Genomic DNA, 41,660 nt, shown 5'->3' on the forward strand with positions numbered 1-41,660 from the left:
TAATGCGGATGCAAAAGTAGCACCTTTTTCCCCACTTCCAAACTTTGCGCAACCTTTTTTTAAAAGTATTTTCGATAATGGTCGCAACTCCCTATTATCATACACGTTACAACTCAAAGTTTTTTTTGACTTTTTAAAAGAATACGATGTTGCAAAAGTGTGATGTTGCTTTTTTTTGCTTTTTCGCCTTTTTGTAAGGGGCGTTTTTGGGGGAATGTATCAAGTAAAAGAAGGTTTTCTTTTGAAAAAACATTTCGGGCATAGGGGCACATTGCCATGTGCCCGTACGGGCGAGGAAAGATTTTGTGGTTTTGATGCTCTCCTTATATATATAGGTAGGGCACATAGAAATGTGCCCCCTTATAAAAACATAAAAACTTCTTTAAAAAAGAATCAAACAACTTCATGATTTTACAAAAGCGAAAAAAGCATCCCACAAAAAGTTTTACTTTTGCAACAAATACATATATAATGAAGAAGTTATTTTTTACACTTTCCGCGTTTTTACTTTATAGTACCTCTTCCCTATGGGCACAAAATTTAGAGATAATTCCACTAGGTGTTTATGGAGGTGGTGATGAAAGTAATTTATCTTGTTACTTACTAGGTGTAGAAAAAAGTAATAGTTATATCGCCCTGGATGCTGGTACAGTAAGAAGCGGGATAAACAAGGCAATTGAAAAAGGAACTTTTGATGTTTCCTTTGAAACGGTACTCCAACACTACATCAAAGGATACTTTATTTCACATGGACATTTAGATCATCTTTCTGGTTTAATTATCAATTCACCTGAGGATTCGGCGAAACCCATTTATTCTTTACCTTTTGTAGCAGATATTTTTAAACACAATTACTTCACTAATGCTTCGTGGGCTAATTTCGGAAATGAAGGAGAGTCTCCTATTTTAGGGAAGTATACGTATACAAAAGTTAAACCTTTACAATCTTTCTCGATTAGCAATACTACTTTTTCGGCAGAGGTATTTGAATTAAGTCATGTTAACCCTCAAAAGAGCTCAGCCATTTTATTGCGAAACAACAATGATTATGTGTTATACTTTGGTGATACAGGAGCAGATCGCATTGAAAAAACAAATCACTTAGACACAATTTGGGAATACATTGCTCCTTTAGTGCGAAACAAAAACCTAAAGACCATTTTATTAGAAGTCTCTTTTGCTAACAGTCAGCCGGAACATTTGTTATTCGGTCATTTAACTCCTAAGCTATTAACAGAGGAGTTAAGCAAATTAGCACGCTACACAGGACTTGAATCGCTGCAGGATCTAACTATCATTATTACACATTTAAAACCTTCAGGCAATCAAATTGAAACAATCAAACGAGAATTACTTGAAAACAATCCTTTACAAGTCCACTATATTTTCCCAATACAAGGAGAAAGAATCACACTAAACTAAAAAAATCCCATTCTATAACTAGAATGGGATTTTTTTTATTTTCGATTAAATAAGTATAATACAACGAATACAACAAAGGAAGGTAACAACCAAGGTACATCATAGTTGTATAAGGGAATCTTTTTGATGCACTCGTTCATTTGAAAAACGAGGCTATCTTCTGTAGCTTGTCCGATTGCCATCGCAACATAAAATTGTACAATAGAAAAAATTGTTGTGGTAACGATTGCACCTACAAAAGGTATTTTTCGCTTGACAATTTTTCCAAAGACAACTACATATAATATTAAGGTAAGTGTAATCGGATAAATAATACCTAAAAACGGCCCTGCATAATCAATAATTTTATCTACACCGTTTACAGCAAGGATAGCAGAAAACACACAAGTAGCAATTACGACTGCTTTATAACTCAATTTTCCATTTGTCAATTGACTAAAAAACGTTCCCGTAGCACAAACTAAAGCAATCGCAGTAGTCAAACAAGCAAGGGCAATACATAAAGATAAGGCTATTGTTCCTTGTGACCCTAATACATTATTGGAAATATATAATAATAGTTCTGTACGTTTTAAATCTGCCGCAGATCCATATCCTGAAGTTGCTCCAAGGTAAACCAACCCTCCATAAATAAACAAAAGACAGATTGTCGCCACTGCACCGGAAAGAAAAGTCACTCTCGTTTTTGATTCAGGACTCATGTAACCTTTTGCTTTTACAGCAGAAATAATAATACCCGCATAAATAACCGAAGCTAGTACATCCATGGTTTGATATCCTTCAGAGAAACCTCTTCGGAATGATTCAACAGCTCCAACTCCCGTATCTATTGGTGTGTCTAAAGGATGTAGCACTCCCATGACAATCATAATTCCCAATAACACCAATAACAATGGAGTCAAATATTTTCCAATAATATCAACCACTTTTGAAGGTGATATCGACAAGGCTAATGTCACAGCGAAGAATAAAACAGAAGAAACGATGGGATTAAAATTAGGCCAAATGGGAATCAATCCTACTTCAAAGGTAGTCGCGGCAGTGCGGGGAATAGCAACAAGAGGGCCAATACTTAAGATAATCGCTGTTGCTAAAATGATTCCAATTGTTTTATTTATTCTCTTTCCTAAATCTGTAAACTCATCTCCAGAGAATAAGACGGCTAATATTCCTAAAAAGGGAGCGATGATTGCGGTAATTGTAAATCCAAAAACGGCTGAATCCCATTCTTCTCCTGTTATTAGTCCGATGATGGGCGGTAAAATAATATTTCCTGCTCCAAAAAACATAGCGAACAACGCAAAACCTATTGTTAATATATTGCTGATTGACTTCGTTTTCATTTGATAATTTTATATTTTATTCAACTCTATTTTATGTTCTTAAAAGATATCTCTACATTCTCTTACAAATACCGTGCTATTTTCAACCCAGCATCTATTTTTTTGCACAATATAAAATATTAACCCTAGATATTATCACATTTTCTCATTAATTAAAGGAAAAAGAAAGCTAAATTTAGTTCGTTTATTTTGAATACACTTAAACGTCTAATATTATGTCTATGATTCTTGAGACTTCACGCTTACTTGTTCAACCTATTCATCTGCCAGATGATTGTACTGCTTTGTTGGTTATTCACAATCACCTCAACACGATGCGTTGGATTCCAAACAACAAAACACTGTGGACACAGGAGGATTTGACCAAAAAATATCAGATTAACCAGCAATTATATCCACAGCAATTGGGATTGTATAAAATTGTACTCAAAAATCAAGAGCCCTCCTTATTAATTGGAGAGATAGGTTTGTTTCCCTGCTCAGATTCTTTGACACATGTTGAGATTGGTTATATTTTACATGAAAACTTTTGGAAACAAGGACTAGCTACAGAATTATTAGAAGCGATTGCTATTTTTATTCAACGCCATTTACACTATACTGTAATTCGCGCTCAACTTTTTGATTCTAATATTGCTTCTAAAAAACTACTTGAGCGCTGCTCCTATCAATATGAAGGATCTGTTTCACTTCAAGAACCCTTCAAAAAACTCATTTACCATAACTATATTATACGATAAACGCAATCAAAATTACCTTGCATGCAAATTCATCTTGTTTGATATGCAATACTTTATTTTTTAAACTCTCTTTATACATGATACCCTATCTAGTATCATTTTTTTTCATTCCTATCTACCCCTAGTTATTTTATCTTTTAAAAAAAATGAAATCCATTTACTTTTAAAAATAGGAATTGTGAAATAATGGATTACAAGGTATTGAATATCCTAAATCTGCGAGTAAACTATCTCTCTTTGCTTTTTAAAACTACAAATTTCCTACTGCATACTAGTAATAGGGTGTATCTGATTGTCCGAAAATAAGATTCTAAATTCAAATTAAGTAGTTATAATTTAAAAAGATGATCCTATCAAAAAGAACAGTCCTTTTTCTTTTTTAGAAGTAAAAGGTTTAATCTTCTCTCCTTTATTTTTAAGGCACCTTGATACATTATTATTAAAAAGTACTAGTAAAAAACTCCATTAAAAGCAAAACGATACCTGTTTTCGCTAAGTAGTTCAATTTCATTTCCAGCAATAACCACAAAAAACGTATTCAATACAACTAATTTTAGGAATAAACATTAAAACGTGAAATATTTTTAATAAAAAACATAAAAAACACAACAAATAATAGTTTTTTATCAAATTTACGATTGCAATTATATATATTTTTACAAATAACCATAAAACATAACCGCAAACACTCATTCCTTAAGCATTCAAAAAACTAGTATTAAGAAAAACGAAGCGAAAAAAATGACGTACTTAACTCCAACATTAGAACTAGATGTTATTGATAACGAACAAGCAACTATATGCGATATCAATTCAAATGATTTTGCTGTTTATTCACAAAAAGAAGGTAAGGAACATCTTATCCCTTATAATATAAAAACACATTATAAGGTTTCTTATCTAAATAGTAAGAGTAAATTATTTTGCGGTACAGAAACTCGAGAATTCACGGGGCCAACGCTTTTTTTCTCGAATCCTCTTTCGACGTATACCTTAGAACCAACTTCAGAATCTCCTGATGGTTTTTTCTGTCTATTTACCAATACCTTTCTCGGTTATCAAAGCAACGAAATTCGCTCAACTTTGAAAGCCTTGCAAACGACTCCTATTTATTCTTTAAATAAGGAGCAAAATAAAATGATCCGAAGTTTATTTGAGAACATTGTATTAGAGCAACAACAGGATTATCCATTAAAACATGAAATCTTGCGGAATTACATGGAGATTATCATTCATCAAGCCAATAAACTAACGAGTGAATTCACATTTTCAGAAAAGAGAAATGCCACCAATCGTTTGTGTTCACAATTTTTAGAACTTATAGAAAAGCAATTTCCTATTACGCATAAGGAACAAACTGTTCGTTTAAAAACAGCTGCAGATTATTCAGAAGTATTAGAAGTACACACGAATTATTTAAACTTTGTGGTGAAGCAAACCTTTGGTAAATCAACAACAGCTATTATTCAAGAACGAATACTAATCGAAGCACAACGATTATTAAAGAATTCAAATTTGACTGTATCTGAAATAGCTTTTACACTTGGATTTGAATATGCTACCTATTTTTCAAGCTTTGTTAAAAAGTATACTGGGCATTCTCCGAAACAATTACGAAGAAAATGATATCCAGGTCTTACTTGTGTGCATCGCTGTAATTCTTCATCAAATTTCAAAACATCCTTCTATAGTAAGAATGCACCAAGTCAACAAAGCTTTGAAGCAAAAGAGCCGTTCCTGGTGGAACGGCTCTTTTATTTTTTATCATCTTTTGGATTATCCAGACTAAACTGGACAAGCTTCTTATTCTATTCGATTTATTCTCTTGGAAAATCAGGTCTTCTCATTTTATATCTACTTCCTGATAAGGATTCTAAAAAGGCAACAATTGCTTGTACCTCTTCGCGGTTTAGTTTCAGTGGCTGCATTAATGAATCCGTAACAGGATATAATGGGTCTGCTATTTTTTGTTCAGGAGTTGGGTCAATCATATGCATTCCACTATTGTATATATTGACAATTCCTTCTAAATTATCAAAAAATCCATTGTGCATCCACGGGCGGGTTAAAAGTAAATCACGCAAAGAAGGTGTTTTAAATTGTCCGACATGATTGGGATCTTTTGTTATATTATAGCGTCCTAAATCCTGAAATTTTCTCTTGTAATAGGTCAAACCAATATTGTGAAATTGATCATCTGTTAGATCAGGTCCATGGTGGCAATTCATACATCTCCCTTTGGTTCTGAATAGATGCATACCATAAATTTCTTGATCTGTCATGGCATCAAATTTACCATCTACAAAAAGATCGACACGACTTGGTTGACTTTTTATTGTGCGCTGAAAAGTTGCCAAAGCTCCTACAATTCGTTCATAGGTGATAACCTCATCTCCATACGCAGCTTTGAACAAAGGTTTATATCCTTTTACTTCTTTCAATTTTGCTGGCAATAATTCCACATCCATGGCCATTTCATTATGTGCACTCAAAGGACCACTTGCTTGTTCTTCTAAACTCATAGCTCTTCCGTCCCAAAAGAAAATTTTACGATTAGCCATATTATATAAACTTGGCGTATTTCGCATACCTTCTAAATGATCATGCCCAAGTGCAACAGATCGGCGATCTGTCCATCCCATGGCAGGATCATGACAGGTACTACATGAAATTTGACTCGATTTTGATAATTTTGGATCAAAGAAAAGCATTTTCCCCAAGATTACTTCAGGTAAATCTTGCGTCGTAAAAAAGGCTGTATCCCGTTGAATACTTACAAATTCTTTCCAATCAACACCTTCGTCTATTGTTGGTTTAGGCCAAAGCGCTATTGATTGTTTATAGCTTTCAATGATTGCCTTGTATTCTGGGTCGCTTGAATTTAATATTTTAGGAGCATTCGTAAAACTCAAAAGTCCACCAATACTCAAAAAAAAGGCAATTATTAACTTTCTATTCATGTTTTGTGTTTCTCAATTAAAACGTTACCCCTAAGGTTACGCCCAAATAGTTGTTGTGTTTATTTTTTTTAAAATCTAACTGATTGTATGTAATTGCTACAAACATCGGCGCTTTTTTTACTTTTTCAATAGCATATTTGACTGTAGTTCCCCAATAAACATAATCAGAAGAGAGGTATTCAAAATCATTCAGTAACCAATCTTTCATCGACTCTTTCGTTGTAGCAAAATTCAATTGATTATTAGCTTGACTTGTTTTTCTATACGTGAATGTAGGTTCAACTGCTAATGTTGTCGTTGCAGTCAAAGTTTGTGTATAAGCTAAATTTACACCATAATAGGCATAGGTAAAATTTTGTTTTGAATTCACTTCACGAAGTAGTTCTGAAGTTTTTTGATACTTCCAAAAAGGTTGAACTATCAATTGACTTTGTGCAAAATTCACTTCATACATTCCTTCAATTAAATGGCTCGTATCCGTATACGAATACAGTTTCTTTTCTAATAGTTTTTCCAATCCCTTAGTATCATTATCTGTATAATATACTTCAATTCCAGTCTTTTCTCCTTTTGAAAACTTGTACTTGATTCCCAATTGATTTTCATCCAACGTAAAAAACTTCATAAAATAGAGGTTGTAATAGTCTTCTTCTAATCGGTTTGTTTCTGCATCGTTATCCGAATTTTTCAGAGATACACCTGTACTAAATCTTTTAAGCTTGGTACTCCCTTTCGTTGCTCCAATAATAAAATCGAACGCTTTATTCTCTACATCTATTCCATATTCGTACCCACTTCGTTCTATAATTGTTCCCGTACTTTTTCCACTGAAATATCTACTCCAAGTTCCAAGTCCATTCATTTGATACAAGGCTGCTTTCTGCGCTTGATTAGCAAATTTTATTTCTGTATTTTGTGTATAATTGGTAAACAATCCTAAGGCACTAACCGTCCAGTTATCAGTTATATCATATCCTATTCCCCCTTTTATTTTGATGTGAGAAGAAATACTCCTTGGGCGTGGATCTCTACTTTTATAGCCTAAATGTGCTTGATAATTAGCTTCTAAACCCAGCGAAAATCGCTGTATCTTTTTAGCATAGCCCCCAGCAAACTCATACGCTTCATATTTCATGCTGTTACTCGTAGAGTCAGCAAGGACATAAGGTCCAAGAAGTTCTACGTCGAGATTATTATTCCATTGCAATTCTTTCTGTGTATTTTTTTTATATACAACAGTTCCCCAGATACTGCGGTTATTGCTTAGTTTTTTATATGACGAAGCTGCAATTTGAATTCCCTCTACTCCAGATCCTTCTTGTAATTGATACAGGTCTTTTTGAGATTTTTGATATCCCACTAGAATATCAGAAAATGAAAAATTACTATAATCCAGCTGGTGTGCTGGATTATAGTAATAGTCTTTTTTAAATATTTGTTCGGCTTGTTGTTGTATTACGATGCGATCATAGGCAGACAATTGATCTTGTGCCTGTACTGTGTTTATCCCGCTAACGAAACACAACATCCAAAAAATAGCGTACTTATTCAAGATGATCTTTTATTAATGTACAATTCCGTTTTTAAAACTTGCCTCAGCATCACGTATAAAATCTATGGTAGAATTATTCGTGTCTTTGTACATATTCTTTCCATTCTCCATTTTTCCTACTACTTTACGACGAATTGTTTTTCCAAAACGACTAGGATCAGACTCAATCTTACCACAACCTGTCCAACCACTATCGATAGAAGCATCTAAAGTATTGTGTATCCATTTTTCAGTAATAGCTGAATTTACTCCATCTAAGATCCACGTATTTGGTATTTTTAAAGTTTTCTTTTTAGTAATATTTCCGGCTTTATTTAAATACTCATACTCATACATATAATCTGCAATCCAATTGTCTACTGTTACCCCTTCAGGGAAACGAGCAATTGCATAACTTTCTGCTCCTTGGCTATGTAAGAAAAACATATTGAAATTCATTTTCGTATAGATAACTACAGCATTGGGAACTGCAGGATTATCTACTTGTCCTAAATGTGGATTATCTAAATTTGGAAATTCATAATCCGCTCCAGTCAAATCAAAAGCAGGGATGTTCGGTTGTTTGTGATTTTGAGCAATATCAGCAATCACAATAAAATCTCCTGGTTGTACCTCTTTCGAGTATTCTTCAGGAATCATCAATACCGCTTGTACGGCAAATGCTTCACTCTTAATATCCGGTGTAACATTGTGATTCAATGTGGTATTAAATTCTGATTGACAAATTAATAATCCACCTGTTTTTAAAACTTTATCTGTATTGTTGGTCAATTTAAAATAACGTCCATTATTGTATGGTTTTCCTTCTACTGTTTTTACTCCAGTAAAAAATACTTCTTCAATAATAAAGTCTTCACTAAACGCTTTAATTGTTAAATTAATAGCAAGTGTTTGCTCATTTTGCACCAAGTCAACAGCTGTATTTCCTCCAACCTCAACTTCTTCTCCATTTTTCAATACAACTTTTCCATTCACTGAAATTTTGTATGATCCTCTATCTAAAACAATAGAAGTTGTTGGTGCTGTGATTATTTTATCTCCTTTTGTTCCAGAATTCGTTTCTAAAAATTCGATGGTTAATCCTGGTACTGATTCAATATCCACTCCCTGAAATGAGATATTCAACGTACTTTTTTGCTGCTGTGTATTTTCACTGCTACTATCATCACTACTACATGCTGTTGTAACAAATGTCAAGCTCAACATAGCTAAACACAGGGTAAGTAAACTTTTCTTCATTTTGATGTATGTATTAAAAATTATATGTAAGTTCCATTCCGAAATACGGGTTTGTCGTATTTTTTCGATATATTTTGGTTTTATTAAAGGTATAAGGACTCATATAGGCATAAAGCTTATTGACAAATAAAGAGGCTTTGATTTCTTTATAAATTCGCTTGGATACTTTTAAATTCACTTGAAGGTCAAAAGTGTAATGTCTATTCAAATTATCCGTAGAAGATACATTGCGTACCAACCATTGTAAATAAGCATCCTTTCGATCTGCGTCTGTAAATTCATGAATAACCCCATCGACTCCAAAATAGCTTATAGGTTGATCTTGCTTCCATTCTCTCGTATCATCCTTAAACAATACCCCTTGAAAAGAAGCAGAAATATTCATATCTAGCGCTGGAAGATACGTATCGACAACTAGATTGTAATTCATCCCACTTATCTTATTCCCATCTGCATTTTTATAAATACCGATAAGCGCATAGTCTTTTCCAGCCAATGAAGTACTTGGTTTTTCTTGAACTGGAATTGTATTAGTATATAGTGTCTCAAACCAAGCACCGCTAAGTGTAAATCGAGTATTAATACCCTCAAATCTAGGAGAAGCATAACCAAACTCGATTCCTCTTTTATAGGTACTACTTCCATTTTCTCTTCGCCCATTCCCTTGAAGTACTTTTCGTTCCTCATAAGGAAGATTTTCAATCTGTGGTTTCTCAGTCAAATGTTCTAAATCAATCCCGGAAGTATCATAGCGCTTATAACTATAGGCTTTGTATTCACTTACACTTCTAAACCCATTGGGCATTTTTTCGTCAAAATAGTTGATGAAAAATTCGTGCTTCGCATAACTAAGATCTAATCGAATTTCTTTTTTGGTATTTTTTGCTGCCACCAATTGATAGTTAGTCAAATCTTCCACATAGGTCATATAATTGACCGCTTGATACGCTGTATTCTCAGGTTTAAAATTCAATTGCGTAAAATCATTATATGTTTTATCTGGGTATAGCATTAAACCTGTAGGCAATTTATACAACTCTCCATATCCTAAGGTTACATCTGCTTTCAATACATGCTCCCCTAGTGCAACTTTAGGTAATCCCCATTGTAGCATAAAACGAGGTTCGAAATAAACTTTCTTACTCAAATCAAAGTTGTGATTTAGTCCCAACATTTTTGAAACACGAAGCCCACCATACAATCCAAAATTGTTTTCTCCTAAAGACCAACTCAGTCTATCCCCAGCAAAAAAAGCGATATTTTGATAGGCTGGGATATCCTTATAAGCACGAGGTCTTGTAGACGATTTCGTTGAAGGAGGAGTCAATAAATCATACATCTCCCCTCGTCCATAATTATGAGAATATTTATAATCTACTCCCAGTTCAAGGTTATGCTTCAAGATACCTGATTGGAATTCCAAAGCAGTTTCTAGTTTTCCGTTTATATTCAGCGGCCGTCCTTCTGTTTTGGTATGCGATACAAAACTCAAGTCGGGAAAAAATCCATCATTTACTCCTTCTTCTGTGGCAATCGATACAGCAGTAGGACCATTATATTGTACAAAAACACTTTGTTTGATATCTTCAATTCCTTGATTAACATTCGTAGTTAGCTTAATGTTCTTAAACAACCCACCTGGTTGGAATTTATAATCGAAATTATTGGAAAAGCTAATTTTTTGACGGCGATTTTGATACGAGTCTGTTGCTAAATAATCTGTATCTGGGTCTACTTTTACATCATCTATATTGATGCTGTAATCTAAATTAGAACGCCATTCTACTGTATTTCCAAACCATTCGAACGTTTTCTTTGAGCGAATAGATCCATTAACACGTTTGTATGTTTCATAAACATCTCTTGGATCGGATAAGGCATCCAAATAATCTAAACTCGCATTTAAGCTCCAGCTTGGTGTGACTGTAAATCCTTTGGCTATATAGTAGGATTTACTGAACTCATCTGCCTTAACTCGAGCTTGCCATTTTGTATAACCACTTTTTCGGTGAATCAAAACTAAACCAGACGTTAAATCTCCATAACTTACTGTTGGAATACCACGTATAATTTCTACGCTTTCAATATCATTGGTTGATAGCATACGCATATCCATCCCATATCCATTCGTACTTCTTGAACTAGCCCCACTCTGGTTATCTTTCACCGCTTGTAGCATATCCATATTGGAGTTAAGTACGTTGCCATCCATGACAAACTGTACACCTAAAGCACTTGTAGCATACCCTGAAATACTTGGACCAAATTCACGAATACGGATAACATTCGTTTTGGTTAAATTCGGTGTCTTAGCCAATCCTCCAGGTAATAACTCCATTAAATCAGCAAAGCTAGAAGGCTGTAAATGCTCCATGGCCTTTCGGTTAATCACCGATGTAGAAGAAAGTCCTTTGCCTTCTTCTGCAGTTATAATTACTTCTTGCAATTCCTTGACTAGAGGAGTAAGAACTACGCCAATCATCTGTTTTGCTCGTAAGTCTTTCGTGTATTGATGACTTTGGTAGCCAATATGAAAATACTGGATTTGATACTGATCCGGCACAACCTGAAAGTAGGCAATCCCCTTTTCATCCGTTAAACCAATATAATTGTGTAGATTATTTTTGATGGAAACTGTTACTTCAGCAATTCCTTGTTGTTGTTCATCTGTAACAGTAACTTGAACCTCAACTGAATTTTGTGCTAAAACAATCGTTGTAAAACAAAAAAAGAAAATAATTAAGTTTGCTTTCATGAATGTAAAGCGCTTATTCATACTATGCATCACCAAGTGATTTAAACTTTTGTTATGCAAATGTATTTTGTATTCATCTCTCAACCAACTTATTTAGACTAAATCGAAACAACAAAATGTTAATTTCTAAAATCCTACTAAATTCCAAAAAATCAAGCTCATTTTCACAACAACTTTATTAAAATAATAGCGTACTATTTTTTATATCTAAAAACAGTAAAATAGAAAAAAAGTACAAAATGTATATTTCTTAAATTTCACCCTCCTTTTTTTCACTTTTATAAAAAAAGGACCTCTATTTCATCAAAAACCAATCATTTTTCGTCTTTTTTACGTCCTTTTGCAATCTATTTTTGTCGCTTATTTTATCCTTTTCAGCAAATTGGCAGAAAAAGCATGTTTACTGTCCTTTATACATCAATTGCTCTTTTTATCTTTGTATCAGCAATTTAAAATAAGATGGACGCAATGCTACACCATATTGGCTTTTTACTTCTACCGCAAACCCAGCTAATGGATTTTGCTGGTCCAAGTGATGTATTTCACACGGCCAATCAAGTAGCCACAGCTCATTTAAATTCAACTGGAAAAGAGTATCAAATTCATTTGATTTCGAGTACAAGGGAGCTAAAAATAAAAACTAGTGCAGGTATTGAAGTACAGTGTGATTATACGATTTATGACCTAAATATCCCCTTAGATACCTTATTACTTACAGGGTCTAAATCGGATCTTTCACAAACGTATGATCCTGCTTTATTACATTGGATTAAAGGGATTTATCCAACCTTACAAAAAATAGGATCGATTTGTATTGGCGCTTTTTTACTCGCTCAAACAGGGCTACTGAATAATAGAAAAGCAACCACTCATTGGCAATTTGCTTCTGCATTCCGACAGCTATATCCCACAGTGAAACTCGATTATCATCAAATTTATACCAAGGATGGCAATAGGTACACTTCAGGAGGAATTACCTCTGGGATTGACTTAGCCTTGGCTTTAGTAGAAGAAGATCACGGTCAGCTCGTTGCTGCTGATATATCTCGCTATTTAGTTGTTCAATTAAAGCGCACTAATCCGCAAACCACATACAGTACACTTCTTCCGCTGGATAGTGAACTAACACCTTTGGTTCTAAAAGTAAAACAGTATCTCACAGCGCATTTCAAAACGCAAGTCATACGCCAAGTAGAAATAGCTGAGTTTGTTTGCATGAGTGAACGAAACTTTGCTCGGGTTTTTAAAAAGGAAGCAGGGATGACAGCTGGTATGTTTTATGATCGTTTGCGCATTGAATACGCAAAAAGGCTTCTTGAATCTAGTGATTTATCTATTGCTACAATAGCCGATATCTCTGGATTTTCTTCTGATACTATTTTCCGCAAAGCGTTCATCAAATTAGTACAAGCAACCCCAACCCAATACAGAACTAGTTTCCAATCAACGGGAATTAACAACGCATAAAAACAATTTAATTCATTCTATAACGCGCAATACAGCTATCGAAAAAATTTCGATTACACCTTTATTGCCTAAAATTAACAGCCTATGACACCTCAAAACCAGCCTTTACATGTTGCTTTTCTTATTTATGATCAAGTCGAAGTATTAGATCTTAATGGTCCATTAGATGTATTTGTTAAAGCCAATGTATTAAAACCAAACACCTATGTTCCATATTTAGTTTCAGCTAGTAAAACCCCTGTAAACACGGAGAGCAACATCATGCAAATTATGCCACAATACAGTTTTGCTGATTGCCCAAAACCAGACATTTTGGTGGTACCTGGTGCCAATCCTGATATTGTTCTCGCTTATTTACAAGAAGAACAATTTCAGCAAACGTATACTGCATGGATTACAGCACAGCATCAGCAAGGAGCGCTATTATTTACAGTTTGTACAGGTAGTTTACTCTTAAGTAATACTCCTCTTTTTGATGGCTTATCCATCACGACACACTTTTTGGGATTAGATATGTTACAAGAACGCTGCCCAAAAGCGCAAATCAAACGAGGGGTTCGTTTTGTAGATCAAGATCAAGTACTGACCACCGCAGGAATTACCGCAGGAATTGATGGAGCCTTACATCTTGTAAGCAAACACCTTGATACAGAAATTAGTCAAACCATTCAACAACTTTTTGAATATCCTAAAGCTTAACAATAAATAGCAAACGGCTGTAACAGTCATTTGCTATTTTTTTTCAAAAAATGAATCGACTAACCTGTTCTATTTCCATTAATATTTGATATTTGTCTTTTACTCGTATTCAACTAAATGTACACCTATGTCCGTTCATGCTATCTTAAACAACAAAGCTTATAAAGCCAAAGAAAAAACACAACGCTTGTCTGATGGCCTTTTAGATAATACGCTACACTTGTCCGATTTTATCGCGGAAATACAGCTTGTCAAAGACCCTGCAAAAGCCACCTGCATTGAAGCTTTAGCTCATGTAGCTGAAAAAAATCCTCAGCTTATAACCGAAGAAACTTTGGTGCTACTCATTGACTGCTTATCGAGTAAAGCGGCACGCGTAAAATGGGAATCAGCCCGAGCGATTGGTTATACCATTTCCAGCTATCCTAATCAGGTAGATTATGCCCTACAACAGTTGATAGCAAATATGAATGATGAAGGTACGGTTGTCCGATGGAGCATTGCTTTTGCTTTGGGGGAAATTCTAAAAATGAATCCTCCATCCACTATTTCTTTGGTATCTTTACTCCAACAACAAATTGAAAAAGAAGAAAAGAAAAGTATTCAAAAAATATATCAGCAAGCACTCAAACAAGTAGAGTCAAGCTTTTAATAAAACAACGATGAAAACAGTACCCACACCAGAATGGCTCGCAATCTATGAGCAAAAGAAAGGTTTATTAGTCTCTCCCACGAATTTCAATCACTACTTTAGTGCTTCAGAGATATGCAACAGAAAACTTTTTCACCTTTCACTTGGAGCTATTAACTTTCCAACAGGTCATATTCTTGTCCGCGATCCCTTGGTTTATTTGAAAGGTGATGAACAACCTTATTTTATTCCAGTAGCTGCGGGAAAACATCCGCTTACAATTTTAGTAATGGAAGTAGATGAAGATCATTATCGCTATGTTGCTTTTCGAGTAAAGCTAACAGATCGACCAGCAGTTCAACATTTAGAAGCTTTATTGGGTCATGAAAATATTGACAATTTAAATGAAGGTGAATATTTTGGATTTAATGTAGATGCAGGATTGGCAACTATTGTAGATGAAAAAACGAAAGATGCTTATTGCGCTTTTGAACAGCAATGGTTAGCAGCCAATCCAGGAGGTAATATATACGATGATTATCTGGCTGCCGAATTTAAAAAGAGCTATGAGAATCATCCCCAATACCAAAGACCAGGAGGAGATTGGATCAACTTTGAAATTCCTGGAACAGACTTAACGATTCCGATGATTCAAAGTGGTTACGGTGATGGGGCTTATCCTGTTTACTATGGTTATGATGAGAACAATGACGTTTGCGAAATCATCGTTCAATTTATCGATATTGAATTGACGTTTGAAGACGAAGAAGCATAAAAAAAGTCGCCTAATGGCGACTTTTTTAATCATATCGAATAGCCTTTACGGGCGATATTTTTGTAATTAAATACGAAGGAATCAACAACACTAGCATAGCGATGACAATGACTCCTACATTCAGTAATAATACATCAGTCAAGCGAATCAACACGGGGGCTTCTCGAACATAATAAGACGTTGGATCCAGCTTGATAATTCCAGTATATTTTTGAAGGAAAAGCAATCCTAAACCGATGCCATTACCATATAGCAATCCTTTTCCAATAAGGTAAAAAGCATTGTATAAAAATATTTTTCTCACACTCCAATTTGTTGCTCCTAATGCTTTCAACATACCAATCATTTGGGTGCGTTCTAAAATCAATACTAATAATGCTACAATCATATTAATTGACGCCACGGCAATCATAATAATGATGATGACTTTAATGTTAAAATCAAACATATCCAACCATCCAAAAATATTCTCATACTTTTCTACGATCGTTTTACTATCAACAGTTGAAGGTAAATTCAGGTAAATCTCACTTCCTTTTTCTTCAATCTCATCAAAATTCTTCAACAGCACTTCAAAACCTCCTACCTCATTTTCAGTCCAACGATTTAAACGCTGTACATGGCGTAAATCACCTAAAATGATATTCTCATCAAACTGCTGTAATCCGGAATTATACAATCCTACAATCTCAAATTGGCGAATATTAGGTACTTTATTTCCCCAATCTTTCATAAAGTAGGTATTAACCTTATCTCCTAATTTGAATCCTAATCGATTGGCAACATAAGTAGACATTAAGATTTCATTGCTCATACCTTCTTTGTCAAAAACAGGCAAACGACCTTGTTCGATGTACTCTGCGATTTCATCAAATTGATACTCTGACGTTACTCCTTTATATACAATTCCTTCAAAGGCATTTTCTGTGCGAATAATTCCTGCTTTAGAAGCGAAAGGCTGTACTTTACTAACGCCATCAATATTGTCAAATTGAGGATAAAACTTTTGATTTAATTCAATGGGTTTAAGTGTAATATCCGTTATATTAGAATCATATTTAGTAATTACAATATGACTGCTGAAAGCTGAAATTTTATCTCTAATTTTGTGTTTTAAACCTAAACCCGTAGCCACAGACACCAACATCATTATAATCCCTAACGCAATTGCTGTGATAGCGATTTTAATAATTGGAGCAGATACACTACTTTTATGGTTCTTTGTAGTTACTAACCGTTTAGCTATAAAATATTCTAATTTCAACTTTGTTATGATATCAAATTCAACAGTCAAAAATACATTATTATTCTTAGTAACGCTATTGATTTATAGTGTAAATTCTTATTCTTTTTCCGTTGAGAAAAAAGCAATTGGTGAAGGTTCCGTTTCTACAATTATCGTGGGAGCAGAGAATACGGTTGCTTATTTTAATTTGCTACAAAATAAGAAAGTAGGAGTTCTCACCAACCAAACAGGAGTTGTCCGTTCCAATGTTTCAGTTAACACCTATACGTCAACTGTTGATTTTTTAATACAAAACAAAATCAAAGTAACAAAGATCTATGCCCCTGAACATGGTTTTAGAGGTACAGCAGATGCTGGGGAATTAATCAAGGATGGAAAAGATATCCAAACGGGACTTCCTATTATTTCTCTTTATGGCAACAGTAAAAAGCCTTCCAAAGAGCAGCTGGCTGGTATTGATGTTTTAGTATTTGACTTACAAGATGTGGGAGCTAGATTTTACACCTATATTTCTTCCTTGCATTACGTCATGGAAGCTTGTGCTGAAAATAATATTCCTATTGTTGTATTGGATCGTCCAAATCCGAATATTTCTATTGTTGATGGGCCGATATTGGAGATGCAAAACAAAAGTTTTGTGGGTATGCACCCAATCCCTACCCTACATGGAATGACAATAGGAGAATACGCCTTGATGATTAACGGTGAAAAATGGTTAAACAATGGAATCCAAGCAGACTTAACAGTTATTCCCAACTTGAACTACAACAGACAAATGAGTTATAGTCTTCCTGTATCTCCTTCTCCTAATTTACCAAATGATCAAGCGATTAACTTATATGCTAGCTTGTGCTTTTTTGAAGGGACAAATGTTAGTTCCGGACGTGGAACGAATTTGCAATTTCAGATTTACGGTTCTCCATTTTTACAGCAAATGCCTTATAGCTTCACTCCAAAACCCAATGCTGGCGCAAAAGATCCAATGAACAATGGCAAGTTGTGCTATGGAGAAAACTTATCGCAAATCAATCCAGTAACTCGATTGGAGTTAACTTGGCTTTTAAAAGCTTATCATCAATCGAAAAATAAGGACAAATTCTTTACTAATTTCTTTATTAAATTAGCCGGAACGGATGCATTAAAACAGCAAATCATCGCAGGAAAAACAGAAGATGAAATACGTCAAACTTGGCAATCGGGATTACGTGCTTTCGAGCATACGCGAGCACCTTACCTTTTATATTCAAATTAATCTCCTCTTCTTATGAAACAACTGCTGTTTTCTCGTAGAACCCTCCTTAGTATAGCTATCGCCATTGTAAGTATTACTTCAATCGCTATGTTATTTCTAAGTATTTCCATCAACAGCAGCTATGAAGAAACGTATCAAGATATCATCAAAAAAAGCTTCAATCATCGTAAAAATGCCTTAGAAGAGGAATTTAAAATGATTGATACCCAGCTGACCATGCTAACAGATGTTGTACAACAAACTCCTTTTGATCAACTCGACTCCAAATACAAGGTCATCAACGAATTACAGCATTACCACAACATCCCCAGTTATAATTGGTATATTGTTGTAGATTCTACTCAACATATCGAAGAACACAACCTCACCTCTACTACCTTATTACCTGTTGACAATCTTCTTGTACAACAATTGATTCAAAATAAAAACGAAACGAAAGTCAATCATTTCGTTCGTATCAATGGCAATTTATATTGGATTTGTTGGAATAGTATACAACGAGAAAATAAGCGAATCTTAACGGGGTTTATTTTTGATTTAAAGGAATTGCACAAACACTTGACTACAATAGATATTACAACGCCTAACTACGCTTATATTTTTGCTACAGACGGCACTTGTATTTATCACCCTGAATTGGATTTAGTTGGAAAAAACATCTTTGAAGTTTCTTCTACGACGAGTCAAGACACCACGGCAAATAAGGATAATAAATCTACACCGAAAGTCGTTCAATCTGAGTTTTTACAACTCGAAGTTTATCGCTTTTTCACTGCTTTTAATTCGGAAACATTTAAAGGGTACATCAGCATTAACTTTCCAAAAGTCAATGTCGATGAAAATGTAATTCCTTTGAAGCGCAATACCTATTTAATTTTTATCAGTTCGATTTCTATCATTTTACTCTTGCTTTATTTTTTTAATGAAGAGAGCAAACGTGCCTATAGAGAAAAAGAAAAACTAGCAGTAGAACAAGAGAAGTTGAATAAAGAAAAGGCCTTGATGCAGTTAAAGCAATTGAAAAATCAAATCAACCCTCATTTCCTTTTCAATTCGCTTAATTCACTCTATATGCTCATTATGCTTGATAGTGAACTTGCACAAAAATTCACTTTAAATTTGAGTAATACATATCGTTACCTCATTCAATCTCCTGCAAGTAATTTAGTTGAATTGGATCAAGAGCTAAAATTCATTGAACAATATATTGCCTTACAAAGTATTCGTTTTCCCAAAGAACTTCACTTTGAAGTACTCGATGAACGACAAGCACCGACAAAGACGAAACTTCCTTATCTCGCGCTACAAATTGCAGTAGAAAATGCAATGAAGCACAATATTGCGACTTTGGACGCTCCTCTATCTATTCAAATTATATTGACCAACGAATCGGCAACTGTTTTGAACAATATTCAACTCAAAGAGCAAAAAGAAGAAAGTGAAGGATTTGGATTATTTTATATTGCTTCGATTTACCAATATTATCAAGTAGATACGCATCAAGCCTATTCACAAAATGAGACTTTTATTTGTGTATTTCCTTTGCTCAATTGTTAAAATATCCATTCACTCCCGAAATAAATCCACTCACTCCTGAAAATTTTAAGTTTAACGAGAACTGCTTTAGCTTTATCCCTTACTTAACTTAAACTTAACATTGTAATGAATCGAAACACGGTTAAACTAAGTATCAGTACTTTAGCATTACTGGGTTGTTTGACACAAACGCCAACAGGCTTGTTATATGCCAAAGACAAGAAGACTGAAAAGAAAGCAGAGAAGGGAAAAGACAAAGAAAAAGACTCTACTGATACGAAAGAGAACAATTACGCTGATTTAATAAAAAAGGGAACTTACACCAAAGGGCTATTTAATGTTATTCAAGTCAAAACGGATGTTTATTTTGAAATACCGGATAGTTTATTAAACCGTCAGTTTTTGTTGGTAAACAAACTTTCACAAGTACCATTAGAGATTAATGATGCTGGGGCGAATAAGGGGATGAACTATGAGAACAAATTAATTACGTTTCACAAAGACACATTAGCTAATAAAATTTGGGTAAAGACAGAAACACCTCGTGTATCTTCTCCAAAAGAAGATGCTATCACGCGCTCTGTTACAGATAACTTTATTGAATCTGTTTTAGAGGTTTTTGATATCGAAACACAAAGTCCTGATTCTACTGCTACCGTAATTAAGGTAAACAAAGTTTTTGATGGAAATCAAAAGAGTTTCAATGATGTTTTATCTGGATTAAGCTTACCAACTTCTATCAAAACGAATTTATCGTATATAGAAGGAATCAAAACATTTCCGGAGAATATTGTGGTGAAGTCAATGATGACAACGACTGTCAATGAAGGTTCGGGTGATGTACCTGTTTCTATGGGAGTTACGACGAATATCGTACTTTTGTCTAAAGAACCGATGCAACCGAGAATTGCAGATAAACGCGTGGGATTCTTTACAGAAAAACATTGGTATTTCAGCGATGCTCAACATAAAATGGACGAAAAGGAATTCATTACCAAATGGAGAATGGAGCCTAAAGAAGAAGATATAGAGCGATACCTTCGTGGAGAATTAGTAGAGCCTAAAAAACCAATTGTATATTATATCGATCCAGCAACTCCTCCTCAGTGGAGAGACAAAATTATTGCAGGTGTTCACGATTGGCAAGTTGCTTTTGAGCAAGCAGGATTCAAAAATGCAATTCTTGCAAAAGAGCCAACAGCAGAAGACAAGGATTTTGATGTAGATGATGTGCGTTACTCTGTAATTACTTATGCAGCATCTCCAAAATCAAATGCGATGGGACCATCAGTTATTGATCCACGTAGTGGAGAGATTATTGAATCGGATATTATTTGGTGGCACAACGTAATGACCTCGGTTCATAGCTGGATGCGTATTCAGACTGGGCCTATAGATGCAAAAGCAAGAGCAAATAAATTCAGTGATGACCATATGGGAGACGCAATTCGCTTTGTTTCTTCGCACGAAGTGGGACATACTTTTGGATTGAAACACAATATGGGGGCTTCATTTGCTTTCCCTGTGGATTCACTACGTTCTAAGACATTTACGGATCAAATGGGTGGAACTGCTCCTTCTATTATGGATTATGCTCGTTATAATTATGTAGCACAACCCGAAGATAAAGTAACAGCAATTACTCCTCAAATTGGATTATACGATAAATATGCTATTGAATGGGGATACCGTTGGTACCCAACACAAGAAGAAGAGAAAAAATCGTTGCGTAAAATGATTGAAGATCATCAAGATGATCCAATGTATTTTTACGGAGAACAACAAAGTTACTTGAACATTGTAGACCCAAGATCTCAATCAGAAGATTTAGGAAACGATGCAATGAAAGCAAGTGAATATGGTTTAAAGAATTTAAAAATAGTAGTAGATAATATTATTCCATGGACCTACGACCAAGGAGAAGATTATTATGAAGCTGGAAAATTATACATGGGCGCTATTGGACAATGGCAAATGTATAATCAACATGTTTTGTCGAACATTGGTGGTGTTTATTTAGATCATGCTGTATACGGAAACAACAAAAAAGCATATCAACCCGTGCCTTACGAAACACAGAAAAGAGCCGTTGAATATTTGAGCAAACATGTTCTTACCATTCCAAACTGGTTATTTTTCAATGACATCAATGAAAAAACGTACAGCTTAAAAGATTCTCCGGTTGGTCCATACGAATATTCACCATACTCTTTGGCAAGAGAATTACAGTATACGGCGATTTACCATATGTTAATGGATGAACGTCTACTTCGTTTGTTAGAAGGAGAAGCCTTACAAACGCAAACGCAAGGGGAAAAAGTATATACTGTTCAAGAGCTATTCAATCAATTGAGAAGTGAGATCTTTGCTCCTACTAAAAAAGGGAAATCACTGTCAATTTTAGAACGAATGACACAGAAGAATTACGTAGATGCGTTGATTATTGATGTGAACAAACTATTTGAAAAAACAAACAAAAAAGGATTAATCCTTGAGCAATCTTTACAAATGCCAACATTGTGTAGAGTTTCGTTGAACGATGACCAGTTGCGCAACATCAACTATACTGTAATGAAACGCGTTTCAGAGGTTACAAGTTACAAGAAAGGTGAATTATTCGCTATTCAAAAACTTGTTAGCAAAAAAGCAAAATCAGGTGATGCAGCGACAAGAGCACACTATGCTGATTTAGCAAACAGAATTAATCAAGCATTAGGTATTTAAACTAACAGCCTTACATATTCAAGAAAATGAAAAAACTATTTCTTTTATTTTCGTTCTTTACCCTAACTCTTGCTCTAGCACAAGAGAAAAGAACGATTACAGGTTTTGTTCAAGATGCAAGCGACAAATCGGGATTACCAGGAGCATCTGTTATTGTTGAAACACAAAGTGTATCAACAGAAACGGGTCAGAAGGGAATCATTGAAAGTACAAGTATTGGAACAATGACCGATTTCGATGGTAATTTTACCCTTGATATTCCAAAAGAAACAAAAGCCATTCGCGTAAGCTTTATTGGCTATGCTTCTAAATTAATCAATTTAACTACTAAGACACATTATAATGTTGCTTTAGGAACAGATGAAAACATCTTAAATGAAGTTGTCATCACAGGTTATCAAACGATTGAAAAACGAAAATTAACTTCTTCTGTTGCTCAAATTAGCATGGCTGATATTGAACAAACAGGGGTTGCCAGTGTGGATCAAATGTTAGCAGGTCAAATTGCAGGGGTTGCTGTTACTACACCAACAGGAGCACCAGGTGGGCCAGCTAAAATTAGAATTCGTGGTACGGCTTCTTTAAACGGACCTCAAGATCCATTATGGGTGATTGATGGAATGCCGTTAGAAGGAAACAATGTGCCTAACTTTAACGATAAAGATAATATCGATCAATTACAAAACTTTTCTATCGCTGGTTTAAACCCAGATGATATCTTAGATATTACCATCCTTAAAGATGCGTCTGCTACTGCTATTTATGGAGCAAGAGCAGCGAATGGAGTAATTGTAATTACAACGAAAAAAGGGAAGAAAGGAGCCATGAAAGTAAACTTTACAGCAAATACTTTCGTGAATGAGCGCCCTCAATTCTCTAAATTAAACTTGATGAATGCTTCTGAAAAAGTAGATTTAGAATTGATGCTTGCAGGACGTTCAGATATTGATAATGCTCGTTCACGCCAAGGTGAAGTTGCGAGAATTTTAAATCGAAACAACGAATTAGATGCTTATAGAAATGGTGGATTCGGTTCCTTATCTCAAGAAAGTCAAAACGCTATTAATCGCTTGAGATTAGTAGATACTGATTGGGGTAAAGAATTATACCGTCCTACCTTCAACAAACAATATGGTTTGAGTTTATCTGGTGGAGGTGATCTTTCAGATTACTACTTCTCCCTAGGATACTATGATGAAGAAGGATCAACGATTGGAACTGGTTTTGAACGTTATAATATTACGTTGAAAAACAACTTTCACTTGACAGACAAATTAACCGCTGGTATAGCGTTATTTGGAACACAATCCAATAAAACCAATTTCATTGCTGATGCTGACGCAAGTGTGAATCCAGCAAACTACTCAAGAAATGCCAATCCTTATTTAAAGCCTTACAATGAGGATGGAAGCTTTCAATATGATCCAGATATCAATGGTTTTGGAGATGCTTATATTCCATTCAACTTCATAGAAGAAAGACAAAATACAAGCTACGAATTGAAAAACCAGTCATTGAAAGCTATTTTTGATATTAACTATCAAATCTTAGATGACTTGAAATTCACTTCTCAATTGGGGTTACAAATTGACAATAGTGATACGGAAAAATACTTAGGTCAAGAAACGTACAACACGCGTAAATTTAGAGAAGGTACGAGATACTATGACAGTTCTGCAAAAGAATTCAAATACTTCTTACCAGAAGGAGGAATTATTGAAAACTTTTCGGATAAATACTTCCAATACAATTGGAAAACCCAAGCAATGTACAACACCATCATCAATGATCTACACGAAATTGATGTAATGGCAGGGATGGAAATCAGAAAAGAAGAAAGAAAACAAATCAAATCAAAAGGTTTTGGTTATGATCCTTTGACCTTAACAACAAAACCGATCTTATTCCCTCAAGGAAACTCTGAAGCAACACAAAAAAAATACGAGACATATAGAAGAACAAAAGGAGAAGATGCCTATGCCTCTTTCTTCGCAACAGCTTCTTATACGTATGACAGAAAATATACCATATTTGGAAGTGTACGTTACGATGGTTCCAACCTATTTGGTGTAGATCCAAAATATAGATATTTACCTTTATGGGCTATTTCAGGATCATGGTTAGCATCCAATGAGAAGTTCATGGAAAATGTTGATTTCATCAGCAATTTACGTCTACGTGCTTCTTATGGTTTACAAGGAAATGTGGACCGTACAACTTCTCCTTTCGTAATTGGAGAATACAGTACTTCTTCTATCCTACCAGGTTATCCAGAAAGTACAATTCAGGTGAATAACTTGCCAAATGGTACATTGAGATGGGAGAAAACAACGAATACAAACGTTGGTTTTGACTTAGGTTTATTCAACAATAGAATTGCCGTTGAATTTGATGCTTATAACAGAAAAAGTACAGATTTAATTGGTTTACGTGCTTTGCCTTTTGAAACAGGTTTTGAGTTTACCAATATGAACTGGGCACAAGTATCTAACAAAGGGTATGAAATTTCATTAACAACAAGAAATATCGTACGTCCTAATTTCTCTTGGAGCACAACATTCAACTTTGCACATAATAAGAGTAGAGTAGATCGTATTCAAGTAAATGATGGTGAATATTTACCATCAAGAGAAGGACATGCTGTAAATTCTGCTTTTGTCTTGAAAACAGCAGGGTTAGATGACAAAGGAAATATCTTATTCTGGCAAGGTGGAGAAAAAGTATCTGCTAAAGAATTTTTCCAATTATACGATTCTTGGGAAGAAATCATGCCAGGTTATATGGTTGACTCTAAATTGACACCTGAACAATCAAGAGAATTGTTTACATATGCTGGAGATAGAGATCCTAAATTTACTGGAGGTATCATCAATACATTCAAAATCAACAATTTTGACTTCACTATTTCTGCTGCGTTCAACTTAAAACAGATGGTGACACGTACACCTTCTTATAATTCAGCCTTAGTTGACCCAGGAAGAAACTATACGAAAGAAGTGTTAGACATGTGGACTCCAATCAATACTGGCGGAACTTTACCAGGATTAACTGGAAATGACGCATATGATGGAACAGATAACTGGATGTTAACAAAATGGTTTGATTACGGTGGAGCACCTATTAACTATTACAACTATCTAGATATTTGGACAAAAGAAACTAGCTATATTCGTATTAGTAGCTTGCGTTTAGGCTATACTTTACCAAGAGCAGTACTAGATAAATTGCGTTTAGAAAATGTGCGTTTTACTGTTGAGGGAAGAAACTTATTTGTATTTGGAACTGATTACAAAGGGTACTTTGATCCAGAAACGTATGGAAATATTTACGCACAACCAATCCAAAGATCATTCTCTTTAGGATTAAACATAACCTTCTAACCCTTTGTATATTATGAAAAGACTATTTTTATTTATCGGATGTCTAAGCTTAGGTTTATACACTGCAAGTTGTGATAAGTACTTAGATATTGAGCCAGAAGGAAAAATTATTCCAAAATCAACGGATGATTATAGAAAATTAATCACAACTGCTTACTTTGCGTACCCTCGTCACAAGGCGCTAACGACTATACGTACAGATGAAGTTCAGGTTCCAGTAATGGACAACAGTGACTTCGCTGAAATTCGTGATGTATTTGTATACAACGATCAAAGCCCAAGTGATGGAACAAGAGAGTATGGATACCAAGACTTATACAAAGTTATTTTCTATGCTAATCAAACCATTAACGATGGTACTGGAACAATGCAAACGGGAGATACAAAAGAGCAACTTTTAGGTGAAGCACATGCGCTACGTGCTATGGCTTATTTCGACTTAGTAAACTTCTTTGCTAAGCCATATGATCCAGCTACTGCTGTGACAGAACCAGGTATTGTCATCTTAAACGAAGTAGATTTAGATAATAAAAGACCTAAATCAACCGTAGCAGAAGTATACAACCAAATTCATGCTGATATTGACGCAGCGAAAAGCAAGTTGAAAGTAACTACTTATGACGCGGGAATGAATTACCGTTTTTCTAAGTTGGCTCTTTTTGCTTTAGAAGCGCGTGTAAATCTATACCAAAAGAAATTTGAAGCGGCAATTGTGAGTGCTGAAAGTGCATTAGCAATCAAAAATACACTACAAAACTTAAATGCAGATACAAAAGAATCTGTGGCCCACTTCAAATCGGTAGAATCAATTATGAATTTAGAAGATGTATTTAAAACATCATATAAATCTTTTGTTTTTGCTTCTGAAGAATTAAAAACCAGTTATGATCAAACAAACGATCTTCGTTATACATCTTCTTTTGATGATTTAGACGGAAATCTAGTTTTGGTTAAAACAGGAAATGGGGATACTAAGATTTCCTTCCGAACAGCTGAATTATACTTCATCAAAGCGGAAGCTTATATCTTCTTAAATCAATTAGATCAAGCAACAGCAACCCTTGAGCCGATTATCGAAAATCGCTATAAAGCGGAAGCTGTAACTGCTAGGGTAGAACAACTAAAATCGTTCGACCAAACAGCATACAAAAAATATATCCTAGAAGAGCGTTTCAGAGAGTTTGCATTTGAAGGTCAACGCTGGTTTGACTTGAGAAGGTTAGATCAAAAGAAAATTGTTCACAAGCTAGGTAACGAAGAATTTACACTACAACAAAACGATCCGCGTTATACCTTGCCTTTCCCAAGAAAAGCAAGAGAAAACAACCCAAATTTATAGCCGGTGACACTGCAAAAAGCTACCAGAAATGGTAGCTTTTTTTATGGCTTATCATCACGGAAAAAAATCTCATTTTTAGAACGGCTAACTTTTTAGTACTTTTACCAAAAAAAAGGTGCGTATAGCCATAGTTGAAGATGAAGCTCTAGCAGCAAATTATCTAAAGAAATTATTACTTACCCAAGAAATCCTTCCCGTTGCGGTTAGTGATATTGTCATGCTTTCTTCTATCAAAGAAGCTACGACTTTCTTTTTTCAACATACCGTTGACCTCATCTTCATGGACATTCACTTAGGCGATGGAAAAAGTTTAGAAATCTTCGACAAAATTGCAGTTAAAAGTCCGGTTGTTTTTATTACAGCTTACGATAACTATGCGATTGAAGCCTTCAAACAATTTGCCATAGGGTATATTCTCAAGCCTTTTGACAAATATGCATTAGACGAGGTACTCCTTAAATATGTGACTATTACCAAGCGCTTACAAGAGGAACAACTTCCGAAACAGGAAAACGAAGATGCATCAAATAACAAGCTTAAAGATCGTTTTCTACTTCACGATGGTCACCGCTTAAAATCAATAGAAACCCCAGAAATAGCTTATTTATTTGCTTCAGGAAAGCATTTATTCTTGCATACTTTTCAAGACGAACGCTTCATTTATGATGATACCATCAAGGATGTGATTGACAAACTAGATGCCAAAACGTTTTTTAAAATTAACCGCAGTTTTATTGTCAATATCCATGCAATTAAAGAAGTTATTCGCCATACAAGTCAGAAAATAGAACTGGTTTTAAACGTTCAAAGCGACGACCAATACCCTATTTTCGTTAGCAAAGCACACATACCTTTATTGAAAGATTGGTTGAGTTAAATTGCAATTCATCGCACTTCACCTTGTTTTTTTTACTTACATTTGAGTAAAACTAAAACAAACTGCGTTATGAATCTAGGAGAATATATAGTGAATTTAATCGATGGAATTCTTGACTTCTTTCAATTAATCAAAGATTATTTAGAGGATGCCTTGAGTATTTTTGAAAAAATAAAAGAAGTCGTTTTAGATATTCTCGACTATTTCTCAGCTAAAATTGAAGATCTTACAGAAGAAGCTTCTGCTCTTTTTGAAGATACAGACGAAGAGTATTTCTTTATTTAGTCATTCTTTATTTGACCACAATTTTCTTTTTCATTTGTTCCACTACTTCATAAGCAGCTGGACAGATTGCTACATTCTGTAACGTAAGATTGGCAATTTGTTGAAATTTCTTGCGATCGGTATGAGGATACTCTCTGCAAGCTTTAGGGCGTACATCGTAGATCATACAGTAGTTTTCTGCATCCAAAAAGGTACAAGGTACTTGTTGTAAAACATAGTCGTTATCTTCATCAATTCTCAAATATTGATCGATAAATTGTTGGGGTTTTAGACGCAGATGCTTGCTGATTCGCTCAATATCTGCACTAGTAAATAAAGGGCCCGTTGTTTTACAACAATTGGCACAAGATAAGCAGTCTGTCTTTTTAAATACTGCATTGTGGATTTCTTGCATTTGATAATCCAGATCTTTGGGTGCTTTCTTTTGTAGCTTTGCCAAATATTTTTTATTCTCATTATGCTTATCTTTGGCTAACTTTGGAAGCTGTTGCAGTATTTTATTCATTCCTTTATATTTTGAAGGACAAAATTACAACAACTCCCTTTTTTATAGATCAAAAATCATCAAAAAAATGAAAGACCTTATTGGCCAAGCAATATTAGAATATCAAGTCACTAAAAAACCAGCGATAATTCTCACTGAAACAGACATATCTGAAGCAGAGGAAATGGAAGTCTCTTACTGGTTTCGCTCCTATAAAGACATGCCAGAATTGGAGCAAATTGCCTTGAAAAAAAGTAAGGGAAAAATTCTAGATGTAGGTTGTGGAGCAGGTTCTCATGCGCTTTATCTACAAGAAAAAAATCTCGATGTTACGGCTATTGATATTTCTCCAAAAGCCATTGAAGCTTGTCAATTGAGAGGTGTAAAAAACACGAAAACCGCCAATATCCTTGACATTAAAAATGAGCAATACGATACAATTCTACTCTTGATGAATGGAACGGGAATTTTTGGAAGATTGATTCACATTACTACCTATTTAGAACATCTAAAAAGCTTACTAGCCTCTGGTGGGCAAATCTTAATCGATAGTTCGGATTTAATCTATATGTTTGACGAGGATGAAGATGGTGGAAAATGGATTCCGATGGACAACAAAGACTACTATGGAGAATTAGTTTTTAGCGTGGAATACAAAGGAGAAACAGAAGATGCCTTTCCATGGCTCTATTTAGACTACAACACGCTTCAAAACGCAGCACATGGCTGTGGCTTACATTGCGAAATACTATACGAGGGGGAAAATTTTGATTACCTCGCTCGATTAACGATTAATCGTTAATAATAAAAAAAGCCTAAGCATATTGCTTAGGCTTTTTTTATATCTTGATTTACATTTGCACGTATTTCATCATGATTGATTGAATGCTAGCTCCCCATTCCATTCCAACTTGTTGTCCTTTATCATACAAAACTTTATTTTTTTCGTATAATTTTTTTCCAACTGGCGTTTCATATAATTTAATCAATTCTTTGATTTCATTATGTGTAAACTCTTCAATGTAAATATTAGCCATGTTCGATTTGAACTCTTTTAAGCTTACATCGAATTCTTTTTTAAATTCTGCTCTTTTTTCTTCTGGAATGTTTTGGATGATATCTTCTGTCATATAGTCAAAAGCTTTCATTTGCCCACTAACTTCCATGTATTTCTCAGCATCCGCTTTGTAAGCAGCATCCTGCGCAAAACCGAAATGCCCCGCTAACATAAATGCAGCTACGATTACAATTTTTTTCATAATTATTATTCTTTTGTAGGAGTAAATATAAAGCTATGTTAAGGAATATCCAAGTATTTATGCGTTTGTAATGAAATTTTCCACTGTGGATTTTTCTTCACATACTCAATAATCAAAGGCATCATTACGGCGCGTTTACTCCATTCCGTTTGCAACAATAATAACGCATCTTTATTGACTTTAGCGGCTTGCTCTTCTGCAAAAATAAAATCGTGTTTGTTGTAAATCACTACTTTTAATTCATTAGCGGCAGCATAAGCGCTAGCTGTGGGAAGTTTTGCTTTCTTTGGCGACAAGCAAACCCAGTCAAAATCACCTGACATTTCATAAGCACCTGAAGTTTCTATATTGGTTTTTAAACCTGCTTCTTTTAATTTTTTCGTTAGATAATCCAAGTTATACATCAAAGGCTCACCTCCTGTAATAACAGCCAAATTAGCTACGGCTGATGCATCAGAAACTATTTTTTCAACTGCTGTTAATGGATGTAATTCAGCATCCCAACTTTCTTTTACATCACACCAATGGCAACCAACATCACATCCTCCTAAACGAATAAAATAAGCCGCATGACCCGAATAAAAACCTTCTCCTTGAATAGTGTAAAACTGTTCCATCAAAGGTAATACGCGTCCTTCTGTTAATGCTTTATTTTCTAGGTTTTCCTGTATCATATTAAACTAATTATTTTACTAGTAACCTTTACTTTTTGAAAGTAAAATTACGCTGCAAAGATACGGCAAAAACATGAATCTCCCTTTTTCTAAGCACTTATTCCATAAGTCTTCTTCTAAGATTTACCTTTCATCCGTCAATAATTCTTGGTCGAGCCAGGTTAGAATTTGCCCATCACGTTGAGGATTGAACTTTCTAGCATATAAATAACCTTTAGATGCGGCTTGTTTTAAAAGTTCACCATCCTCCATAGAAAAAGTAACAGGTAAAGGCACTCCCTTTCTATCCCAATCAACAAAAGTCAAAACACCTTCAACCTGAACACTAAGGTCCTTTTTCATTACCTCGGTTAATAGTGTTTGAAAAAAATATTCATCTGCACAAAAACTCGTCTGAAAAAAATAATAGTATTCCGCGTAATTTTCTTGATACAAGCTCATGATTTTATCTAGTGTATCATACCGCAAAGCCCACCAAGAAGATCCTTTATAAAAAACAATTGCGGGATCTAATTCCTTTTGCGTAAATAAATACTTCAAATACGAAAACTTAAAACACCCTTTAAAAATGGATTTATACAATCCGGATATTTTATTCTTTTTGAAGATGACATAATCTCCTCTTTTATCACTCTTATTCACCTTAAATCCTCTAAAATTGAGATATGGACGAGGGTGTACATCTTGTGCCACAAACTTTTCCATAAAATCGACAGCGCGATTTTTTTCATAAAAGGCTTGAATAGTAGCGGCTGGTTGAAGTGGATAATCTTGCCCACTAATAAGGACCACACGATCAAAAGGCGAAGGTTGGTACTCAGCCACCCCGTGAATAAGATTTAAAGTAGCTTGTACTTGTGAAAAATCGCCCCATATACAATTCACTCGATTTTCAATAAATCGAATATGCTCTCCCTCACAGATTGATTGAAAAGGAGTAAGATCACTTTTCAAATCAATGTGAATAAGAAAATGAACATTAGGCGCATATAAACGGTCTATTAACCGTTTAAGTTGCTCAGGATTGGTATGGGCTTGAACAATATAAAATACATTCAAATCCCCCGTTTGATTTACTAGATTATTCAAGAAACTAAAATTTACATTTTCTAAATAACGCTTTTTAACGTTACCTCAATATTTCTTAAATATTAATTTTTTACTAATTAACACATTAGTTCCCAATCTAAAAGGCAAGTACTCATCACATATACATACAATAAAACATTCATTTACTTAAAAAAAGATTTCATTGGAACTGTTACTTTATTATGAGGCAAAAAAAAAATCCAGAGGAACAATTCCTCTGGATTCTAGTATCAAAAACGATTAAACGCTTAGATTTTATTTCTCTTACGATCCGTTTCTTTCAAGAAGATTTTTCTCAAACGAAGTGATTTTGGTGTTACCTCAACGTACTCGTCTTTTTGGATGTACTCTAAAGCTTCCTCTAATGAGAATTTAATTGCCGGAACAATTTTTGCTTTATCATCTGATCCAGATGCACGAACGTTTGTTAACTTTTTCGTTTTCGTAACGTTTACTGTCATATCATCTCCACGAGAGTTTTCACCGATAACTTGTCCTTCGTAGATATCCTCGTTTGGATCAACGAAAAACTTACCACGATCTTGTAATTTATCAATAGAATAAGGAATAGCTTTTCCATTTTCCATAGAGATTAAAGAACCATTGATACGTCCAGCGATTTCTCCTTTGTATGGTTGATATTCTAAGAAACGGTGCGACATAATTGCCTCACCCGCAGTTGCTGTTAATAATTGATTTCTCAAACCGATAATACCTCTAGAAGGTACTAAGAATTTAATAATCATACGGTCCCCTTTTGGTTCCATACTTAACATTTCTCCTTTTTTCAACGTCACGTATTCTACTCCACGACCTGATAAGTTCTCTGGAATATCAATCGTCAACTCCTCTACTGGCTCACATTTCACACCATCAATTTCTTTGATGATTACTTGTGGTTGACCAATTTGAAGTTCATATCCTTCACGACGCATTGTTTCAATCAAAACAGATAAGTGTAATACACCACGTCCGAATACCATAAATTTATCCGCACTATCCGTTTCGTTCACACGCAACGCTAAGTTTTTCTCTAATTCTTTATTTAAACGATCTTTAATGTGACGAGAAGTAACGTATTTACCTTCCTTACCAAAGAATGGTGAGTCATTAATTGTAAATAACATACTCATTGTTGGCTCATCAATTGTGATTGTTGGCAATGCTTCTGGATTTTCGAAATCAGCGATAACATCTCCAATCTCAAATCCTTCGATTCCTACAACCGCACAAATATCACCAGCATATACTTCCGCAACTTTTTTACGACCTAAACCTTCGAATGTATGTAATTCTTTAATTTTAGATTTCACGATTTTACCATCTCTCTTAATCAAAGAAATATTCATTCCTTCTTTTAAGATTCCACGGTGTAAACGACCGATAGCGATACGTCCTGTAAACGTTGAGTAATCTAATGATGTAATCAACATTTGAGCAGTACCTTCTCTAACTTCAGCAGCAGGGATATGCTCTAAAACCATGTCTAATAATGGCTCTAAAGAGTCTGTTTGTTGTTTCCAATCTGTAGACATCCAGTTGTTTTTAGCAGAACCATAAACTGCTGGGAAATCCATTTGCCATTCTTCAGCACCCAATTCGAACATTAAGTCGAATACTTTTTCGTGTACTTCTTCTGGTGTACAGTTTTCTTTATCTACTTTATTGATAACTACACATGGTTTTAACCCTAAGCTAATTGCTTTTTGTAGTACAAATCGAGTTTGTGGCATTGGTCCTTCAAAAGCATCTACAATTAAAAGAACACCATCAGCCATATTCAATACACGCTCTACTTCTCCACCAAAATCCGCGTGTCCTGGAGTATCGATAATATTAATTTTAGTTCCTTTATAACTTACAGATACGTTTTTTGAAACGATTGTAATTCCTCTTTCTCTTTCGATATCCTCGTTATCTAAAATCAACTCTCCAGAAGTTTCATTTTCACGAAATAACTGACAGTGGTGTAATATTTTGTCTACCATTGTAGTCTTACCATGGTCAACGTGTGCGATAATTGCAATATTCCTAATTTGTGTCATAAAAGGATTTTAAAATTATATTAGTATTCATTGAAATGTATAGTATAAACAAAAAAAGCCCTCATGGAATTGAGAGCTTAGTGTATGTCTTCTATAAACACAACCTATTGCTTCTTATAAAGCAGCAACGTGTTTTGTTAATTTAGATTTTAAATTAGAAGCTTTGTTTGCATGAATGATATTTTTCTTTGCTAATTTATCAATCATTGCAACAACTACAGGTAATTTATCAGCAGCATCTTTTTGATCTTCAATCAAACGTAAAGCTTTGATCGCGTTACGTGTAGTTTTATGCTGATATCTGTTTAATACTCTCTTTTTTTCGTTACTTCTAATTCTTTTTAAAGCTGACTTATGATTTGCCATTTTTTAAATATTTTATTAAGTCTATACTATTTTTTTCTGTAGTCCGTAGGGGAATCGAACCCCTGTTACCAGGATGAAAACCTGGCGTCCTAACCCCTAGACGAACGGACCAAAAAATCCATTGCGATTCTCGAAAGAATCTTGTAGTCCGTAGGGGAATCGAACCCCTGTTACCAGGATGAAAACCTGGCGTCCTAACCCCTAGACGAACGGACCAAAAATTATATTGTGATTCTCGAAAGAATCTTGTAGTCCGTAGGGGAATCGAACCCCTGTTACCAGGATGAAAACCTGGCGTCCTAACCCCTAGACGAACGGACCAAAATGCATATTGTAATTCTAAAAGAATCTGTAGTCCGTAGGGGAATCGAACCCCTGTTACCAGGATGAAAACCTGGCGTCCTAACCCCTAGACGAACGGACCAAAATGCGGTATAATTTCTATAAAAGAACGTGTAGTCCGTAGGGGAATCGAACCCCTGTTACCAGGATGAAAACCTGGCGTCCTAACCCCTAGACGAACGGACCAAAATGCGTTAGTTTCAAAAGAATTGTAGTCCGTAGGGGAATCGAACCCCTGTTACCAGGATGAAAACCTGGCGTCCTAACCCCTAGACGAACGGACCATTTTGTTTATCTAACGCGGATGCAAAAGTACAATATATTTTTAAACCCGCAAGAGAAAAAACAAAAATTTTTATTTCTAATACGCTTTTGCAAACAACACTCTTCCTTTAGAAGGCGCTCCTGTTAGGATGCAAATTCCATCTTCTTCTTTTCTATCAATTGGAATACAGCGAATTGTAGCCTTTGTAAGGTCTTTTATCTTTTCTTCTGTCTCAATTGTACCATCCCAATGCGCAGAAATAAATCCTCCTTTATTTTCTAATAAATCTTTGAACTCCTCAAAAGAATTCGCTTCTGTGATATGCGAATCTCTATAAGTCTTTGCTTTATTAAATAAATTCGATTGGATTTCTTCCAACATATCCTGTACATACGTAACGATATCGTCTTTGGCTACAATCTCTTTTGTGAATGTATCGCGACGCGCTACCTCAAATGTACCGTTTTCTAAGTCTTTCGGCCCAATAGCGACACGCAATGGCACACCTTTCAACTCATATTCATTAAACTTCCATCCTGGTTTGAATGTCGTACGATCATCAAACTTAAATGAAATATTCAGCTTTTTAAATTGATCCGTTACTTTCTTCACTTCTTCGCGAATCTCTTCTAATTGCTCATCAGTTCTGTGAATCGGAACAATTACAACTTGAATCGGCGCTAAGTTTGGAGGTAAAACTAATCCATTATCATCGGAATGCGTCATGACTAATGCTCCCATTAATCTTGTACTTACCCCCCATGAAGTTGCCCATACATATTCCTGTTTTCCTTCTTGGCTTGTAAATTTCACATCAAACGCTTTGGCAAAGTTTTGCCCTAAAAAGTGTGACGTTCCTGCTTGTAGTGCTTTACCATCTTGCATTAATGCTTCAATACAATACGTTTCAATTGCACCAGCAAAACGCTCATTTTCTGTTTTAAATCCTTTTACAACTGGAATAGCCATAAAATTCTCAGCAAAATCAGCATATACATCTAGCATTTGTTCTGCTTCTGCTACTGCTTCTTTTTCTGTTGCATGAGCGGTATGTCCTTCTTGCCATAAAAACTCAGCCGTTCTCAAGAACAAACGCGTTCTCATCTCCCAACGTACAACGTTAGCCCATTGATTCACTAAAATAGGTAAGTCACGGTATGATTCAATCCACTTTCTATACGTATCCCAAATAATGGTTTCTGACGTAGGACGAACGATTAACTCTTCCTCTAACTTTGCTTCTGGATCTACTTCAATTGTTTTTCCGTCTTCTCCTGTCTTTAAGCGATAATGTGTAACTACTGCACATTCCTTTGCAAATCCATCTACGTGGCTAGCTTCCTTACTAAAATAAGATTTGGGGATGAATAAGGGGAAATACGCATTTTGATGTCCAGTCTCTTTGAACTTCTTGTCTAACTCTGCTTGCATTTTCTCCCAAATAGCATAGCCATATGGCTTAATAACCATACATCCTCGAACTCCCGAATTTTCGGCCAAATCAGCTTTTACTACAAGCTCATTGTACCACTTCGAATAGTCCTCACTTCTCTTAGTAATATTCTTGCTCATTTTTAATATATTAGCAGTTAAGTTGTTTAACTCTTAATTAACTATAATAATTCCACAAAAGTAACTAAATTTGTTTTTAACAACAATTAAATTCCCATCGAAAATGACTACAATTCTTCAAAAAACAATAAGCATGAGAAGAATCAGCCTTTTCTTACTTCTAGGAGGATTCGCTATTTCTTGTGGCTCATACCATAATGCTTCTTACAATCAAGATGGTATTTATGGACAGAGCACACAAGCCGATCCCTATGCAGGTAATGATTCGGGTAATTACTATGAGAACTATTTTGCATCTCTTAACCAAGATATGGAATATTTCACGGATGTCAATGCCTATAATTCACCTGTAAATGACAGTATATTGAATAATATACCGAATAAGGCAGTTAGTTATGGTTCATGGGGAACAGAACCTTCTAGCATTCAAGTAAACTATTATAACAATAACTACAGACCGTATTGGGGCTATGGTTATTATGATCCGTTCTACGATCCATATTACTATGGCGGTGGATGGGGATTAAGTATTGGATTTGGATGGGGTTGGAACAGCTATTATAGACCTTGGTACAATAACTATTATTGGGGTTCACCGTACTATGGCGGATATTATTCTCCATACTACTCTCATGGATATTACACCAACAACTATTATCCAAGAGGTTCTAGATCTTCGTATTCGAATTCTAGATCCTATCCGAATGGAAATAGCGGAAGAAACAATAGCTACTATAGTCGATCAAACAATTTAAATAGCAGTGGTAACTCAAGAAGTTATTACAGCCGATCTACTTATCAGGGCACTAGACCAACGTCTACCTCAACAAACAGTAGAAGTCGTTCTAGTTATAGCAATACAAACTACAACAATAGTTACTATTCAAGAGGGAATTCAAACAGCAATTATAACAACAGATCATACAACACTAATTCATCGAATAGCAACTACAGCCGTTCTAATTCTTCTAGCAGTTCTAGAAGTTATAACAACAATAGTAGCTCAAGAAGTAATTACAACAGCGGTAGTTCTCGAAGCAATTATAACAGCGGTAGTAGTTCAAGAAGCAGCTATAGCAGCGGTAGTAGTGGTGCTTCAAGAAGCAGTTACAGCGGCGGCGGAAGTAGCAGAAGCAGTAGTAGTTCTCGCAGATAATTACATTAACCTATTTGATCATACCTATGTATATAAATAAATTTATTTTTGGATTAAGCGCTTCACTTTTGACAATTGGAGCGATACAGGCACAAGAAATAAACCCGTTAGATATTTCGAGATATTCAGAATCGGATATGAACGGTACAGCTCGTTTCAAAGGAATGAGTGGAGCATTTGGTGCAGTTGGAGGAGACTTATCTGCCCTTAAGATTAACCCTGCAGGAAGTGCTATATTCAACTATAACCAAGCTTCTTTCAGTCTATCATTAGCTAATAAGAGTAATAAAACAAATTACCTAAACAACAGCGAGTCGAAAAACTATACAGGACTTGATGTAGGTCAGTTGGGCGCTGTTTTCGTTTTTAATTCCAATGATGCTCAAGCAACAATGAGAAAATTTGCTGTTGGAGTAAACTATGAAAGTACTAAAAACCTGAACAACGATTACCGCATCATGGGAACAGGGCAAACAAACTCTTTAGGCGAGTACTTTTATCAATTAGCCAATGGATATCAGGTTCCGCATCGTGTATTAGTACCTGGAAACAACCAAAATCAGGATTATATTAATGCGGGGTATATTGCCAACTATCCTGGACAACAAACCTATTTAGCTCATGAAACATTCATCTTGAATAAAGGAAGTAAAGATGGTGAGTATGAGGCTAATTTCGGAACAAACCAAGATACCTATACTCAAGGAAAATATGTAAGTACTGACGGATACAACAGTAAGTTCTCAGGTAACTTTTCAGCACAATTAGGGGATCGTATCTTTGTGGGAGCCAATTTAAATTTGCACCTATTTGATTACAAACAAACCTCAGATGCTGTGGAAATCAACCGCAGTGACTTACCTGCTGGAATGGTAAAATCTATTACGTATACCAATCAACTTTACACCTATGGTACTGGATTCTCTTTTAATTTAGGGGTAATTGGTCAGATTACGGATGAATTAAGAGCGGGGGTTGCTTATGAATCTCCTACTTGGTATAGCCTACGTGATGAAATTACACAGGGAGTTGCTACAAATGTAGTTGGGGATGCTAAAGCCTATGCTGTTTATCCTGCAGTGACTAATATTTTTGAACGCTATAATTTAAAAACTCCAGCAAAATACACTGGAAGTTTGGCTTATGTCTTCAATAAAAGAGGGTTAATTAGTGTGGACTATAGTATTAAAGATTATAGCAACAATCAATTCAGACCTAAAAATGACGGTGGTTATAGCATCATGAATGATTTCTATAGCACTGAAATGAAAACAGCGAGTGAATTCCGCATTGGTGGAGAATACAGAATCAAACAAGTAAGTCTTCGTGGAGGATATCGATTTGAGGAAAGTCCATATAAAAACATCAAATATATGGGAGACTTAAACAGTTTTTCAGCAGGTATTGGTTATGAATTTGGAGATTCAAGATTAGACTTAGCGTACTCACACACTGCTCGTTCATATACTACCAATGTACTAGATATGACAGTAAATAACTTATACGATAATGCGACTTGGAAAATGAAAGAAAATTGGGTAACCTTATCTTATGTCATCAATTTCTAATTGTATTTAGAATTTTTAATACTATGAATCTCTTTAAGGATAAACTCTTAAAGAGATTTTTTTATTGTATTTTTGCATCAAAATTTTAAGGAATTAAAAAAAATCAAACTAATGAAAGCCTTTTTTAAACTTTTTGCAAGTGTATGCTTGTTGGCAACTACAGTGGGATTTGCACAAGAAACAGCAACTACGCCTTTGCGTTATACAGCCTCAAATAAAGGTAAATTTTACATATACTGGGGAGGAAACAGAGGATATTATACCAATTCAGACATCCGTTTTAGAGGGGAAAACTATGATTTCACCATCAAAGATGTAAAAGCAGATGATAAACCGAAAGGATGGCACGTTGATTATATCAATCCAGGACGTATGACCATTCCTCAAACGAACTTGAGAATTGGATACTTTATTACAGATAAGTACAATATCTCTATTGGTGTTGACCACATGAAATATGTGATGCGCCAAAATCAAACTGTAAATTATTCAGGAGAATATTATGGTGCAGGTTCATACGGAGAACAAGTACCTGATCATCCAGATCAAGTAAAATTAACAGAAGAATTTTTGAAATTCGAACATACAGATGGATTAAACTATTTGAATGTTGAAGTAAACCGCGTAGATGATATCTCGAAATTATTCCGCATTTACAATACAGATAAAATCCAGGTGAATGTTACAGAAGGTCTTGGATTTGGTATCATCTATCCTAAAACAAATACAACCTTGTTAGGTAAAGATCGATATGATGAATTTCACGTTTCTGGTTTAGGTTTTTCTGCAAAAGCAGGTTTAAACGTAACGTTCTTTAAACACTTCTTCGTTCAAGCAGAGTTAAAAGGAGGATATATCGATATGTATGATGTACGTACAACAGCTAGCAAAAAAGACAAAGCTTTCCACAACTTCTGGTTTGGTGAGACAATTATAGCATTTGGAGGAATTTTCAAACTGTAAATTCACTTCTTTATACCACAATAAAGTGGCTGCTCTTTGGAGTTAGCCACTTTTTTTATTTCCTTAAGTCTCACGCATCCACATCCTTTCTAAAACGGAATCATTTTAGATAACCTCAACACTTCTTATAATTCTCACAAAGCTTCTTCGCTATATAGAAAAAAAATGTACTTTTGCAGTCCAATTTTTTTCAAACAAATGAGAACTAAATCTTTAAAAAAGAACAAGATAAACGTTGTAACCCTAGGTTGCTCTAAAAACCTTTACGACAGTGAAGTGTTAATGGGACAATTAAAAGCTAGTGGTAAAGACGTTACACACGAAGCGACAAACGAGGAAGCGAATATCATTGTAATCAACACTTGTGGTTTTATCAACAATGCAAAAGCAGAATCAGTTAATACTATTTTAGAATACGTAGATAAAAAAGAACAAGGGGTTGTTGATAAAGTTTTTGTAACAGGATGTTTATCTGAGCGATACAGACCTGATTTAGAAGCTGAAATTCCAAATGTGGATCAATACTTCGGAACTACAGATTTACCTCTTCTTTTGAAAGCTTTAGGTGCTGATTACCGTCATGAGCTTTTAGGTGAACGTTTAACAACAACACCTAAAAACTATGCCTATTTAAAAATTGCAGAAGGATGTGACCGCCCTTGTAGTTTCTGTGCGATTCCTATTATGCGTGGAAAACACATTTCTCAGCCTATTGAAAAATTGGTAAAAGAAGCGGAAGGACTAGCTAAAAATGGCGTAAAAGAATTAATTCTTATTGCCCAAGATTTAACGTATTACGGACTAGATTTATATAAAAAGAGAAACTTAGCAGAGTTACTTGAAAACTTAACAAAAGTAGAAGGTATCGAATGGATTCGCCTACACTATGCTTTCCCTACAGGTTTCCCTATGGATGTATTGGAATTAATGAAGCGCGAGCCTAAAATTTGTAATTACATTGATATTCCGTTACAACATATTTCAGATAATATTTTGAAATCGATGCGCCGTGGAACAACACAAGCAAAGACAACAAAATTATTAAATGAGTTTAGAGCTGCTGTACCAGGAATGGCTATTCGTACAACTTTAATTGTTGGATACCCTGGAGAAACAGAAGAAGATTTCCAAATCTTGAAAGATTGGGTACAAGAAATGCGTTTTGAGCGTTTAGGTTGTTTTGCCTATTCTCATGAAGAAAACACCCATGCTTACTCTTTAGAAGATGACGTTCCTCAGGAAGTAAAACAAGAAAGAGCAAACGAAATCATGGAGATTCAAGCTCAAATTTCGTGGGAATTAAACCAGGAAAAAATTGGACAAACTTACCGTTGTATCATCGACAGAAAAGAAGGAAATCACTTCATTGGTCGTACGGAATTTGACAGCCCAGATGTTGATAACGAAGTTTTAATTGACGCAACTAAGCACTACCTAAAAATTGGAGAATTTGCTACCATCACTATTGATGAAGCAACAGAATTCGATTTATACGGAAGCCCTGCAAACTAATATAAAAAATCGCCATCTCAAGAGATGGCGATTTTTTTTTGGGCCCTATGGTTATGAGGTTATAGGTTAGAAGTTATGCGTTATGGGTTGGAAGTTATGGGGTATGGGTTGGAAGTTATGGGGTATGGGTTGGAAGTTATGGG

At 35.1% G+C, this 41,660-nt stretch carries 32 protein-coding genes and 6 tRNA genes; 19 read left to right on the top strand and 19 right to left on the bottom strand.

Features of this window, described 5'->3' with window-relative positions; all coding sequences use genetic code 11:
• The first annotated feature begins 471 nt into the window (after nt 1–471).
• On the top strand, nt 472–1,422 hold the full coding sequence (locus tag ACUTSE_RS16530; protein WP_445641031.1) for a 3',5'-cyclic-nucleotide phosphodiesterase: 951 nt from the start codon (nt 472–474) through the stop codon (nt 1,420–1,422).
• A gap of 35 nt (nt 1,423–1,457) precedes the next feature.
• Here the strand turns inward: ACUTSE_RS16530 and brnQ are convergent, their stop codons facing one another.
• Entirely contained in the window at nt 1,458–2,765 is a 1,308-nt protein-coding gene (gene brnQ, locus ACUTSE_RS16535) for a branched-chain amino acid transport system II carrier protein (protein ID WP_445641032.1), read from the bottom strand.
• 215 nt (nt 2,766–2,980) lie between these two features.
• Between brnQ and ACUTSE_RS16540 the strand changes: the two genes are divergently transcribed.
• Together ACUTSE_RS16540 and ACUTSE_RS16545 are read left to right on the top strand one after the other, a co-directional pair.
• A complete protein-coding gene (locus ACUTSE_RS16540) occupies nt 2,981–3,505 on the top strand; it encodes a GNAT family N-acetyltransferase (RefSeq protein ID WP_445641033.1) in 525 nt (174 codons plus the stop codon).
• 741 nt (nt 3,506–4,246) lie between these two features.
• A complete protein-coding gene (locus ACUTSE_RS16545) occupies nt 4,247–5,131 on the top strand; it encodes a helix-turn-helix domain-containing protein (RefSeq protein ID WP_445641034.1) in 885 nt (294 codons plus the stop codon).
• Nucleotides 5,132–5,322: 191 nt separating this feature from the next.
• Here the strand turns inward: ACUTSE_RS16545 and ACUTSE_RS16550 are convergent, their stop codons facing one another.
• From ACUTSE_RS16550 to ACUTSE_RS16565, 4 genes are read right to left on the bottom strand one after another with little or no spacing between them, the layout of a single operon-like run.
• A complete protein-coding gene (locus ACUTSE_RS16550) occupies nt 5,323–6,465 on the bottom strand; it encodes a cytochrome-c peroxidase (RefSeq protein ID WP_445641035.1) in 1,143 nt (380 codons plus the stop codon).
• A 16-nt stretch (nt 6,466–6,481) separates the two neighbouring features.
• Entirely contained in the window at nt 6,482–8,017 is a 1,536-nt protein-coding gene (locus ACUTSE_RS16555) for a DUF6850 family outer membrane beta-barrel protein (RefSeq protein ID WP_445641036.1), read from the bottom strand.
• Nucleotides 8,018–8,029: 12 nt separating this feature from the next.
• Nucleotides 8,030–9,256: a DUF4876 domain-containing protein gene (locus ACUTSE_RS16560; RefSeq protein ID WP_445641037.1), complete on the bottom strand. Its 1,227-nt coding sequence runs from the start codon at nt 9,254–9,256 to the stop codon at nt 8,030–8,032.
• Between the two features lie 13 nt (nt 9,257–9,269).
• A complete protein-coding gene (locus ACUTSE_RS16565; protein WP_445641038.1) occupies nt 9,270–12,041 on the bottom strand; it encodes a TonB-dependent receptor in 2,772 nt (923 codons plus the stop codon).
• Between the two features lie 429 nt (nt 12,042–12,470).
• Between ACUTSE_RS16565 and ACUTSE_RS16570 the strand changes: the two genes are divergently transcribed.
• From ACUTSE_RS16570 to ACUTSE_RS16585, 4 genes are all read left to right on the top strand, one after another.
• Entirely contained in the window at nt 12,471–13,478 is a 1,008-nt protein-coding gene (locus ACUTSE_RS16570; RefSeq protein ID WP_445641039.1) for a GlxA family transcriptional regulator, read from the top strand.
• An 84-nt stretch (nt 13,479–13,562) separates the two neighbouring features.
• The gene (locus tag ACUTSE_RS16575) at nt 13,563–14,177 is read left to right on the top strand and encodes a DJ-1/PfpI family protein (RefSeq protein WP_445641040.1); all 615 of its coding nucleotides are present in this window, start codon (nt 13,563–13,565) and stop codon (nt 14,175–14,177) included.
• Nucleotides 14,178–14,304: 127 nt separating this feature from the next.
• The gene (locus ACUTSE_RS16580) at nt 14,305–14,829 is read left to right on the top strand and encodes a HEAT repeat domain-containing protein (RefSeq protein WP_445641041.1); all 525 of its coding nucleotides are present in this window, start codon (nt 14,305–14,307) and stop codon (nt 14,827–14,829) included.
• Nucleotides 14,830–14,839: 10 nt separating this feature from the next.
• Nucleotides 14,840–15,583 carry a DUF4241 domain-containing protein gene (locus ACUTSE_RS16585; protein ID WP_445641042.1) on the top strand — a complete coding sequence of 248 codons (744 nt, stop codon included), beginning with the start codon at nt 14,840–14,842 and terminating at the stop codon, nt 15,581–15,583.
• 25 nt (nt 15,584–15,608) lie between these two features.
• Here ACUTSE_RS16585 and ACUTSE_RS16590 read toward each other — a convergent pair whose 3' ends face one another.
• The gene (locus ACUTSE_RS16590; protein WP_445641043.1) at nt 15,609–16,847 is read right to left on the bottom strand and encodes an ABC transporter permease; all 1,239 of its coding nucleotides are present in this window, start codon (nt 16,845–16,847) and stop codon (nt 15,609–15,611) included.
• Nucleotides 16,848–16,854: 7 nt separating this feature from the next.
• Here ACUTSE_RS16590 and ACUTSE_RS16595 point away from each other — a divergent pair, with 7 nt between their 5' ends.
• The 7 genes from ACUTSE_RS16595 (at nt 16,855) to ACUTSE_RS16625 (ending at nt 28,222) form a co-directional block, all read left to right on the top strand.
• Nucleotides 16,855–18,081 (top strand): exo-beta-N-acetylmuramidase NamZ family protein, encoded by a 1,227-nt coding sequence (locus ACUTSE_RS16595; protein WP_445641044.1) that lies wholly within the window; start codon nt 16,855–16,857, stop codon nt 18,079–18,081.
• Nucleotides 18,082–18,093: 12 nt separating this feature from the next.
• Complete coding sequence (locus tag ACUTSE_RS16600) at nt 18,094–19,638, top strand: histidine kinase (RefSeq protein ID WP_445641045.1); 1,545 nt, start codon at nt 18,094–18,096, stop codon at nt 19,636–19,638.
• A gap of 105 nt (nt 19,639–19,743) precedes the next feature.
• The gene (locus tag ACUTSE_RS16605) at nt 19,744–22,341 is read left to right on the top strand and encodes a zinc-dependent metalloprotease (protein WP_445641046.1); all 2,598 of its coding nucleotides are present in this window, start codon (nt 19,744–19,746) and stop codon (nt 22,339–22,341) included.
• Nucleotides 22,342–22,367: 26 nt separating this feature from the next.
• On the top strand, nt 22,368–25,721 hold the full coding sequence (locus ACUTSE_RS16610) for a SusC/RagA family TonB-linked outer membrane protein (RefSeq protein WP_445641047.1): 3,354 nt from the start codon (nt 22,368–22,370) through the stop codon (nt 25,719–25,721).
• Nucleotides 25,722–25,734: 13 nt separating this feature from the next.
• Nucleotides 25,735–27,060 (top strand): RagB/SusD family nutrient uptake outer membrane protein, encoded by a 1,326-nt coding sequence (locus ACUTSE_RS16615; protein WP_445641048.1) that lies wholly within the window; start codon nt 25,735–25,737, stop codon nt 27,058–27,060.
• Between the two features lie 115 nt (nt 27,061–27,175).
• Nucleotides 27,176–27,937 carry a LytR/AlgR family response regulator transcription factor gene (locus ACUTSE_RS16620; RefSeq protein WP_445641049.1) on the top strand — a complete coding sequence of 254 codons (762 nt, stop codon included), beginning with the start codon at nt 27,176–27,178 and terminating at the stop codon, nt 27,935–27,937.
• A gap of 69 nt (nt 27,938–28,006) precedes the next feature.
• Nucleotides 28,007–28,222 (top strand): hypothetical protein, encoded by a 216-nt coding sequence (locus tag ACUTSE_RS16625; RefSeq protein ID WP_445641050.1) that lies wholly within the window; start codon nt 28,007–28,009, stop codon nt 28,220–28,222.
• Between the two features lie 7 nt (nt 28,223–28,229).
• On the opposite strand, the gene ACUTSE_RS16630 is transcribed toward ACUTSE_RS16625, so the two are convergent.
• A complete protein-coding gene (locus ACUTSE_RS16630; RefSeq protein ID WP_445641051.1) occupies nt 28,230–28,727 on the bottom strand; it encodes a YkgJ family cysteine cluster protein in 498 nt (165 codons plus the stop codon).
• 67 nt (nt 28,728–28,794) lie between these two features.
• Here ACUTSE_RS16630 and ACUTSE_RS16635 point away from each other — a divergent pair, with 67 nt between their 5' ends.
• The gene (locus ACUTSE_RS16635) at nt 28,795–29,508 is read left to right on the top strand and encodes a class I SAM-dependent methyltransferase (protein WP_445641052.1); all 714 of its coding nucleotides are present in this window, start codon (nt 28,795–28,797) and stop codon (nt 29,506–29,508) included.
• A gap of 49 nt (nt 29,509–29,557) precedes the next feature.
• On the opposite strand, the gene ACUTSE_RS16640 is transcribed toward ACUTSE_RS16635, so the two are convergent.
• From ACUTSE_RS16640 to proS, 12 genes are all read right to left on the bottom strand, one after another.
• Nucleotides 29,558–29,965: a DUF2059 domain-containing protein gene (locus ACUTSE_RS16640; protein ID WP_445641053.1), complete on the bottom strand. Its 408-nt coding sequence runs from the start codon at nt 29,963–29,965 to the stop codon at nt 29,558–29,560.
• Between the two features lie 38 nt (nt 29,966–30,003).
• Nucleotides 30,004–30,639 (bottom strand): 7-carboxy-7-deazaguanine synthase QueE, encoded by a 636-nt coding sequence (locus ACUTSE_RS16645; RefSeq protein ID WP_002987404.1) that lies wholly within the window; start codon nt 30,637–30,639, stop codon nt 30,004–30,006.
• Nucleotides 30,640–30,762: 123 nt separating this feature from the next.
• Entirely contained in the window at nt 30,763–31,728 is a 966-nt protein-coding gene (locus ACUTSE_RS16650) for a beta-1,6-N-acetylglucosaminyltransferase (RefSeq protein ID WP_445641054.1), read from the bottom strand.
• A gap of 248 nt (nt 31,729–31,976) precedes the next feature.
• Entirely contained in the window at nt 31,977–33,773 is a 1,797-nt protein-coding gene (gene typA, locus ACUTSE_RS16655; protein ID WP_445641055.1) for a translational GTPase TypA, read from the bottom strand.
• A gap of 114 nt (nt 33,774–33,887) precedes the next feature.
• Complete coding sequence (rpsT, locus tag ACUTSE_RS16660; RefSeq protein WP_002987410.1) at nt 33,888–34,139, bottom strand: 30S ribosomal protein S20; 252 nt, start codon at nt 34,137–34,139, stop codon at nt 33,888–33,890.
• A gap of 39 nt (nt 34,140–34,178) precedes the next feature.
• Nucleotides 34,179–34,250, bottom strand: a tRNA-Glu gene (locus tag ACUTSE_RS16665).
• A 33-nt stretch (nt 34,251–34,283) separates the two neighbouring features.
• Nucleotides 34,284–34,355 (bottom strand) — tRNA-Glu (locus ACUTSE_RS16670).
• A gap of 33 nt (nt 34,356–34,388) precedes the next feature.
• A tRNA-Glu gene (locus ACUTSE_RS16675) sits at nt 34,389–34,460 on the bottom strand.
• Between the two features lie 31 nt (nt 34,461–34,491).
• Nucleotides 34,492–34,563, bottom strand: a tRNA-Glu gene (locus ACUTSE_RS16680).
• Nucleotides 34,564–34,595: 32 nt separating this feature from the next.
• Nucleotides 34,596–34,667, bottom strand: a tRNA-Glu gene (locus ACUTSE_RS16685).
• Nucleotides 34,668–34,693: 26 nt separating this feature from the next.
• Nucleotides 34,694–34,765, bottom strand: a tRNA-Glu gene (locus tag ACUTSE_RS16690).
• Nucleotides 34,766–34,842: 77 nt separating this feature from the next.
• Nucleotides 34,843–36,318 carry a proline--tRNA ligase gene (gene proS, locus ACUTSE_RS16695; RefSeq protein WP_002987412.1) on the bottom strand — a complete coding sequence of 492 codons (1,476 nt, stop codon included), beginning with the start codon at nt 36,316–36,318 and terminating at the stop codon, nt 34,843–34,845.
• Between the two features lie 133 nt (nt 36,319–36,451).
• On the opposite strand from proS, the gene ACUTSE_RS16700 reads away from it, so the two are divergent.
• The 4 genes from ACUTSE_RS16700 (at nt 36,452) to rimO (ending at nt 41,517) form a co-directional block, all read left to right on the top strand.
• Nucleotides 36,452–37,474: a hypothetical protein gene (locus ACUTSE_RS16700; protein WP_445641056.1), complete on the top strand. Its 1,023-nt coding sequence runs from the start codon at nt 36,452–36,454 to the stop codon at nt 37,472–37,474.
• A gap of 26 nt (nt 37,475–37,500) precedes the next feature.
• On the top strand, nt 37,501–39,042 hold the full coding sequence (locus ACUTSE_RS16705; RefSeq protein ID WP_445641057.1) for an OmpP1/FadL family transporter: 1,542 nt from the start codon (nt 37,501–37,503) through the stop codon (nt 39,040–39,042).
• Nucleotides 39,043–39,153: 111 nt separating this feature from the next.
• A complete protein-coding gene (locus tag ACUTSE_RS16710; protein ID WP_002987418.1) occupies nt 39,154–40,005 on the top strand; it encodes a hypothetical protein in 852 nt (283 codons plus the stop codon).
• A gap of 198 nt (nt 40,006–40,203) precedes the next feature.
• A complete protein-coding gene (gene rimO, locus ACUTSE_RS16715) occupies nt 40,204–41,517 on the top strand; it encodes a 30S ribosomal protein S12 methylthiotransferase RimO (RefSeq protein WP_002987420.1) in 1,314 nt (437 codons plus the stop codon).
• The last annotated feature ends 143 nt before the right edge of the window (nt 41,518–41,660 follow it).

The organism is Myroides sp. TSA_177.3, assembly GCF_052691955.1.

What these genes read in the sequence shown, in the direction of transcription:
- ACUTSE_RS16705 (WP_445641057.1), top strand. Translation starts at nt 37,501, where the DNA reads ATGTATATAAATAAATTTATTTTTGGATTAAGCGCTTCACTTTTGACA.
- rimO (WP_002987420.1), top strand. Translation starts at nt 40,204, where the DNA reads ATGAGAACTAAATCTTTAAAAAAGAACAAGATAAACGTTGTAACCCTA.
- ACUTSE_RS16585 (WP_445641042.1), top strand. Translation starts at nt 14,840, where the DNA reads ATGAAAACAGTACCCACACCAGAATGGCTCGCAATCTATGAGCAAAAG.
- ACUTSE_RS16600 (WP_445641045.1), top strand. Translation starts at nt 18,094, where the DNA reads ATGAAACAACTGCTGTTTTCTCGTAGAACCCTCCTTAGTATAGCTATC.
- ACUTSE_RS16540 (WP_445641033.1), top strand. Translation starts at nt 2,981, where the DNA reads ATGTCTATGATTCTTGAGACTTCACGCTTACTTGTTCAACCTATTCAT.
- ACUTSE_RS16605 (WP_445641046.1), top strand. Translation starts at nt 19,744, where the DNA reads ATGAATCGAAACACGGTTAAACTAAGTATCAGTACTTTAGCATTACTG.
- ACUTSE_RS16560 (WP_445641037.1), bottom strand. Translation starts at nt 9,256, where the DNA reads ATGAAGAAAAGTTTACTTACCCTGTGTTTAGCTATGTTGAGCTTGACA.
- ACUTSE_RS16615 (WP_445641048.1), top strand. Translation starts at nt 25,735, where the DNA reads ATGAAAAGACTATTTTTATTTATCGGATGTCTAAGCTTAGGTTTATAC.
- ACUTSE_RS16595 (WP_445641044.1), top strand. Translation starts at nt 16,855, where the DNA reads ATGATATCAAATTCAACAGTCAAAAATACATTATTATTCTTAGTAACG.
- ACUTSE_RS16570 (WP_445641039.1), top strand. Translation starts at nt 12,471, where the DNA reads ATGGACGCAATGCTACACCATATTGGCTTTTTACTTCTACCGCAAACC.
- brnQ (WP_445641032.1), bottom strand. Translation starts at nt 2,765, where the DNA reads ATGAAAACGAAGTCAATCAGCAATATATTAACAATAGGTTTTGCGTTG.
- ACUTSE_RS16645 (WP_002987404.1), bottom strand. Translation starts at nt 30,639, where the DNA reads ATGATACAGGAAAACCTAGAAAATAAAGCATTAACAGAAGGACGCGTA.
- ACUTSE_RS16635 (WP_445641052.1), top strand. Translation starts at nt 28,795, where the DNA reads ATGAAAGACCTTATTGGCCAAGCAATATTAGAATATCAAGTCACTAAA.
- ACUTSE_RS16575 (WP_445641040.1), top strand. Translation starts at nt 13,563, where the DNA reads ATGACACCTCAAAACCAGCCTTTACATGTTGCTTTTCTTATTTATGAT.
- ACUTSE_RS16625 (WP_445641050.1), top strand. Translation starts at nt 28,007, where the DNA reads ATGAATCTAGGAGAATATATAGTGAATTTAATCGATGGAATTCTTGAC.
- proS (WP_002987412.1), bottom strand. Translation starts at nt 36,318, where the DNA reads ATGAGCAAGAATATTACTAAGAGAAGTGAGGACTATTCGAAGTGGTAC.
- ACUTSE_RS16630 (WP_445641051.1), bottom strand. Translation starts at nt 28,727, where the DNA reads ATGAATAAAATACTGCAACAGCTTCCAAAGTTAGCCAAAGATAAGCAT.
- ACUTSE_RS16610 (WP_445641047.1), top strand. Translation starts at nt 22,368, where the DNA reads ATGAAAAAACTATTTCTTTTATTTTCGTTCTTTACCCTAACTCTTGCT.
- ACUTSE_RS16700 (WP_445641056.1), top strand. Translation starts at nt 36,452, where the DNA reads ATGAGAAGAATCAGCCTTTTCTTACTTCTAGGAGGATTCGCTATTTCT.
- ACUTSE_RS16710 (WP_002987418.1), top strand. Translation starts at nt 39,154, where the DNA reads ATGAAAGCCTTTTTTAAACTTTTTGCAAGTGTATGCTTGTTGGCAACT.
- ACUTSE_RS16550 (WP_445641035.1), bottom strand. Translation starts at nt 6,465, where the DNA reads ATGAATAGAAAGTTAATAATTGCCTTTTTTTTGAGTATTGGTGGACTT.
- ACUTSE_RS16545 (WP_445641034.1), top strand. Translation starts at nt 4,247, where the DNA reads ATGACGTACTTAACTCCAACATTAGAACTAGATGTTATTGATAACGAA.
- rpsT (WP_002987410.1), bottom strand. Translation starts at nt 34,139, where the DNA reads ATGGCAAATCATAAGTCAGCTTTAAAAAGAATTAGAAGTAACGAAAAA.
- ACUTSE_RS16640 (WP_445641053.1), bottom strand. Translation starts at nt 29,965, where the DNA reads ATGAAAAAAATTGTAATCGTAGCTGCATTTATGTTAGCGGGGCATTTC.
- ACUTSE_RS16565 (WP_445641038.1), bottom strand. Translation starts at nt 12,041, where the DNA reads ATGCATAGTATGAATAAGCGCTTTACATTCATGAAAGCAAACTTAATT.
- typA (WP_445641055.1), bottom strand. Translation starts at nt 33,773, where the DNA reads ATGACACAAATTAGGAATATTGCAATTATCGCACACGTTGACCATGGT.
- ACUTSE_RS16530 (WP_445641031.1), top strand. Translation starts at nt 472, where the DNA reads ATGAAGAAGTTATTTTTTACACTTTCCGCGTTTTTACTTTATAGTACC.
- ACUTSE_RS16580 (WP_445641041.1), top strand. Translation starts at nt 14,305, where the DNA reads ATGTCCGTTCATGCTATCTTAAACAACAAAGCTTATAAAGCCAAAGAA.